Raw genomic sequence first — 43,811 nt, 5'->3', positions numbered from 1 at the left:
CAGGCTAGCGTCTTTAGGCGCAGTTTGGCAACAAGGGGTTATACCCCAAGAGCAAACCACCCGTTTGACGGGTGGTTATGATTCTATAGGCCCCTTCAGCTGCGTTATGCAATGAAAACAAGTTCTCTGGGGCAGGCCTCCAGGATAGGCTTTCCGGCAGACATCATTCCGGTCATTTTGATATACCATAGCGATGCCGCTTCCCAATAAAGTCCAGAAAGAGTTCAAATCTCCCTTCTTGTCATTAAGTCAGGGATAATGTAACAATAAGATTAACTAGATATGCAGACAGCACGAAGGCGACTCACAAGCAGCTGACGATGTTCGATATAACCAGACAGGTATAGTCCGATTCCCCAAGGAGGAAAAGCTGTGAAAACGGTTATTGTAGATGACGAGCACTTGGCTCTCAGAAGGATGGAGAAATTATTGCAAGAAGAAGGGGGGAGCCGGCCGGCGCTTGAACTGGTAGGCTTCTTTCAGGACCCTCATCTGGCGCTGGAGCTGGTGAAACGCGAAAAGATAGATCTGGTCTTCCTGGATATCGAAATGCCGGAAATCGGCGGCATGGAATTGGCGGAGCGTTTATTAGAGATACAACCGCATCTCCACATCGTTTTTGTTACGGCGTACAATGATTTTGCCGTAGAAGCGTTTGAACTGAACGCACTCGATTATCTGCTTAAACCCGTTCAACGCGATAGGATCATAAAGACACTCCAGCGGTTAAATCACTCGGAAGCGAAAGGCATGTCCGACATGACGGATAAGAAGCCCATGCTTTGTTGTCTGTCCGGTCTTCATTATCTGGATGATCATCAAGCGGCTCAGTCTTTCCAATGGAGGACATTGAAGGCGCAGGAGCTGTTCGCGTATTTGATCCATCACCGCGGTCAAACCGTGCGCAAGGAAGTCATTATGGATTTGTTATGGCCGGACTATGATATGGACAAGGCATCGGCGCTCCTGCATACGACCATCTATCAAATTCGAAGGGTGATCAAGCAGAAGGGGCTCGGCATTAAAGTCACCTATAAGGACGAAGGGTATCGGATAGAATTGGACGGCATGAAGCTGGATGTGGAGGAATGGGAGAAGGGCGTACAGACGACTTCCGCAGTGACTCCCGAAACGATCAGGCAGCATCGGGAACTGTTGATTTTATATCGCGGCGACTACCTGGAGGAGCACCAATACTGGTGGTCGGAAGGGGAACAGGAGCGCATCCGCTTAATATGGTTGGACCACGCCAAGCAAGTGGCCGAATACTTAATGCAGGAAGAGCAATATTCAGAGGCAGTGCCGCTGTATCAAAAAATCCAGGAGAAATTCCCATACACCGAGGATGGGTATTTCGGGCTTATGAAAATTTATGCAAACATAGGTGATTATAGCGGGGTGAAAAATCAATATCAGCTTCTTGTGGAAAATATGAAGGAAGAATTGGGTGTTGAGCCGAGTGAGGAGGTCAATGATTGGTATCAGCAATGGAGACACTGTATTTAAGCATAGGGCTTATTACCAATAAAATGAATTGACGCCCCCGGTACAACTGTAGAATAATAGATTAGAAGACATCATGTAGGAGGTCATAATATGTCTATCATTCCAAGCTTACTCGAGTTTAACAAAAAATTTGTCGAAGAGAAGCAGTATGAGTCTTATATGACGAATAAATTCCCCGATAAAAAAGTAGCTATTCTTACATGTATGGATACGCGGCTTGTGGAATTGCTTCCGAAGGCGCTGGGACTGAAAAACGGGGATGCGAAATTCATCAAAAATGCGGGCGCCATCCTAACACAGCCGTTCGGCAGCGCCATGAGAAGCATACTGGTGGCTGTTTATGAATTGGGTGCGCGTGAGGTTCTGGTCATCGGCCATCACGGCTGCGGCATGACGAATCTGGACACGCAGGGGATGGTCAATAAGTTTATCGAGAACGGTATTGATCCTGCGGTGATCAGCACATTAGAGAACTCCGGGATTCGTATGGAGAAGTTTCTGCGCGGATTCTCCAATGCGCAGGAAGGGGTTATGCAAAGCGTGAAGATGATCCGTAATCATCCGTTATTTCCCAAGGCGGTTCCCGTTCATGGATTCGTTATTGACCCGGTCACCGGGAAACTGGAAGTCCTCGTGGAGGATTACAGGGAATAGCGTAGTATCAAAGAAAAATAGTGCAGCACAGAGATGGGACGCCGGCGGGCGTTCTTTTTTTGGTCGCGAACCAAGGAACCGTCCGAAATGCATGGACGGTTCCTTGGTTTATTCCTTCCTAATTCTGCATCGTCTCCTTGGATGCGGTCAGAAATTCCTCCGGAGTTTTCCCGATAATCGATCTAAAGTCTCTAATAAAATGCGATTGATCATAGTAACCGAGCTTCAAAGACAAATCGAGCCAATCCGGGGCCCGGCCTTGGTCCATCGTTTCGGCCGCATTCTGCAGGCGATAAAGCTTAATGACCCATTTCGGGCTCACTCCGACGTATTGCCCGAACATGCGCTGAAGCTTCCGGATATTGATCTGAAAGCCATCGCAGACCTGGTCTACCTTCGTAATGCCGCGATCAGCCTGAATCCGGTCGATGATTTGATTAATTCGGACGACCTTCTCATCCCTGTCCGGAAGGTTCCGGCGGATCAAGGCTTCGGCCAGCTCCACCATCTTCTCGGGGCTATCCTGGCTTAAGATTTGCTCCTCGAATGATTCGGTCTCCACATTAAAAATGCTTTCCAGGCGAATGAAACGGCCGGTTAATCTGGAGATGGGCCGCTTGGCAAAAGGATAGAACCCGCCCGGTTTAAATTTCACACCAAACACCATATCTTTCCCTTCGAGCAGCCGCGAAAATTTATGTTTGGCAGCCCCATAAATCAAAGTCCGGTTCTTTTCAACCACCATATTCACACACGGATTGGGGACGACCTGCTGCAGGTAAGGGGGTTGTCCGCTTAAATCCCAGCGAACCATCCAGAAGTGCTTGACGAAATAGCCGATATCCTCCGAGGGGGGATAACGGGTGAGTTCGAAGAACCGCTTGGTGCCCTCTCTGAAATTCAACACCCCGAGGCTGGGTCTTACTGTGTCCGGGTTGGAACTTTGGTTGGAATTCATATGAATCACTCCTGCCTGGCCGATGGTTCGGCAGAATTCGGTAATGGACAAGGCAGACACTCTGTCATAAGGGGCTGTCGCGTTTTTACAATACAAGCCTTGTCGGACAAGTTACTATTATTATAGTAGCACAGCTGCAAAGCTGTTCAAATGATCAACTATTTAATAAGGAGTGACAGATGATGGATTTGAAATACGAATTTTATATCGGAGCAGCCCCGGAGCAGGTGTGGGATGCGTTCGTTTCCCCGGAGGGGACCCGCCAAACCTTCTTTGGGTGTGTCATCCGGTCCACTTTCCGGCCTGGAGATCCTTATGAGTATGTAGGTCCGGGCAATGACGGGGAGGAAACGGTCCATGTATATGGCAGCATACTGGCCTATGAACCGTATAAAGTGCTCAGCTATACCGAGCATCCCGGCCCATCCTACCATTCCAACCACGCAGAGCTGGAAACGAGGGTAACTTTCACACTGGAACCGGTGGGCGGCTGCACGAAGCTGACGTTGGTCAACGATCAATGGAAGGCCGACCATCCGTCTTATGAGAATGCCAAAGGACATTGGTGGATGATCTTGAGCAATATAAAGACGTTGGCGGAAACCGGCAAAACGTTGGACTTCGGATGGTAAATAACCAGGATTTGCCGCGATTAAATAAAACCGATCCTTGTTGAAGGATTGGTTTTTTTGACGTCTTGTCCTTCTGTATGTAAATATAGAGACTAGGCAATGATGTATGCGGAAGAGAGGGACTAGAAGATGGCGAAGCAAAAGTACTATGTCGTATGGGTCGGCCATAAGCCGGGAATCTATACGAGTTGGCCGGAATGCAAAGAGCAGGTGGACGGACGCAAAGATGCGAAATATAAATCCTTCTCCTCCAAGGCGGAGGCGGAGCAGGCCTATCGGGAAGGCTGGACGAAGCATTGGGGTCAAGGGGCCGCTGCGAAGCAGACCGCTGCAGCCCCGTCTCAGGCCGAGATTGATTATGACAGTATCTCGGTAGATGTAGGGACGAGAGGCAACCCGGGACCGATTGAATACAGGGGAGTCTATACGAAAACGGGAGAGGTTCTGTTCTCCCACGGCCCCATCCCTAATGGGACGAATAATTTGGGCGAGTTTCTGGCGATTGTCCATTCCTTGGCGTATCTGAAAAACAAGGGCAGCTCGCAGACGGTCTATAGCGATTCGAGAACCGCTCTGAAATGGGTGAGGGAGAAGAAAGTCGCTACGACTCTGGAGCGCAATGAAGCGACGAAGGAAGTATGGGATTTGGTGGACAGGGCGCTGGCGTGGCTGCAGAACAACAGCTATGACAACAAGGTGTTGAAATGGGAGACCGAGAAGTGGGGAGAGATCAAAGCCGACTACGGCCGAAAGTAAAAAGGTTAGACGGCCGACATATACGGATTGTCGGCCGCAGTTTTAACCGAAAATCTTAGCGCTTTTCAGAAAAGGGCATGCCGTAACGGATGTCTTTTTTTTCACTAAAATAAAAGAAGGTATAAGGAAGGATTTCCCAAATATATATAACATGATATAACATTTACATACGAAGGAATAGAGGATGTGATACAGGGTGCTATCCGATCAAGACTCCAAGCCGATGTATGAGAAAATCTTCGAAATCCTGGTTCAAGATATTAGAAACGGCAAGTACCGGAGAGGACAGCGGATCCCTTCGGAGATGGAGCTGGCCGAGAAATATAACGTGAGCCGGATCACGAGCCGGAAGTCGCTGGAGATGATTGCAAGCCAGGGACTAATTGCCCGCAAGCCCGGCAAGGGGTCTTTCGTCGTCGATGCTACGGAGCAGGCGCCTGATGATCAAGCCTCCTCATACATGCCGGTTAGGCGTACCGATGAGCCCGTGCTGGGGTTGATCATGACGGATTTCGGCGAGAGCTATGGGATCGATCTTCTCCGCGGGATAGAGAGCGCCGCCGAACAGCACGGCGCCTTCCTGCTGCTGCGGCGTTCTTTCGGCAAGCCGGAGCGGGAAGAAAGGGCGATTCGGGAATTTACGGAACTAGGAGCGAACGGATTTATTATTTTTCCTGGCCACGGCCGATATATCAACACGGAAATTCTGAAGCTGGTGATTAACAAAATCCCGCTAGTATTGATCGACCGTTATCTGAAAGGAGTGGAGGCCGCATCGATCAGCACGGATCATGCGGCCGCCGCCAGAGAGGGGGCGAAGCACCTGCTGGAATGGGGGCATCGAAGGATCGGCCTGCTCTCTCCGCCGCCCGTCGACACTTCGGCAACGGAGGAACGGATGGAAGGGTTCGTTCAGGCCCATGCGGAGCAAGGAGTCGCCATCGAGAAGAACTATTGGCTGAATGATATTACATCTACGCTTCCGGGTTCTTTTACCAAGGAAAATATAGAGCGGGATATCGACAAAATAAAAAACCATCTTCGGCAGCATCCGGACATGACGGCCATATTTGCAACGGAGTACAATATTGCTTTATTGGCCAAAGCGGCCATCGGGCAACTGGGCTTGACCGTACCCGGGGATATTTCCGTCGTATGCTTCGACTGCCCTCCTTCCAACCCGGGCAGCGGTTATTGGTTCACCCACTTGCTTCAGCAGCAAGAAGAGATGGGAAGGCGGGCGGTAGAAACGGTTTTAAGGCTCCGGATGGGAGAGCCGGTCGATATGACCGTTCGGCTGGCGGCCAAGCTGGTGCAGGGAGAATCAACGGCCGCAGCGAATAAAAAATAGTTCATTCCCAGTTATTTATGCAATTGATATAACATATATTGTATTGATATTGATATGCCGGAAAGCTGACATTCTCATAGTTCGGCTCCGGCCAGCCGGAGCGCCCGCGGTTCATCCCATCGGTCATCCCTTGCTGCTTTTCATCGTTTATTTTCACCGCTTTCTTTTCATAATCCTGGTTATGACGAATGGCGCACACTTCGCCGCTCCGAACCAAGGTAAGTAAAAAGAAAAGTAGTATGCGCTTTCATCATTAAGGGCGTTCGATTTTGTCACCGGAGCCGCTTCTGCAGCTTGCTGGCGGCCGCTTATTCCTCGGCGATGATTCAACAATGAAGTGGGAGGATGTGAACATGAAGACGATGAGAAGGCTTGGGATGGTAATTATGTTGCTGATGACCGTGGTATTATTAGGGGCCTGTACCGGAACGGAACCGGTTAACGAGGGGCAGCCTGACCAGAAGCAGGAACCGACGCAGACGGACGGGGCAAGGGCGGCGGAACAGGAACAGCAGGAGCCGGTCACCTTGAAAGTAGCTACCTTATGGCCGGAGGACATGTTTAACGAGAGGATCAAAAAGATCGTCGAGGAGAAATACCCTTATATGACTATAGAATTGCTGCACGTGAACAACTTTGACCGCAGCAAGCTGGAGGAGTTGTTCAGCCTGGGAGAAACACCGGATATTTTCTTTACCCTGTCACAAGATGTTATGGAGTATCTGGAGCTGGACTTCGACCTGACGGAACCGCTGGCTGAGAACGGATATGATTTGAGCCATATTCAACCGACGCTGCTGGATACGATCCGGGCACGCGATAAACAAGGCAGGCTGTTGGGGCTGCCCTATGAAACCTCTTACTATGTGTTGATGTATAACAAGGATATTTTTGATCAATTTGGAGAGCCCTATCCTTCGGATGACCTGACCTGGGACGATGCCGTCCGGTTGGCGCAGCGATTAACCAAGACGGAGAACGGGGTTCAGTATCGCGGCCTTGATTTTCGTGACCGGGATGTGCCTCTCTGGCAATTTTCCGTCAATGCGACCGATCCGGACACCGGCGAGGTTCTTATTCTGGAACGGCCGGAGTATCGCCGTTTTCTGGAGCTGTACAAGAAAATCATCGATATTCCCGGGAACTATGACGAAACCTTCTTTAATGCCAACGACCGGTTTACAGGAGACCGGACCACCGCGATGCTGATCACGAATGCCCAAGGACTGAATTGGTGGGGAAATGCCGAAGGGCTCAACTTCGATGTGGCCTCACTGCCGACGTGGCCGGATCAACCGGGCATTACCCATCGTTTGGATTTTCACTCCTTCCATGTCAATCCTAACAGCAAGCATATAGAAGAAGCGCTGCGTGTCATTTATTATTTGACAACCCCCGAGGTTCAGGAGTGGACGGCCCGCAACGGAATCGGTCCCATTACTCAGGATACCTCCGTTCAGGAGAAGTTTTTCTATGACAACGAAAGTACCCATGGAAAGAATATAACGGCTATTTTTAAGCATAAGCCTGCCCCTGTTCCTGAGCGAATCAGCTTATGGGACCGGTTTGTAGAGTTGGATGTCGGGAAATTTGCGGAGTCCGGCATGGATGCCTCCGAATTCTTGCGTGTAGTTAAAGAGGAAGCTGAAATCCGGATTAAAGAAGAAAGAAGCAAATCGGAGTAGGAAGAGTAGCCGCTTGCCCACCGGCAGAATGGGCCGCAGGAGGGATTGCATGCGGAGGAGGAGCGGGATATTAATTGGCCTGTGCGCGTTACTCATCTTCATTGGGGGAGGGAATTTGTTTATGGCGGAAAAGAAAAAGGAAGAGGAAACGATGCAGGAATCTGTATGGGCCTCGAGGGCAGAGCAGGCACACAAGGCATTGGATTCATCCTACTGGAACCGGCAGACCGGATTGTATGACACCCAATTTCCCTGTCACGATTGTAATCGGCAGTTCCATTATTGGTGGCAGGCTCATGCGATCGATGCTCTTGTGGACGGATATGAAAGAGCAGGAGATGCTGCATATTTGCGCCAGGCGGATGAACTATTCGGAGGGGTCATTCGGAAGAGGGGCGGGATAACGATCGATTATTATGACGACATGCTGTGGATGGCGCTGGCCCTGCTCCGGCTTTATGACCATACCGAAGAAGAAAAATACAAGAATGCCGTACAAATCTTGTGGAAGGACATTCAAGGCGGCTGGAATGAAGAGATGGGAGGAGGCTTTGCATGGCGCAAATCGCAGCCGGACTATAAAAATACTCCGTCCAACGCCCCGGCCGTCATTCTGGCCGCCCGATTATACCAGAGGTGGGGGCAGGAAGAGGATCTGAACCGGGCCAATCAAACGTATGATTGGCTGCGGAGCCATATGGTAGATCCGCAGACAGGCATTGTCTGGGATGGCATGAATCGCACCGGGGATGGGAGAATCGACAAGGATTGGATCTTCTCCTATAACCAAGGGACCTATATAGGCGCCTCGGTAGAGCTGTACCGGATCACTAAGGAGCGAAGCTTTCTGGATTCGGCCATACGAACGGCAGAGGAGGCCATGCGAAGATTAACGGACTCTTCTTCCATGCTCTTGCGCGATGAGGGAACCGGGGACGGAGGGTTGTTTAAAGGGATTTTTATTCGTTATTTGGCGGAATTGGCAGCAGCCGATCCTGCGCAGGAAGCGTTGACGCCGTTCATCTTGCATCATGCGGAACAGGCGTGGGAGCATGCGCAAGAGGGGGAGCGTATCTTATTCGGGACCTATTGGGGACTTCCACCTGTCTTACCGCTGGATCTCAGTGCCCAGTTAAGCGGCGTCATGCTCTTGGAGAAAGCGGCTGCTATTCAATCGGAGTAAGGCAGTTTACCCGTAGGAACTGTTGGGTAAAGACACCGGTCAGGTGTCTTTTCTTCAAACTATAGTACAAGTTTCACCTTACATATTTCATTGTTGGCAAACGCGCCTGTCCAAAGAACGGCGATAGCCGTTTAATGATATTTCATCGAGAGACGGTACCTTCTTGCACAACGACGGTGACAGCCGTTTCTTCTTCGGGGTCCGGTATGGACGAGCAGAGGCTAGAACGATCTGAATAGGAAGGTGAATGGATAATGGAAAAGGACAAGAAGCAGTGGCTTAACGATTATCTTTCCAAGCTGCGGATTGAATTGCTTCATGCGAAGCTTTCTGTTTGCGGTCGTGATTGGAAGCGTTTTAATTATGCTCCGTCCTATAACAAACTGTACTATATCTGCGACGGCGAGGGCTGGATTCAGTTCGGGAATGAGCAGTACACTCCCCGGCCGGGGGAACTGATGTTTATCCCGGGGGGAGTCCTGCAGTCGTTTTCCGTGACGGAAGGCACCCCTTATACGATGTATTGGTGCCATTTCCGATCGAATATCCAGTTTGTGCATTTATTTAATCTGTTCGACCTTCCGAAAGTTGTAAAGACGGATCCTTCTGCAGGGCTGCAGCAGCATTTCCGGCAGTTATCCGATCATCGTGCCAACGGCGGTCCGGCCACTACCCTCAAAATATACTCCGCACTGTTTGCAATCATCGCGTATTTTATCGATCAAGCTTATGAGGAGAAGGACGATACCCCTCAGATGATGTCCGTTCGAAAGCTGCTGGATACGATTCACTATATCGATACCCATTTGACTCAGGAACTGACGATAGAAGAATTGGCACAGACCGCCCACTTCCACCCCAACTATTTTATTCGGTTTTTCAAGAAGCATTTGGGGATGCCGCCGAAGCGCTACATTTATGAAAGAAGGCTGGAGGAAGCGAAGCATTTGCTGGCCTTTACCGACCTTGCGGTGAATGAAGTCGCCTGCCGGGCGGGATTTAACGACGGCTCTTATTTTTCGGCGGCGTTCAAGAAGAGTGTCGGTTTCTCTCCCTCGGAATATAGAAACCGGGTGAGTATTGACGAGCGGACAAACCCGTAAGTCGGGTATGAACAAGTTAATTTAACAACAAAAAAGGTTAGGATAGCTAATTTATCCGTGCGGGAATGCGCCATACAATGGAGGAGAAGAAAGACGGCATTCACTTTGGACGGGGAAAGGAGGACGATTCATAACGGTTTGGAAAAACCGTTGAACGGAGGTACATTACCGAAAGAGGAGAGGTGGGATCTTATGAAAGACAAGCTGTGGTTAAAGGGTCTGGTTCTGTTTACGGCATTGTGCGCTATTTTTGTGGTTAGCGGTCCAGGCGAATCCGCCCTGGCGAAGGATCATGCGGCGGTTCGTTTCTTTGTAGCCAAGGATGGAAATGACGCCAACGACGGCTCTATCGGTCATCCGTTTGCGACTCTGGAGAAAGCCCGGGATGCGGTTCGCGCCTTGAAGAGCGGAGAGGGACTTCCTGCAGGAGGGGTTGAAATTGTTATCCGGGAGGGGGTCTATCGTTTCACGCATACCTTCCAATTGGATGAGCGCGATTCGGGAGCTTCGGGAGCGCCGATCGTATACAAAGCGTATGAAGGAGAGAAGGTGTTCTTCACCGGAGGGGATACCCTGGATGCGGCCCGGTTCAAGCCGGTAACGGATGCGGCCGTATTGGAGCGAATTCCGCAAGGAGCGAGAGAGCATGTCCTTCAGTTGGACCTACAGTCTATCGGTATAACCGATTATGGTGTTCTGGGGGACAATCTGGATGTGGCTCCGGAGCTGTTTATTAACGGAAATGTGATGAGGCTGGCCCGCTGGCCCAACCATGGATTTACCCAGGTAGATCAGGTGCTGGTTAAACCGGATGAAGCTAACCCGGGCTATACGTTTACCTATAAAGATCAAATTCCTAATCCCTGGATTAATAATAGTGACGTATGGATGCTCGGTTATTGGGGAAATGACTGGTTCGCCAATGACCTGCATATCAAATCGATAGATTTCGACCGGAAGACGATTGAAACCGATAACACCTCGAGCTATGCCATGAAAGCAGATCAGCGGTTTTATTTTTATAATATTCTGGAACTGCTGGACGCGCCCGGAGAATGGTATTTGGACAGGGAAACGGGCATTTTGTATCTTTATCCGCCCACCCCGCTGGGAGAAGGGAAAGTTCAGCTCTCGCTTATGAAAGACAGTTTAATTCGGATGGACCAAACGTCGAATATCGTCTTTAGCGGACTGAATATGGAAGTGAGCCGTGGCAACGGCATTGAGATCACCGGAGGAGAAAACAATCGTATCGAATATAGCGAAATCAGCAAAATGGGCGGGTACGCCGTCAGAGTTTATGGAGGAAAGAATAACGGCGTATATGGCAGCTTGATTTACAGCATGGGGAACGGCGGAATCCGCTTGGACGGGGGCGATTTCGAGACGTTGACGCCTGCTGAGAATTATGCGGTCAACAATGACATCTCGAATTATTCGCGAATCAAGCTGACGTATACCCCTGCCGTAGAGTTGAACGGCGTCGGCAATCGTGTGGCTTATAACAACCTGCATAATGCCCCTCACTTTGCGATTCAATTCCGGGGCAACGACCATGTCATCGAATATAATGATATCTTTGATGTGGTCAAAGAAACGGCCGATGCGTCCGCCATCTATTCCGGCAGAAGCTTCGTATGGCGGGGCAACATCATTCGCTATAATTATTTTCACGACATGGTGGCCAGCCAATTGCGGGTTTCCACGGCAGCCATTTATCTCGATGATTACATGAGCGGCGTGGAGATGCGCGGTAACGTGTTTCATAATATCGGCAAGCAGGCCTTCAAGCTGGCTAACGGACGGGAGAACGTAGTGGAAAACAATATCGTTCTCGACAGCGGGACCTTCATTGCCTTCATGAACCGGGGCTATAAGCCGGGCGAGAAAAATTACGAATCCTTAATGAGCAAATTCAATCAGGTTCCTTACCAAGGGGAAATCTGGAGCGCGAGATATCCGACCCTTCCCAATATATTGGAGGACGATCCTCTGCTTCCCAAGCGAAATGTCGTCCGCAACAATGTATATGTGAATACGGGTGATATCACCGGCGACAGCCGGAATATGGAGATGGGAACGTTCGAGAATAATATCGCCTATGCGGATAAAGAAGGACTGGGCTTTGTGGATCCGGCTAACGGTAATTTCGGATTGCGGGACGATTCTCCGATCTATGCACAGTTACCGGAATTCGAGAAGATCCCGTTTGACGAAATCGGGGTGATTGGGGACGGTCTGCCTCCCGCCCACGCGGAAATAAGCACCCCCTTTGTGGAGTACCCGCAAAATAACGGTGATCAGACCATCCGCATGAGACTTTACGGGCACAATCTCGTTTCGATAGCTAACGGAACGCATAAGCTGACCGAAGGGCGGGATTATATCGTAAGCGGAGAGACGGCTGTGCTGACGAAAGCTTACTTGAGTTCTCTGCCTGTCGGGGAATATGCGTTGAAATTCTCCTACTCTCAAGGCAATGATGCTTTCCTGAGCCTCAGTGTCATGCCGCCGAAGAAGGCGGAGCTGGAAGTATCGGCCATTATCTATCCCCGGAATTCGGGAGACCGTGTGATTCCAATGAAGTTAAACGGAAATACACTTATCGCTATTCAAGGAGAGAATGGTGAATTAACCGAAGGGATCGATTACATCGACAATGGCCCGGCGGTGACCTTAAAGCAGGAATACTTGGCGTCGCTTCCGCTCGGCCTGCATACGCTCACTTTTGAATTCAGCTCCGGCAGCGTTGAACTGACTGTGGAAATCCGCAATGAGAATCTTGCAGCGAACCGAAGCTATTTTGCCTCTTCTGTGTGGAACGAAAGTTATGGGGCAGCGAAGGCATTCGATTCGAATGCCGGTTCCCGCTGGTCGGCAGGGCGAGGGGAAACCGCCGATCAATTTCTGGGCATAGACTTCGGGGAAGACGTGACTTATAACATGGTCATCATTAAGGAGATCGATTATCCTCGGGTTAATTCCTATGTGCTGCAGTATTCCGAGGACGGCATCAATTATATCGATATTCCCGGCACCGAGGGGACCACCATCGGCCAGAGCAAGACGATCGAATTCGCCCCGGTGACTTCGTCCTATTTCAGACTGTGGATGAATTCTACCACGGAGAAAGAGCCGACGATTAATGAAATAGAAATCTATCATTCGGTACAGCCGCCCGAGCCGGAAATATTGGAAGCTTCGGTCGAGATCCATCCGCGCACTTTGAACCTGAAAAGCCAGGGAGGGGCGAATTCCATGACGGTGTACGTAGAATTGCCGTCTTCCCATGAAGTGTCCATGATTGATCCGTCCTCTGTCAGTCTGAACATAGGAGGAGTCAGCATCGCGGCGCAAGCCCACCCAATTGAAATTGGAGACAGGGACCGGAATGGAGTCCGGGATCTGATGCTCAAGTTCGACCGGCAGAAAGTGATCGCCACGCTGGGAGAGACAGAAGGGGAAGCGGAGATGGTGCTGAACGGTCAACTGCAGGACGGCACACGCTTTACAGGCCGTGATACGATCCGGGTTAAGAAATGAATAATCGAAACGGACTCTCGCTTGGCGGGGGTCCGTTTTTTTCTCCTTAAAGAACTTAAAGATACCTATGTGGTAATCCAGGTATTAGAGATTGCTTTTTCATGCCAATAAGATAGCTTCGGAAATTAAAAGCCTGCAATTCTGCATGCTTTTGGTCGGTTGACTCCGTGTCCAGTAACAAGCCTGCAAAAATACATCTTTTTTCTTGTTCCAGGGGTGAGCGGGTGATTTGAGACCGAAATGGATGTATTATCGCAGGCATTTCTCTGGGTACTCTAAAATCGACTCAAAATTGATGTATAATCGCAGGAATTCGTATCCGCATGGATCGATAAGCCCGCGTTATGGCCCGAAGCTTGTGCTCGGCAACCTAACAGAGTCGGGCATCTAAACCTTCCGTTCCAATTACGACCCTCCCTCTGCTATGCTTTGAGAGCTTCCGCCTTGTGCACATCGCCCATAGACTCGTCATAAACTAACTTACAGAGAACTCACCGGAGGAGTGAATCCGATGTACGGTTATGCTAACGGTTTAGTCTACAGGCGACCGGAGCCCGATCCGACCGCTGCCATGCGGATATTGGATCAGAAGGTCGGGGACGTCAATGGGGATCATGTGCCCGATAGAATATTTTTGGCGGGCGGCAAAAGCCCGGATAGTCCGTTTATCCGGCATATTACACTGCTCATTCAAGATGGAAGGACAGGAAGAAGCCGTCCCATTCCTCTCCAGCAGAACGCGGGGTATAACCCTACCCTGGCATTGGCCGATTTTACCGGGGATGGTGTGGAAGACATATTGATCCGCATTGATTCGGGAGGGTCCGGCGCCTTTACCTACGACTATGTGTTTTCTTACGTTAATAATCAGCCCCGCAAATTATTTGATGCCATGGAATACAATGAGCAGTACAAATATGACGTTCAATATCTGGATGGCTACAAGGCGCAGGTGAGGAGCCTGACCCCGCAGCGCACGTACATTATCGATTTGACCTACAAAGGTCGAGAATATTTGTCGGAAATTTACGATGCCAATGGAAAATTGAAAGAACCCATCCGAGGGGATGTCAATCCGCTAAGCGGGCTCTATCCGATAGATATGGAGCGTGACGGGCAAAACGAGCTGATGGCCCTGCAGCGTATTACGGGCAGATATAACGCCGATGGCCTGGGCTATGTCATGAATATATTGAAATGGGAAGGCAGCCGATTCGTTCCTTCTCAGCAGTGGGTTTGGATAACGGGAAAGGACTAGAATTTGTAGGGGATTTATAGGGCTCCGATAGGAGTCTTTTTTGTATCTTATATGGGGCTAAAATCCCTATTTTTGCAGGGTTGGCGGAAATTTTGAATTTTCCCGGGAGGGATGTGCTATAGTTTTCTAGGGGGGAGTTTGACATTCTGGTAAAGCGAGGTATAGAGATTGAAAAATAACCAGTATTCGGGCTTTCTGAATGTTTCTTTCGATTACGGTCTATTTGAAAATCACTTAGATGCTATTTATGTCACGGGCCTCCAAGGCGACATTATTTATGCCAATCCGGCTGCATCCAACCTGTTCTGTTGTCCGAAAGATGAGCTCATGTGCCGCAGCTACAGGGAAGTTATGGTGTCCGGGGAAATGGAAGCCTTTCATTATTACTTTCAAAAAGCAGCTGAAGGGGAAACTAATCAGTTTGAACTGGCTATGAGCGGCAGCGATAGGAACCGTTTAATCCTCCAGGTGATGATGGTACCTAATGAAATAGAGGGTCGGGTAGTTAGTATTGCGGTATACATGAGGGATATTACAGACCGCAAGCTTCTGGAGGAAAGACTGGAGCGCATGGCTCTAGAGCGGACGTTCTCCAACGAGTTAAGCAAAGTGGAGCATTTGCAAACGGTCAGCCAGTTGGCGGCCAGCATTTCCCATGAAGTCCGAAACCCGCTTACGGTAACCAGAGGATTCATTCAATTACTGCGGGATACGGTAGTCAGTGAAGAAAAGAAAGAGCAATATATCAATATAAGCTTGGCCGAATTGGACCGTGCGGAGCATATTATTACGGACTATCTTAATTTCGCCAAGCCTTCTATGCAAAATGCAGAGCTGTTGGAGTTAAACCGCGAGCTGGAATACATTGTCCAAGTTATCCAGCCTTATGCCAGTATGGGGAATATTGGTGTACATACGATCAAAGACGATGAAAAAGATATCTATATTTTGGGACAAGGGAAGAAGTTCCATCAGTCGCTTATTAATATTATCAAAAATGGGATCGAAGCCATGGAGCAGGGTGGGGATCTTACTATCCGTTTAACGGAGAAGGATGACAAAGCGGTCATCGTTATTCAGGATACCGGGAAGGGGATGAGTGCCGAACAAATCCGCATGCTGGGAACCCCTTTCTACACGACCAAAGAACAGGGCACCGGGCTCGGCATGATGGTTTCCTTCAGCATTATTAAAGCTATGGAGGGAGAATGCGAGGTTGAGAGCACACCCGGTAGAGGGACTTGCTTCACAATAACCTTTCCCGCTATCCCGTTTCCCCAAGCTGGTAACGCTTTAAATTAACGTACAAGGCCCTCGATCATCGAGGGCTCCGCGAAGATTTAATGGATAAGTCCCACAAGAGTGGTAATTGTCTTACTTTGGTGCGGTTTAGGCGGCTGGAATAGGTTCCGGTCTATCAAATGCTTTAAGATATAAGGAATCAGTTGGCCGTCAATGGCGTTTAATTCTAACAAACATTGTGCAAAATTTCACACCTTAAAAATCTTAAAAAACTGTCTTGACATCTTGTAGCACCATAATAGATAATTGATCCAATACAAGCGCCTTTACATAAGATGACATTTAAAAAAGATCTTCAAAGGGAAGTAGCTCTTCTGTCGATATGCCAATTCAAGAATAAAATTTGTTCAGATTTTGTTCAGAGTGACTTGGTAAAATGCTAATGCTTGGAAATATTTCGGATCAATCAAATACGGCACACTAATCGAAAGATTAGGTCGCAAAGCCTTGGAGTCTACGAGTCGAAAGACTTATGATCGTCCGGTTGCAATTTAAATTGCAACCGGACTTTTTTATTGGAACTCGACATTCGCTGGTTTACAGGCCCAAGAATTTGATTGATGTAGAAAGGAACTTCAAAGATTCGGCACGCTGGCCTCTGGAGGCAGGCGTTCCCGGATAAGTAAATTTGCCGGGAGGTGAAACTGCATAATCATTAAAGTAAAATAATGTATTTTAATCTAAAAATAGGAACAATTGAGAGGTGAGCAAGTAAACAAAATGAAAAAAAGATTCAAAATGATCTTGTCCTGGATCGCGATTTTATCCGTTTTGTTCGGACTTCTACCCGTTTCGGCGTTTGCAAGCACCAATGATTGGCCCGGATGGTCTGATGAACCGGGGGCCATCAACTTGAAAAAGGAAGCAAAGCCGACCGACACGCCCGGTGAATGGGAAATTACCTTGTCGGTTGCGGGGATCAACCTGGAGACGACTTCCGATGTCGTGCTTGTTATCGATAAATCGGGGAGTATGAACGATAACAAGAGGCTTGCAAATGCTAAGTCTGCCGCCAAGCAGTTTATCAACGCACTGCTTACTTCCGATTCCAGGACGAGAATAGCCCTTGTCACGTTTAGTACAGATTCTCAGGTCGTTTCTAATTTTGTCGGTCCGGACAAAAAGGACGATTTAATTAAAAGTATCGATCGTATCTCGGCCAACGGCGGCACGAATATTCAGTCGGGCTTGCATTCCGCCCAGCAGCTATTCGACAACAGTATGGCCGATACGAAAGCGATCATTTTATTAAGCGACGGGGAGCCGACGTACAGCTACAAAGCGAGAAAAGCCCAAAGTTATACATGGCCGAATAATAAGTACAATTTCATCCTGTCCGACTTCAATTACAATAACCGTATTGGACCAGGTAATTCATACAATTTGGGCTTGTTTGAACGTTATCAGGTAGGCGGGTATACGGTCAGAACGAACGGCATTGCTACGATCTCAGAGGCGAAGTCCGTGATGGATGCGGGACTGACGATTTACTCGATCGGCCTTGATGTAAAAAATAATGCCGATGCGACTTATGTGCTGCAAAACAGCCAGAACGGCGGGTACTACTCTGCCACGAGCGATGAGTTAAGCAAAGTGTTTGATGAACTGACGGGCAAAGTGATGTATGCAGCTAAAGAATCCGTCGTTGTCGATCCGATGGGCGAGATGTTCGATCTTAAGATGAAGGGAGCTACCTTCAGTCCGGACGATTATAAAGCTTCTCAAGGGACGGCAACCTGGGATCCGGAGACAGAAACTTTCTTGTGGGATATCGGTACGATCAGAGAAGGCGCTCCGGTAACATTTACGTATACGGTCAAAATTGATTTGTCCAAAAACCCGAAACCGGGGGAATCGTATCCGACCAATAAAACGACAACGATCAAATACAAAGATAATGACGATAAGGATAAAGACAAAGATTTTGTCGTTCCTGAAGTTGAATTCGGTAAGGGTTGGATCGTGGTGAACGGATATCGGGTCAACGGCGCAGGCCTCCCGGTGGACGAATCCGGCAATGTGGTGGAGTCTCCGGATGCCGCACAACATTTATACAGCCATTATTATCAAAATAATAACGGACATACGGTGTTGGACCTGAACGAAACTTATTCCGTACCCGCACAGGATGTCGAAGAATTTCTTCTGAAACTGGGCGACAATCCTACCGCAGTAAGCCTTACTGTAGACAACTATACTCAAACCGTATGGTTTGGATATATTCACAATACGGATAGCGGTCCTGTTATTGTGAAGTACGTGGATGAAGATGGCAAAGAAATTGCTGATCCGGTAACAATGAAAGGCAAAATTGGCGAATCCTACACAACGGAAGCAAAAACTATTGCCAACTATGAGTTGATAAAAACCCCGGCCAATGCCAAAGGAACGTTCACGTACGAAGAGCAAACGGTCACCTATGTGTATGAGAAGAAGCAAGGCGCTTCGATTACAGTGAAGTACGTGGATGAAGATGGCAAAGAAATTGCTGATCCGGTAACAATGAACGGTAAAATCGGCGAATCCTACACAACGGAAGCGAAAACTATTGCCGACTATGAGTTGATAAAAACCCCGGCCAATGCGGAAGGGGAGTTCACGTACGAAGAGCAGACAGTCACCTATGTATATACTAAGAAGCAAGGCGCTTCGGTCATTGTAAAGTACGTGGATGAAGAAGGCAAAGAAATAGCTGATTCAGACATCAAGAACGGTAAGATCGGCGAACCGTACACGACAACACCGAAAAACATCGACGGCTACACGTTGAAGAAAAAGCCGGACAATGCCACAGGCATTTTCACCAAAGAAGAGCAGACGGTTGTTTACGTGTACGCGAAAACGGTAGTACCCGGCGAGCCGGTGAAGGTAATCTACGTCGATGAAGAAGGCAACGAGATTGCTCCTTCGGAAACGTTGAACGGCAATATTGGCGAGCGCTACACGACGGAAGCAAAAGACATCGACGGCTATACGTTGAAGGAAGTGCCGTCCAATGCCGAAGGCACCTTCACCAATGAAAAGCAAACCGTCACCTATGTGTACAAGAAAAATCCGGAGCCCGGTGATCCGGTTGTCGTTAAAGAAGTCGATAGACCGGTCATATCTTCGTTAGATGAACAATTTACGTTTATTACAACGTATACTTTCGGAGATCAGGTGGGCGATTGGTCTCAAGTAACTTTGCGGGATCAATTGGAGCCCGTTTTGCAGGTGAAAAAAGCTGAAGTAAGCGTCAGCGGAAGCGTCTATAGACCTGTAGACAGCGTTACCGATAATGTATACGGATCTGTAACCAGTGTAACAGAGAGCGTATATGGCGGTGGCGGCGGTACTGTGACAGATTATGTGTACGGCAAGTTGACCATCAATGGACACGTAGTGACAGTAGAGCTTCCAAAGGTTGATGGCTCTTATCAATATCTGTCCGGTACAACATACCAGTTAATCATTACAGCTCAGATTTCCCAGGATGCCGATCTCAAAGGCTACATCAAGGACGGTAAAATTGTTGTTCCTAACATTTCCGAACTGCTGTTGGATGATAAGATCATCAAATCTAACAGAGTAACAGTTACAAAGCATGAGCCCGGAGGTCCCGGCCCCGTTGATCCGGTAGACCCGGTAGATCCAGTAGATCCAGTAGATCCGGTAGATCCAGTAGATCCGGTAGATCCAGTAGATCCGGTAGATCCAGTAGATCCAGTGGATCCGGTTGACCCCGTAGATCCTGGCCCTGGTCCCGGTCCAGTTAATCCAGTGGACCCGGGCAATTCCGACTCTGATGATTCAGACGATTCGGATAACCCGACCGATCCGAAAGATCCGGTAGATTCGGAAGATGATGAGGTCGTAGTTATAGAAGATGAACCTACTCCTAAAGGATCACCGAAAGATGAAGATGTAGCCGTCGAAGATTCTTCTGACAACACTTCATCTACTGAAGATGAGTCCGCAGAAGAAATTATCGAAGAGGAAGCTACCTCTGAGGAAGAAACGATACTCGAGGACGAGCAAGTTCCTTTAGCAACTACTCCTGAAGAAACGGTTCCTGTGAAGTCCCTTCCTCAAACCGGTGAAGAGAGCCCACTTCCGTTCTATATGGCAGGCTTTGGATTGGTTGGTCTCGGGTTGCTGCTTCTAGTCAGAAATAGGAGAAAAACGGTTTAAACGATAAGAAGTAAAGAGGCTTGTGTCTCTTTACTTCTTTCTCAATTCAGAAAAGAGTGGTGATTATGCGCAAACTTCCATTTGTTCTTATTCTTATCGGCATTGCCGTAATAGCCTGTCCCAAAGCAAGCGAATGGTACTATGAGGCAAAACAAGAACGGCTATTGGAGACTTGGGAAAGTGATTTTAAGACAACTTACACCGCCCCCGCCGCATCGAGTGTGCAAGCCAATTATGAGCAATTGACGGACATTTTTATGCAGCCCTCTGAACTGAATGAGGAGACACCGGAGGAGACCGAATCGGGAACCTCTGTCCCGACGGCCGGTAAGGAACAGGAAGAATCGGGGCCCGCCCCCATCGCAACTTTAGTCATCGATAAAATTGATTTAAAGCTGCCGATCCTTGAAGGAGCCAGCGAAGAAAATATGAAATATGCAGCCGCTCACATGGAAGAGACATCTCCGTTCGGGGAAATAGGGAATGCGGCGGTTGCAGCGCATAGGGTGCGTAAGAAAGGTCGTTTATTCAACCGGCTGGATGAGCTGTCTGTTGGCGATGAAATCATTGTCAATCAGCAGGGAGAGCAATATCTGTACACGGTATTTAAAATATCGAGGGTCGAACCAACCGATGTATCCGTTCTGAATCGGAACGATAAGGATAAAATTCTGACTCTGATTACTTGCGATCCTATAGTAAATCCGACACATCGACTTATCGTCCATGCCAAGATGGAAGATTAACATCTATTTCTAGTTACTATTGTAAATATGTTTAATATTTGATAGTATTAAATAAACAAGAAGCCTTATACGATAATGGCAAACCTATCGAAAGGTAGGGACGCAAAGCTACAGGGCCTTCCATTATGGGTGGCAGCCAGTTACCGAATGCAGGGGCTTTTTTCTTTTATCCAAATTTTCAAGTCCCCTTATTTTGATAAAACTAAAACGATAATGGCAAACCTATCGAAAGGTAGGGACGCAAAGCTATAGGGCCTTCCAGCAAGGATGGCAGCCAGTTACCGAAAGGAGTTTTATCCATGCGTAGACTATTGTATGTCATGCTAGCGGTACTTGTTTACATGGTATCGATTCCCCTCTCAGCATCTGCCCAAGGAAGCGCTAACATTAACTGGCTGGATACTTCCAAAATCGATCAAGGAGTCATTGGAATCTATTATAGTGTTCCGGCAAATACTCGTATTAAATTGATGGTGACCAAGGAAGGCCAAACCTATACGTATAATTTAATCAATTCCCAAGAAACAGAGTGGTTCCCACTGCAATTAGGCAACGGCACCTATAACATTTCGATGTTGGAGAATATATCCGGCAATAAATATAAGACGATTCAATCGGCTGCCGTTCAGTTAGAAGTGGAAGATTCGAAGATCATCTACCTGAATTCCATCCAAAATGTTGTTTGGAAGGAAGCGGAGCTTGCAGTTAAGAAGGCAGAAGAATTAACGCGGAATCTTAAGACCGATGAAGAGAAAGTAATAGCAATCTATGACTATATAATTAATAATATTAGCTATGATCACGAATTGGCTGACCAGATTACGGCCGGTTACATCCCGGACATTGATGATACTCTTACTTCGGGCAAAGCTATTTGTTATGGCTACTCTTCTTTATTTGCGGCTATGCTGCGAAGTGTGGGGATCCCTGCGAAATTGGTTATGGGCCATTCGCAGTACGTCACAGAATACCATTCATGGAATGAAGTTTTTATAAATGATGAATGGGTAACTATCGACACCACAGTAGATGCGGGCAAGAGCAGTAGAGACGCTGTTTACTACAAAGATTCGAATAAGTATGAAGCCGCAAGGGTGTACTAGAAGATTACGCTGCTTTCTACTATCTTTTTATAATCATTAGACTCATAACCAGTTGAACATTCAACTGGTTTTTTTTCGGATAAGTCCGCCGAATTTCAGCCGATCGATGGGCCTTAATAACATTTATGCCTTACGTACAGGACAGCCGGTTCTGTTGAATACACTGGAAGAGCCTTAACATTTCATTGGCTGCCGATTTCCCTTATATTAATAAGAGTAAGGTTTGTTAGAGAGAGCGGAAAGGTTGAGGCATGTGCATAATAAAATTTTGCTGGTGGAAGACGACCGGGATATCGTGGACATGGTACGGAAATATTTGGCGAAAGAAGGCTTTATCATCACGGCGGCATACGACGGAGAAGAAGGAATCGAAGCGTTCCACAAGGAGACCTTCGATTTGCTGCTGGTCGATCTAATGATGCCCAAGCTGGATGGGATGGAACTCATCAAGATGGTCCGGGAGAAGAGCTCGGTACCGATACTGATCATGTCGGCGAAGGACAGTGATATCGATAAAGCACTCGGCCTGGGCTTCGGAGCTGACGATTATATCGCCAAGCCTTTTTCCATGATTGAAATTACCGCGAGAGTCAAGGCGGCTATACGGCGTGCAACCCGGTATTCGCCGGGCGCCGAGCCGCCCAAATCGAACCGGATAGTGACCGCCGGCGACTTGACGATTGATTTGGATAACTTCTCAGTGGTCAAAAATAAGGAGGAGCTCAAGCTAACTTCGAAGGAATTCGATATTCTGAGGCTGTTCGTCACTAACCCGAACCGGGTCTTCACCAAAGCGCAAATCTACCATTTGGTATGGAATGACGAATATTATGGCGACGAGAATGTCATTAATGTGCATATGAGCAGGCTGCGGGACAAAATCGAAGATCAGCCGTCCAGCCCGAAATATATTAAGACGCTATGGGGCATCGGTTATAAGTGGGAAGGCGGATAAGATGATCCTATTTTTATCGGTTGTAACGGTAGTTTTGCTGTGTGTCGTCATCGTGCAGTATCGCGCGAGCCGTAACCGAAGCTCAACCTTGCGCCGTATTCATGCCAAGCTCAATCGGATTATAGCCGACCATTCGAGCGAGAAGGTTCTTGCCGTTACCAGTGACAAGGAACTGATCCCGTTATTGACGGCCATCAATGATTTGCTTGAAAAGAATCGGGCCCATGCAGCGGGTCACATGAGAACGGAAATGTCAATGAAACGGATGATTTCCAACATTTCGCATGATCTCAAGACGCCGCTCACCGTCATCCAGGGGTACCTGGAAACGTTAAAGCTTGACCAAACTTTGAATGCGGCGGAAAGAGACGAGCTCATTTCCAAGGTACATCAAAAAACAATCGAAGTATTAAATCTGATTCATAAATTTTTCGATTTGGCCAGGCTGGAATCGGGGGACAAGGATTTGCCGCTCAGCAGAATCGACCTCGGCGAGGCGTGCCGTAAAAATATTTTGCAATTCTACGATATTTTATCGGGGAAGGGCATGGATGTGCAAATTCGGCTGCCTGACGAGCCAATTTATATATTAGGCAATGAAGAGGCATTGGACCGTATATTGGACAATTTGATCTCCAACGCGATCAAGTACGGTGCAGACGGCAATGTGCTCGGATTAACTCTGCGGTATGACGATGAGTACGCCGAGGTTGATGTTTGGGACAAGGGCAAAGGCATCGGCGAGATGCATAAGGACCGGGTGTTCGAGCGTATGTACACGCTTGAGGACTCGAGAAGCCGTTCTAACGAGAGCAGCGGGCTCGGCCTGACGATTACGAAACGGTTGGTAGAGAAGCTGGGAGGAACGATTCATGTCAGCAGCAAGCCCGGCGTGGAAACGGTTTTCTCCATTCGTTTCCGCAAGTTAACCTATTAATGCCGTTACAATGCCCGGGTAATTGCCAGAGTTCATCTGCCAGCTTCTTGATTGCGAAACTGAACGGGGTTTTCAGCGATTGAACCTTGCCTTATATTTAATAATGAGCCTGCGGAGCTGTTATTGAAAAAGCTTATGGAGGGAATACCGGCCAGTCAGGACGGGTACTTGGATCTATAAGCTTTTTGCCGTTGACGGATTAAGAAATTCGTAAGAATCGGGTAAGGAAAATGATAATTTCACCCTTTAACATAGGAAGCAACGAAGAGAGAGGGGATAAGTAAGATGTCCTATATATTGCGGACCCACCATGTTACGAAAACATTTCAAGGCAGGGAAGTTGTTTCCGATGTCAGCATGAATATAAGAAAAGGGGAGATTTACGGATTCCTGGGGCCGAACGGTGCGGGCAAAACGACGATAATGCGCATGATGACCAATTTAGTAAAGCCGACAAGCGGCGAAATCGAAGCTTTCGGCGAAAAACTGACCAATAATTCATACGATTTGTTGGGAAGAATGGGTACAATTATCGAGTATCCGGTTTTCTATGATAAATTGACGGCTTATGAAAATTTAGACCTCCATTGCGAGTATATGGGCTATCATAACAAGAAGGCGATCGGCGAAGCGCTGGAGCTGGTCAATTTGCACGGAATCGAAGGCAAATCGGTCAAGGACTTTTCTCTGGGCATGAAACAAAGATTGGGGATCGCGAGAGCCGTTGTGACGAAACCGGAATTGCTGCTTCTGGACGAGCCGATTAACGGCCTTGATCCGCTAGGCATTAAGGAGCTGCGCGAATTATTCAAAATCTTGTCGCGTGAATACGGGATTACGCTGCTGATCTCCAGCCATATTCTGGGGGAAATTGAACTGGTGGCCGATACGGTCGGTGTCATCAACCACGGAAAATTGATTCGGGAAGTGTCTATGGAACAAATCAGAGAGCAAAACACGGACTATATTGAATTGGTAACGGATAATTGTGCCAAAGCGGCGTTTGTTCTGGAAAATCATCTGAACATCTCCAACCTGCGCGTGATCGACAACCGGTTTATCCGAATTTACGACGGAGGACTGAACCAGAGCGAACTGACGAAATCGCTTGTTATGCACGATATCGCCATAGAATCGATCCGCAAACAAAACGGCACGTTGGAAGACTACTTTCTACAGTTGTTGAACGGGGGAAGATCAGATGCTTAAGCTTATTAAACTGGAAATGCGCAAATATAAGCTTGGCGGTTATATTCGTGTGGCACTCATAGCCAACCTCATCATATTCGGTTTGTTATGCCTTATTTCTTATGTGGAGAAATTCGAGAACGAAATGATATTTGCGGATTACACAATGTTGCTCCCGATCATCGATACTTTCGCCCGAGCGACGTTTATCATTTTTGCAGCGGTTCTTATATCCCGGATGGTGATCGGGGAATTTAAGAACAAATCGATAACGGTATTGTTCATGTACCCGATTAACCGGGGCAAAATCATCCTTGCCAAACTAATAATTATTGTGATCTTTACTTTTACCTGGATGATAGTAACCAATGTTATTCAGATCGCCGCGTTTTACGTCTTCGATTCCTTCGTCCACATCGTTCCGGGGAAGCTTACGACGGAGCTTATGGCTCAGCACGCGGTATCGATGGTGGTCAACGCCGTAATGGCCAGCTTGTTGGCATTGATCCCATTATATTTCGGCATGAGAAAGCACTCGGCAACGACGACCATCGTCTCTTCTATTTTGATTACGATCCTTGTATGCCAGAACATAAACGGCATATCCGTCTTTACTGCTTTTGTCGCGGTACCGATTGTGTTGTCGGTGATCAGCGTACTGTTGACTTACCTTTCGATCCGAAATATTGAGAAAATTGATGTGCTATAGATACAACCAAGGGCAGGCGCTTGTACAGGTGCCTGCTTCTTAATGCGTTTTATTAAATTTTAAAGGGGTATTTAATTTGTTTTACCAGCAAAAAATAATTGAAATTCACTGTGAGAAGGAATAAAATTTTGTTATTAACAAAAAATGTTGAGTTCGGGCAATAAAACCCGTTGGAATTTTTATTATAAGAAAGAAGGGAGAATTATGAATGGTCGAGAGCAAGGAGGGGAGCCTAATGGTTGGCTACGGCAGAGCTCCAATGTAAGCCTGGAAGAGGTCAATAATTCCGTCAAGGTTCCGGAGAAATCCGGATTCTGGAGAAAATTTATCGCGTTTGCGGGACCGGGCTCATTGGTAGCGGTTGGATATGTAGATCCCGGAAACTGGGCGACATCGATTGCCGGAGGAGCGCGTTTTGGCTACACTCTTCTAACCGTCATCCTTATTTCCAATCTGATTGCTATGCTGTTTCAGTCGTTATCCGCCAAGCTGGGAGTAGTGACCGGGCGGGATTTGGCCCAAGCGACCCGAGACGCGGTAGGCAAAAAGACGGCGGTTGTTCTTTGGGTGTTGACAGAGCTCGCCATTATTGCAACGGATTTGGCTGAAGTGATCGGCTCTGCTATCGCTTTAAATTTATTATTTGGAATTCCGCTATTGTTGGGTATATTAATTACAGCATTGGACGTATTATTACTTCTGTTGTTACAGAAGAAAGGCTTCCGAATTATTGAATCCATCGTCATTGTATTGATGGCGACCATATTTTTAGTATTTGCCTTTGAATTGGTTGTTTCGAAGCCGCAAATATCGGCTGTCTTGAGCGGTTATATCCCCCGTGTGGAAATAGTAACGAATCCGGAGATGCTGTTTATTTCGTTGGGGATTATAGGAGCGACGATCATGCCCCATAACCTGTACCTGCATTCGTCCATCGTCCAGACAAGGCAATACAAACGAACCAAGGAAGGGCGAAGAGAGGCTATCCGGTTTTCTGTCATCGATTCGAACCTGTCTTTATTTTTTGCCTTTCTGATTAATTCCGCCATCTTAATTCTGGGCGCGGCGGCCTTCTATGGAAGCGGATTGGATGTGTCCGAAATTGAAGCGGCCTACGAGCTGCTGAGCCCGACAGTGGGAGTCGGCATAGCAAGTACGTTGTTTGCGGTAGCGCTGCTCGCCTCCGGGCAAAATTCCACAATTACCGGAACCTTGACGGGGCAGATCGTTATGGAAGGATTTATCCGGTTAAGGATATCGCCTTGGCTCCGCCGGTTGATTACCCGATTGATTGCCGTCATCCCGGCATTTATAGTTACCTGGATCGCCGGCTCCAAAGGAACAGGGGAGCTGCTGCTATGGAGTCAAGTGATACTCAGCTTGCAGCTGCCTTTTGCCGTGATCCCGCTTGTATGGTTCACCAGTGACAAGAGAAAGATGGGGGAGTTCGCCAATCGGCCATGGATTAAAGGCTTGGCCTGGCTGTCCACCGCTATCATTCTGCTATTAAATATTTTTCTGGTCGCTTATATTTTCGTAACCGGCCACGAATTAGCCTAAGTATAATTCTTATTTGAACAGGACGGTTACTCTTTTGACGGGTGCCGTCCGTTGCTGTTTAATCAAGCTTATTGCCTCCTTTCCAATTGGCTTCAATTTTGAAAATTTTACTCTAATCTTGCTTACATCTCTTCTTTCATAGGATGATATTGGTTATAATGGCCTAGAACTGTTATATTTGGACTGGGGGCATAAGATTGAAGAAGAAGTATATATTTGCCGGGTTAATAGTTATTCTGGTTCTGCTGGCCGCCGTTACCGCTCCGAAGAAGGAAGAGTACATGGACTGGGTCAAGACGCAGGTTAAGAAAGAGGCGGATAACGCAGTAGTCTCATTTGGAATAGACCTTCTGGGAGACAGTCTTCTGAAGAGCTCTACCACCTGCTCGAATTACGTCGTCTTCACGGTCTGCGAAACGAAGCTTGCCGGCAATAACAAAATTAAAGCGTTGGGACTATTTAATAACTTCATATCTTTGTATTGATAGCGCCGGAGCATCGGCGCTTTTTTTCTTTTCGCATACAGACAGCTTACAGAGAGCGATTCAAGAGGGGCATAGTCCGGTTTTCAGATCGTTGACTTTTTTTCAGCCTTCGGGTTTTCAGCTTATGTTCGCATGAATTGTCAGTAGTTTTTGTTAAAAGAAGAAGGTAAGATCAATACTGTCGCTGGAGTTGGCCGCATCTGTAATCACCGGTATTCCCTATCGGGGTTAAGGCCGTCTCTATGGCGGTGTTGAATCCGGCAGAGTAGAATCTCATCCGGTTCCCAATGTTCAGCTTGGCTGAATCTGTTCACTAGCTACTCTTGTCTGTGCAAGCGGTTAAACGAACAGCCACTATCATCAGGAAGAAGAAAGCCAGAATGGTGAAAATGATTTCATTAAGCGAAGGGGAGAAGAAGTAGATGAGAAAGCAAGCATGGGAGAAAGCAACTAAAACGGCCGCCGCAGCAGCTCTGTTGGGCACTGTATTGGCAGGATGCGGCGGTGGCAGTGCTAACCCGGGGACCGAAAAGCCGCCGGAATCGTCAGGGCCGACCAGCCATCCTCCGGTCAAGCTGAATATGATGGTCGATTCCCATCCGAACTGGCCGTACAAAGAAGATTGGCCGATATACAAGTACATTAAGGAAGCGACGAACATTGAATTCAATGTGCAGGCGCCGCCTAACGATTACGGGACGGCCATTAACCTGGCAGTGTCTTCGGGCGATATGCCTGATCTCATGACGATCACGAACCTGGCTACGGCAAATAAACACGGGAATAGCGGGGCATTCCTTAATATCTTCGACCATTTGGACGAGATGCCGAACTACAAGAAGTTTCTTGAGGATCATCCGGAAGTGAAGCAGAGGGTCATGTCCGCCGACGGTAAAAGCTATTACCTTCCGCTCTATGGACTTGAGAAGGAGTCCAGGCGTTCATGGCTGTATCGATCTGACGTATTTGAGAAGCATGGTCTGGAGCTTCCGAAAACCTACGATGAATTGTACGAGGTAGCCAAAAAATTAAAGGAACTGTATCCCGACAGCTATCCGCTTGCGATCTTTGGCGGCATGAGTCCGCTCGGCAACATGGCGACAAACTTCAATACTTTTAACTGGCAGTATTACGACTATGACAAGGATGAGTGGAGATACGGCCCGGTTGAAGAAAATTACAAGCTCATGCTGACCTATTTGAACAAGTTTTATAAGGAAGGGCTTATTCCGCCCGATTTCATGTCCATCCAGCGGAAGCAGTTCCAGGACCTGTTTGCCCAGGAGAAAGCTTTCATGGCCGTGGATTACATTGGGTCCATCGACCAGTTGATGTCTCTTCTCAAGGATCAAATTCCGGGCTTTAAAGTCGAGTTTATGCCGCCGCCGGCCGGCGGACCTGAAGGAAAACCGCTGAATGAATATTCCGGTTTTATGCCTAAGGGTTGGTCAGTAGCGAGCAATACCAAGAACAGGGAAGCCGTTCTGCGCTATCTGGATTTTCTGTATTCCCCGGAAGGCATTGAACTGGTGAGCTGGGGCAAGGAAGGCGAAACTTACATTGTGGAGAACGGGGAGAAAAAAATTAACCCGGAATATACCAGCTTCGCCGACTTAAGAACAAGAACAGGGATTGCCACCTACGGATCATTTACGGTTCATGACATGGAAGGCTTCTTCAAAATGTTCTCTCCTGAAATGCAGGAGGGGTTGAAAGTGATCGACCAATACTCCTTAAACCCTCAGCAGCCGGTTTTTGCCTTTACCGATCAGGAGAACGAAGAGCTGGGCATTACAGGTGAGAGCATCAAGAAATACATGGAGGAGAGCGTCGGGAAGTTTATTCTTGGTCAGAAATCATTCGATGAATGGGATGCCTATGTCGCTGAAATGGAAAGATTAGGCGTTCAGAAATATGTCGACATCTACAAAAAGGCACATGACCGGGCGAAGAGCCTCATGGACAAATAATTATACCTGCCGCCTATAAGCATGCATGCTTATAGGCGGCGGGAATACTGCAATCCGTTGCTCCGGCTTGTTGGAAGATGCTGAAGTTCCCGTCCGGCTTATCGAAGGATCCAGGGATAAGGTTATAAATCTGATTCAGCTCTCGTGCTTATAGGAGGCTGAAAGGGATCTCTTATTCGGCATAAGACGGGGCCGGAAAGAGAAATACGCGCAACAAGGAGATTGTAAAAAAACTATGTCAACCTCACGTCCTGCTATAACTGATGTTCAATCGAAGCCTCTGTCCAATACATCATTGGGATATAAAATTAAGCGCGACCGATATCTCCTGCTCATGGTTTTGCCCTGTGTGCTTTATTACATCATTTTCAAGTATGTGCCGATCTTTGGGATAGCGATTGCGTTCAAGGACTATAACATGTATAAAGGGGTATTCGCCAGCAATTGGGTGGGCTTTAAATACTTCCGTATGTTTTTTGACAGCCCGGATTTCTTTCCCATTATCCGCAACACCTTCTTACTGGGCTTCTATAAGCTGCTGTTCGGGTTTCCGGCTCCGATTATTTTAGCCCTGCTGATTAACGAAGTAAGAAACTCCTTCTATAAAAGGTTTGTGCAAACGGTCAGTTATTTGCCGCATTTTATTTCCAATGTTGTAGTGGCCGGGATCGTCGTTATGTTTCTGTCCCCGTCCAGCGGAATGGTCAATCGCCTTCTGGAAATGTTCGGTATGGACAAAATCAATTTTATGGTTGAAGCCTCCTGGTTTCGGACGATCTATGTAACCAGCGATATATGGCAGCATGTCGGGTGGGGAACCATTATTTATTTAGCCGCATTAACGGCGATCGATCCTCAATTGTACGAGGCGTCGAGGATAGATGGGGCCAATCGCTGGCAGCAGACCCTGCATATTACTTTGCCGGGAATAGCTCCGGCCATCGTTATTCTATTAATTCTCGATATCGGAAAGATTATTGAAATCGGCTTCGAGAAGGTATATTTGTTATCCAGTCCGGTCACCTATGAAACGGCGGATATTCTCAGCACATATGTATATCGTACGGGTCTGGCCAACGGAAATTACAGCTACGCGACCGCCATTGACCTGTTTACCGGAATTATCAGCTTTATCTTTATTATCGGCGCGAATCAAATCAGCAAGAAGGTAAGTGAACACAGCATCTGGTAAACGGTGCGCTCAAGGCTTCCGCCAAATCCGGGCTAAACGTGCGAGCAGGTGTTAGCTCGGCACTCCAACCCTACCTTCCAGGTCTTGTATCGAATAAGGAGATTGCTTAAATGAAACAACGCTTAAATTGGTTTGATATCGTGAATGGAATCATTTTATTGGGAGTAGTGTTCCTCTGCCTATACCCGTTCATCTATATGATTGCGGTCTCGCTAAGCGATGATATCTACATATTGAAGGGAGAAGTCTGGTTCTGGCCCAAAGGCTTCACTCTGGAAGCCTACAAATATGTGATGGCCGACGGGAGAATCTTTACGGGGTATAAAAACACCTTCATCTATGTCACCCTGGGAACAGCGGTTTCCTTGCTGCTAACTGCATTAGGAGCCTATGCTCTGTCGAAGCCAAAGATGGTTTTCCGCAAATCGTTAATGCTGATGATTGTATTTACGATGTTTTTCGGCGGCGGGATGATTCCTACATTTCTCGTAGTGAGAGAGCTCGGACTGGTTAATACGATTTGGGCGATGATTCTGCCGGGGGCTATTTCAACCTGGAATTTGCTCATTATGCGAACGTTTTTTGCAGGCATTCCCAGCGAGCTGGAGGAATCGGGCAAAATCGATGGCTTATCGGAAATCGGTATCTTCTTTCGGATCGTGCTGCCCTTGTCCAAAGCCGTGCTGGCTACGATCGGGTTATATTATGCGGTAGGCATATGGAACAACTTCATGGGGCCGCTTCTCTACTTGCGGAACCAGGAGCTGTTTCCCCTTCAGGTCATTCTGCGAAATATCGTCTTATCCGGTCAGCTGTCCGGAAGTGAGGGGCCCACGGAAATTGTCGTCATTGAGGAAGCGATCAAGTTTGCTACCATTCTGGTGTCCACCCTGCCGATCCTGATCATTTATCCTTTCATCCAGAAATATTTCGTTAAAGGTGCGTTGATCGGTTCGGTTAAAGGATAACGCCGGGGTCCGGGCCTCGGGTAGGCTTGGGGGCCTGGAAGGGATGCACTAGTTCCGGGCAGCCTCGGCCGAGCCGCCAGAAACCGCATATGCATCGACAAACAGGGGATAGGGTCGTAGGGTGATTTTAACGACCCCCTTTAGGGGAAAGTAAGGGGGCCGCCTTCTAAGCCGGTCTGTATAACGAAACATAGCAATGTTATTTGGGCAAAATGGAACTTCTCCATTTTGTAACGAAACTCAAGATCGCTATTCACCAAAATAGAAGGTCACAGCACAGCTTTTCGCCCTGATAACGATCCTGAGTTTCGTTATATTTGAAATGACATCGTTTTTACGGTAATAGCGGTTCTCAAATTCGTTAGCAGAAATGATCTGCAGCTGTTTCTCAATCGTTTTGAAACTACTTTTGAGACAGTCCCTATGTGACGCTGAGCCATGCTAACCATTTTCTTTTTCAAAGAGAAGGGTTTTGCGGTAGTCGCCCGGAGGCTGGCCGGTCCATTTCTTGAACATCCGGATGAACGAAGTAGAGTTGCGGTAACCAAGCCGTTCACCGATTTCCTTGATCGTCAGCTCCGGCTTGGACAACAGCTCCTTGGCCGCGCGAATTCTTACCCGGTTCAGATGCTCGGTGAAATTGTGGCCGGTCTTTTCCTTAATATAGCCGGATAAATAAGTGGAGGACATATTCAATTTATCGGCAAGCAGATCCAGCGAAATATCCTCTTCATAATGGTTCTCCAGAAAATTCATAACAAATTCGATAATGTCATACTGCTCTTCCCGTTTTACTTTAATGGTCCGAACCGATCTGGAAATAAACTGGCTGAGCACCCGCTTGTATTGCTCCGTAGTTATACATTCCTGAAGCTGGGCCAGAATATCGGCCGGGGAGCCTTCGCAAGGCACTTTAAGCAGCTCCATCGTTTTCCAGGTCTTCACAATCAGCGTTTCGGCGAATCTGGACAATTGCTCCGAGGTAGCCTGATGCTTGTCCATCGAATCGAGCATCCGGGCAACGAGATGGTTGCAATGGGCATCATTGCCGGCCTGGACATTGACGTAAAATTCATGTTCCTGCTCCGGCGTAAACATGAAATGGGAGTCCGTCTGCGCCAAATCCCATATGATTTGCGTTTCTTCCACCGGCCTGGCCTGGCGGATCATCATTAATGTCTGCTCGTACGCTTTATCGAAGTCGGAGGACTGTTTAAAGACGGAGCTGACGGCTACGGTTACGAGATAGAAATTCCGGTCGAAGTCAAAGGTTTTCTTTAAGGCCTCGATGCTGTTCTGCAGTGGCTCGTCTCTCTTGTCCGTGTGAATGATGGACAGAATCTGATTGTTCTCCATCTGAAGAGTATGCGATACGGGAAAGGACTTCCGGATATGCAGCTGAATAAATTCACAAACGTGAGCCGCAACTTTTTCCTGCCGCAGAAGCGCTTGATCCATGGCGCTCTTCCGATAATGAAGCCGATACAGCACGAGGATAAAAGTTCCTTCTCCCACCATAAACTCCCGCGTAATGGGAACATCGCTATAAATTTTTTTGAAACGGGTCATATAGCCGTAATTGGTTAACAATGATTTATTGCTGATCAGCTTCTGGTTCATCTGATTCCGTTCCTGGAACAATCCGTCCATCCGGTCGTGAATCAGATTGAATTCATTTATGCTGCTGTGGTAGGCCGCCGGTTTCTTGCCCTGAACGAAGCTGGAAATGATCTCGCGCACCGGACGGTGGATGCTGCGGCTGAAGAAGAAGGATGCGGCGATTCCGATCAGCACGGTGACGGCAAACAATAACACGGCCATCCAGTTTAACTGCTGCAGGGTGGCATTCATCGTCTGGTAAGGAATAATGGAGACATAGGTGGCTCCCGATTCTTCCCCCTTCTTAAAGAAATAGTAAGTGTGATCTTGAAGCAGCCACTTCTTGCTTCCGTCCCATTCCGGGAGGCTGCGCTTGCCGGCCGATTCGGACGAAGCCAAGATAACGCTCCCCTGCGGGTCGAGCAGAAGAAGCTCCGATTGCGGGGTCCCGCTATAGGCCTGGAGCAGCTTGTTCGCTTGAATAAAGGCAATGATCTGATAATCCCGATGCATCGTCTGGGCTATGACCGGAAGAAGGCTGGAAGTGCTCTGAGTATGCTCGTTGCGGAAGTTGGCTGCTGGGAAGATAGAGAAAGAAATCGGTTCCTCCCATTGCCTCTGAAAGAAAGAAGCCGGATAAGAATTACTGATATAAAAACGAGCGAACATACGTTTCTCCAAGACAAGCCCTTCCTTTTCGATCAGAAAGGAAGATCCGGGATAATAAATCATTAAATTCTCCAAATGATAGTAGGGATTGGCCACATCATTCCGAAGCTGGTTCACTAAGTTCGTCATCATAAGGTAATCCAGATCCTGCAAGCTGCCCGAGAGCGACTGTCTATAAAGCGCTTTCACATTGCTATCGTGATACAAATTGAACATAAGCCCTTTCAAAGAGCGGAATTGATTCTCCAGCGTTTCCGACGTATTTTTCATCAGGGATAAATTATGGCTTATAATTTCTCTCTCGACATTGCGGGAGTACAGGTACAGGGACCATAAATTATAGGAAGCCAGTAAGATGATAATAATCAGAAAGTTAATCAATAATTTCATAAATAAAGAGTTGACCTTGAAGTTAAGACCTGAAAACCGGAACATGCTGACACTCCCTATGAGTATGGTTTTTGCTTATTATAACTAATCCCGGCGCCTCTATAAATGAACACTTTTTAGGATTGCTGACTTTATTTCAGGCATTGAGAGGCTATTTAGGTATACTCTTTTAAACAGGGGACAAGTTTTGAAAGCCAAAAAATCTGTGGTGAAAAAAGCGAAAACGTCTTGAAAAATTTGAAATATAAAGCTATAATTTTCCAAAAACTTTTACCTTCAATGGTTGCATAAACATGGGTTTATCTCGGTTAAATGAACAAGTTTTTTTATTCAAGGGGGATATCACATTTGATAATGGTGGATAATCTTCATAAAGAATACAAAAGACTGGTAAGGAAAGAAGGACTATTTTCAGGGATCAGGAATTTATTTAATCGGGATTATGAGACTGTCGAAGCTGTTAAGGCTCTCTCTTTTACTATAAATGAAGGGGAACTGGTTGGATATATCGGTCCGAATGGGGCGGGGAAATCGACTTCCATAAAGATGCTGACGGGAATATTAGTCCCAACCCGGGGACAGGTTCTAGTCAATGGCATTGTTCCTTACCATAATAGAAAACAAAACGCCTCTCAAATAGGTGTTGTATTTGGGCAAAAGTCTCATCTATGGTGGGATGTGCCTGTTATTGAAAGTTTTAAACTCTTAAAACACATGTATAACATATCCAATCGTGATTTTAATACCAATCTACAACTATTTGACGAGCTGCTTGACCTCAATACGTTCATCAATATTCCCGTCCGGCAATTAAGCTTGGGCCAGCGTATGCGGTCTGACATCGCCGCGGCATTATTACATAACCCTAAAATTTTATTTTTGGATGAGCCTACCATTGGGTTGGATGTCATTGCAAAGGAAAAGCTAAGAGAGTTCATTAAAACTATAAATGTGGAGAAGAAAGTAACCGTATTGCTAACTACTCATGATATGAAAGATATTGAAAAATTATGTTCCAGAATGATTATCATCGATCACGGACGCATCATATATGATGGCAGTGTTGAGGAAATACGTAGACAATATGGAACAACCAAAACAATAGTAATCGAGTTTGAGAATGCCGTGTCCGATTTTGCAGTTCCTAATGCAAAACTCGTTAAAAGCACGGCAAACAAGAAATGGTTTCAATTTAACCGATTGGAGACTTCATCCACCGATTTGGTCTCGTATATAGGATCGCTGTATCCGGTTACAGATTTAAGTGTCGAAGATCAGGATATCGAAGAGATCGTAAGAATGGTTTATCGGGGCACAGATAACAGCTTTCTTGAGGCGTCCGGGTGATTATTTTTGAGATATAGGGATGGGTATTTATGAGAACGCTGTGGGGATTTACAACGCAAAGCTATCATTACTCGACAATATACCGATTTAACTACTGGGTCAATTTGTTAACACGAATATTATTGATGTACAGTGTCTATTGGTTGTGGATATCACTATTTTCTCAGCAACATAAGTCATTCGAAGTAAGTTTGGAACAGATGATTACCTATGGGATAATCGGAATGGTGTTACCTTATTTTCTGGAGGGAGGCATTAAAAACTATATAGCAGATAAGGTACAAAAAGGGGAAATAGAAACCGATTTAATCAGACCGATAGATTTCCAGATGCATATGATATTTAGATCCCTCAGTACAATTATAGTAAATTTAGTGATCTTTATTTTGCCGCTGATGATTATATCGTTATTGATATTCGAAGTGACTTTTCCCCGGTCCATAACGGATATTGCTTTGCTATTATTCAGTATTTTCTTTGCCTACACCATATCCTTTTCCATTGAATTTCTAATGGGAATTCTTTCATTCATTACATTGAGCATTCAGCATTTCAATTGGGCTTATTATACTTTAATTACTTTTTTGTCTGGTCAAATGGTACCCTTATGGTTTTTCCCCGACTATATTCGAGTAGTATCGGAATTACTTCCGTTTCGCTGTATGTATGAAATCCCCCTTGCTATATTTATCGGAAAATTTACGGCATGGGAGGCTATCCAAGCACTATCTTTTCAATTTTGTTGGGGAGTTATTCTTGTATCGGTAAGTAGATATACCTGGCTGAAAGTATATAAAAGGCTTGCTGTACAAGGAGGGTAGATGGTGGGTTTTAAAATATATTTGAAGCTTGTAGGGATTTCGCTAAAAGGGAAGATGGAATATCGCGGCGATTTCATTACGGGAATTATCAGTGTCATTATTTCTAACGGGGTAACCCTGTCTCTAATTGCAATTTTACTCGGGCAGTTTAGCAGCTTGGGAAATTGGAATCTGTGGGAAATTGTTTTTCTGTACAATGTCTTTTTACTTGGCCATAGTATTAACAGTATCTTTTTTTGGCATATACGAGAATTAGATCGATATATTGTCAGCGGTAAATTCGATCAATTCCTTATTCGACCTGTTAACCCCTTGGTCCAGCTTTTGGGAAGAGAGCTGAATTATATGGGGATAGGGGATATAGTTGTAGCGGTTGTCGGAATTTATTTATCGGTACATAACTTAAACCTGAGTTGGGGTTATAAGGAAGTGTTTTTATTCCCTGTAATTATTTTGTCCGGAGCGATTATTGAGTTTTCGATAAGCTTGATATTCTCAAGCATATCCTTTTGGGTCTTAAATGGGGCTCAAGCGATATATCAAATTTTTATGAGGTTTAACCTGCTTGTTCAGCAATACCCGGTTAATATATTTGGGAAATGGTTTCAGATGGTAGTAACCTTTATTATACCAGTAGCATTTATAAACTATTATCCTTCCCTATTGCTGCTAAATAAAACAGATCCTTGGGTTACATTAGGATATTTCTCTCCTCTGGTATCCGGGGCGCTGTTAGTCATTTCATTAATCATTTGGAGAAGAGGGCTGGAACGTTATTCGAGTTCCGGAAATTAATATACTGTTCTTAGAATTTGTTACATTACTTCTCTGTCGCTAATGAATCAGCTCGCTTTCCTGGGCTTTCTTGATAAAACGTTGAGACGCCCGGTTGATCGATTTTTTCAAGGCTAACCCTATAAGAAGGGTGATTCCGACATAGGCGGCCATCATCCGCAGGTCGAGAAGGATAATGTCCCATAGAATTCCGCCGACGGCTTCACGCATCATACTGATAGCATACGTGAAGGGAAGGTAAGGATGAATCGCCTGAAAGAATGGGGGAGTCACCTGGACCGGGAAGGTGCCGCCGGAGCCGGCCAGCTGCAGAACCAGCAGCACGATGGCCAGCGCTTTGCCGATATTGCCGAATACGGAAACCAGAGTATAGACAATGAGCATAAATACTGCGCTAAGCAGTGCGCCGAAGAAGACGAACCAGTCCTTGTTGACGCAATAGGTTCCGAGCAGAAACAAATCGCCCAGTGTCACCATCAGCGATTGCAGGACGGCTATCGACATGAAGGTCAAATATCGCCCGAAGTAAATTTGATAGCTCTTGTAGCTAAGTTCGGGATGATGAACCTCTACCGTCAGCAAAGAGACCAGGAGCAGAGCTCCTACCCAAAGAGATAAAGTAGTGAAGAAGGGGGACATGGCCGATCCGTAATTCGGAATTGGAAACAGCTTATTCTCCTTAAGCACGACCGGTTCGGCGAAGAAGCTGCTTTCCTCTTCCGCATTGTGCTTGAGCAAATCAATGATTTCAGACAGGTTCCCCTCGCTCTCCAATTGCCGGATAAGGTCGGCAAGTGCTTTGATCCTCGCTTCGATGACCGGAAGATGCTGCTGGACGGCTTGCAGCTCACGGCCCCCGAATGCCAGTCCGGCAGCCGCATCGTTAATAATCTTCTGAACATCCGGAATGCTGCGGGAAGCCTCTGTCAGAACGGTATGGGCCTGCTCGGCCGCCGTTCTAGCCTTGTTCAGCCCTTCCAGAATGAGGGGCTGGATCTCGCTGTCGTATCGGTTGAGCAGGTCTCCAATCCAAGCGGAGGCATCCTTGGACAATTGGTTTAAGCTTTGGACCAGGTCGTCAGCCGGTTTCTCTCCCTTATCTATAACTTCCCTGATCCGATTGACGGCTGCTGCCTGCTGTTCGAAATTCGTCTTGATCTGTCCGAGCCTATCGGTCACGAAAGCGAGCCGGTTGCCGCCAACCATGCTGTTGAGCCTGGCAAATAGCGAGCTCGTCTTGTCGGTGATGTCAATGGCCAGGGCCAGTCTGCGGGAGGCCCGGTCGAGGGCTGATTTCACTGCGGCCGGGTCCGGCTTCTCTTCAAGCAGCAGTGCAGTCAATTGCTCCGTGGCCGTCGCCGTTTGCTGCAGCAGCGCGAGATCGTTCTTGATGGAAGGGCCTGCTGCAGCCGCATTCTCTCTGCTCCGGTCGAGGAACTGGCCTAACCGCTCGGTAAAATCCTGCCCGTCCTTGGCCAATTGGGCGACAATCGGTACATTCTCCTGAGCTTTGAGGACAATCTCGTTAGCCTTGCTCAGGTCTTCCGAAGCAGTGGCGACCGTCTGCCAGATCTCCGGAAACATCGCTTCCAACTTGAAGACAAGGCTTCTAAGCTGCTCGATAGTCGGAAGCTCGCTCTCCAGCGTCACGCCGATTTCATTGAAAATTTGAAAAATGGTTCCGTTAGCAATCTTGATAAAGTTGCGGCTAACTTCCTCTATAATTCCGCTGGCCCCTTTAGACGTAATTTTAGGGGAGATGGCATTGATTTTCTCATTCACCGTATATTCAATTTCGGCCTTCTGAGGATGGTCCGTCAGAATTGACGCTATCTTCTCGGAGAAGTCGGAGGGAATCGTTATGCTCGCATAATAGTCTCCATGCTGAACTCCTCTGAGTGCTGTCGGTTCATCCACGAAGATCCAGCCGATTTGACGGTTATCCCTGAGCGAGGCAATGATTTCCTCTCCAATGTTGATCGGTTGATCTCTAATGACCGATCCTTCATCGTTATTGGAAACAGCCACGGCCAGTCCTCCCGTCTGACCATACGGATCCCAAGAAGCTTCGATGTTAAACCAGGCGTATAGGGAGGGCAAAAAGACGAGTCCGGTAATAACAATTAATGCCGCCCAGTTGGTGAAAATATGTTTAAGGTCGCGAAAGTAGATATCTCGAATAGTTTTCATGGAAGCCACCCAAATGGTTTTTCGTTAGTATCTCTGCTTTCGCTGCCAAACATACCCTTCATTAACATGATGTCAGCCGGAGTTTTCTACGTCTCTGTGGAAAAAGCCCTCCAGTCGCCCCGCATAGAATAAAGGAAGGGCCCGCCCTCTACGGCCAAGCCCTCCTTATCAATTATTCGCTGCACGTTTCACAAGGTGTGTCCTTTAGAAACGCTTGGCTTTATCAAACACTTTGTACAGCAGGGTAGCAATTTGCGCCCGGGTACCTTTGGCCTGCGGGGCCAATTGCCTGTCGCTTAATCCGCTCATGGCATCCATTTTAATGTTAATGGCAACCGCTTGTCTGGCCCAACCGCTGACTTCGCCGGCGTCTTCAAAGCGGCCTAACAATGCATCCACTTCTTCATCAGTGATGGACATATTCATTCCAAGCTGCTGTCGCATCAGCCGTTCCAGGACGACAGCCATCTCCTCACGGGAAACCAGTTCGTTTGGTTTAAACCGGCCGTCCTCATAGCCTTCAATTAACCGGTGCTGGGCCCCGAGCAGGATATCCTCGAAGTACCATTCTCCTTCATGAACGTCGCTGAAGCTTGGGTAGAAGGACAGGCTATCCAACGGCAGTGCATTGACCAGCAGCGTAATGAATTCGGCGCGCGTGATCGGCCTATCGGGTCTGAAGGTGCCGTCCTCATAGCCGTTGACAATGTTTTTTGATGCTAAATATTCAATATAGGATTGTCCCCAGTGGCCCGCAATATCAGGGAAGGTGATCGCTGTCTTCATGATGGCGATATCGCTGTTTCCATGGATGACAATCTCTTTAATGTTGTCCTTGGTGGTGCTGGGAACCAGCTCCCATCTTTGATAGATATCGGAGAAATCGTAGGCATTAGCCTGTTTGAGCTCCTGCTCCGATAGCTTGGTGGGGAGCTCGATCATCCCCTTGATGGAATAGGTGTCCGACGCCCAGCCGTCCGCTGTATCCAGGCCTTCCAGCGAAATGGAATATAGATTGGAAAGCGGCTCATAATTGGACGGAACGTTGGTTATCAAGTCCGCGTCTTTCATCTCGAAAGAGGCTTTGAATGCGTTCGACTTAATATCCCAAGGGTCGACGGTGATTTTGCCGTCAGGCGTTTCCGCAATAATCATACGGGCGTTTCTTCTTAAATATTCAAGCATGCTCTGATCGAACATGACGTAATTCGGTTGGCTCGAATATTTGCCGCTGGCAATCTTGAAGATAATCCTGTTGAAGTTATTTCCCGGCTCCAGATGCTCTTTAAGCTTGGCATACGTAATATTGGCGTCCGAAGGGGTACCTATCGTCACAATCATATCCCCATCCAGCAGATAAGGGCTTAGAGGCTGCCCCTCCTGCTCCGGGCGGGTCCTCGTAATCCAGAAGGTGTAAGTGCCTGAACCTCCTCCATAATAATTCTGCACCTTGACCTCTATTTTGTTGTCTCCATAGGCCAGCGGCAAATCCGGCGACAGCTGAAGATTATTGACATTATGCCCGTTAACCGTAATCGAATGGATTCCTGTGCCTATCGGCATCATCTTGATGGCCGTTATGCCCGATTCCACCGTCGCATGGTAGTAGGAGACATTCTTGTCGAACTTGGGACTGTAGGTTACACCGGGTATAACGATGGTGGACAGCTCATTGGGATCGTAAGTATAGTCTCCTCTGCTCACGATGAAGGTGTAGGTCCGGGAGGCTCCCCCATTGTCCGGAACAACCTCAATGTTCACACTATTTTCTCCAAGGTTAAGCGGAATGGATACTTGTTGATTGGATGAATAATAAGTGTTGTTAATTTTGATTCGGGCCCTTCCGGTCGTCACAGGAGTAAAAGTAAAATTCGGATTTCCCGTATATCCCCGATAATAGGTTTCGTTCGGATGAAAGCTTCGATCCAGCGCGATGTTGGGAGAGCCGATTGAAATCAGGCTGTTATCCCCGATCGGTCCGCCCGGATCCGTCTGCCCCTGAGCCAGCCGGGTAACGACAATCGTATAGTAGCTCAGGCCTCCGTTGTTCGATCTGGCTTCTATCGTAATCGTGTTTGTTCCTACGTTGAGCGCAGCCCAGTAATATTCGCCGCTTGCTACCGGTTGCCCGTTTACCTTGACCGATATATTGGAATGATAGATCGGGCTTAACCGGAAATGGCTCACCGGGTAAGTGACGGTTGAAGAATAGCCGCTAATATTGGACTGGAAGCTCTTATCCAGGGAGAGGCCCTCGACCAGAAGATTGCTCAAATAAGTATTGGGATCGCCGATGGTACCGCCGATGCCGCCACCGCCGTTTCCGATATCTCCGTAATCCGAAGGCAGCCTTGTAATCATAACGTTATAGTAACGAATATCCCCGCTGGAGCTGCGTACTTCAATGGCGACGTTATTGTCTCCGGTCTTAAGGGGGATATCGTGGTAGCTGCCGCTCTGCACCTCTTTTCCGTTAATTTTGGCCGTAATGCCGGACCAGAATGAGACGCTGATTTGCAGGTTGGAGGTGCTGTTATTGACGGTAGCGTAATATTTGAGCACATTGGAGTCGAAGCTCCGGTTCAAGGTTCCGCTGCTCAGCGAAAGGTTGGACAAATAAGCGAACTGCTGGCTGCCCCCGCCAGAATGGCCGCCTCCGCCGCCTCCGGGATTTTGGTTATTATCGTTATACGACAACCGGCTGATGTTTATCCGGTAGGTCTTTTTAATATTGTCATAGGAATCGACTTCGATGGCTATTTCGTTATCGCCTACCGATAGAGGAACGGTATGGAAAGCCCCGCTCGCAACCTTCGTTCCCCGAATGGTTACGGAGCGGACATTGCTGCCGTAGGCAGGGCTGACCTTCACTTCGGATACATAATTATTGACTACCGAAGAGTAGTAAGTGACGCTCGGATCAAAGGCTCTGTTTAACGAAGCCCCTTCCAGATAAAGATAGGATAATCCGTTCTTATCGGCTGTGGATCGGTCCAGATGGATAGTATAGACCTTCATTTCGTTGGCGGAAGAGGAAACTTCAACCATCAGGGAATTGATCCCGGTTATCGGAATGGCCGCGGGCACTCCGCTCGATACTATTCGTCCATTAATTTTCACGGTTAAGTCCTTCAAATCGGTTACGGCTGTAACGTTGATAAAGGACAGAAACTCGGGAATTCTGGCCGTGTAGGAGGTCACCTCCGGGTCGAACGGCTCATTCAAGGATGCCGCATCCATAAACAAATTAACGAGACCGATACTTTTGCGGGTCACGTTGACCGTATATAACTTGGAGCTGCCGTTGGGAGCAATGACGGAAATCGAAATAATATTGGAGCCTACCATCAGCGGTACATCCCGGGAAGAGCCGCTGCCGATCGGAGTTCCGTTTATTTGAATCGTTGCATTCTTATCCATGGCGGTAGGAGTGACCCGGATAGAAGTTTTATGGTAGGGCACATCCGCGGTATAAAATACATTTAACGGCGTAAATACGGGAGAAAGCGAATAATTTTCCAGGACCAGATTGGCCAGGGACAAGCTGTAATTGTTGTTGGTATCGGCATGGGCTGTCGGAACAGGGGCGCCGGCCGCCAACGGAGACAACAGAAGAGCGGAGCACAGCAGCACCTTCCCGATCCACGACTTTCGATTCTTTCTCATAAGGGATCTATACCTTCTTTCCTCATAAACTTCCTTGGCGATTTGCTGGGAAACCACCGTTATCAGCTGCTTCCGTTATAAGAACGGATACGCCCTATACTGGCTATGAATAAACCTTCTATCGTTATATATCGGCCGAAGGAGGAAAAAAACGTAGATATCCGATATAAAAATGAGTGCAAAAGACAAGCAAAACGGCATGTCTTTTTTAGAAAAAGCCACGCAATGCCTGATTCTAAAGCGATAATGCAGGTCTTTGGAGCGATTTTTGCGAAATCTCCCCATTTTGTCAAAAAGACCTGCACATTTGATCGTCTTTCGCCTTCTTTTTGGAAAAAGGCACGATTTTAATGCACTTTTGGAGCGACCAAGCCTAGGTCGAGTGAGGTAGCAGGTGTGAACCCTGCTTGGAAAGACGCC

30 protein-coding genes and 3 riboswitches are annotated in these 43,811 nt (G+C 47.4%); of the genes, 26 read left to right on the top strand and 4 right to left on the bottom strand.

What is annotated here, in order from left to right; genetic code table 11:
• The first annotated feature begins 372 nt into the window (after positions 1-372).
• Both FS806_RS17340 and FS806_RS17335 read left to right on the top strand, forming a co-directional pair.
• Entirely contained in the window at positions 373-1,506 is a 1,134-nt protein-coding gene (locus FS806_RS17340; RefSeq protein WP_144939141.1) for a response regulator, read from the top strand.
• A 90-nt stretch (positions 1,507-1,596) separates the two neighbouring features.
• Positions 1,597-2,160 carry a beta-class carbonic anhydrase gene (locus FS806_RS17335; RefSeq protein WP_144939139.1) on the top strand — a complete coding sequence of 188 codons (564 nt, stop codon included), beginning with the start codon at positions 1,597-1,599 and terminating at the stop codon, positions 2,158-2,160.
• A 118-nt stretch (positions 2,161-2,278) separates the two neighbouring features.
• Here FS806_RS17335 and FS806_RS17330 read toward each other — a convergent pair whose 3' ends face one another.
• On the bottom strand, positions 2,279-3,118 hold the full coding sequence (locus tag FS806_RS17330) for a helix-turn-helix domain-containing protein (protein ID WP_144939137.1): 840 nt from the start codon (positions 3,116-3,118) through the stop codon (positions 2,279-2,281).
• Positions 3,119-3,300: 182 nt separating this feature from the next.
• On the opposite strand from FS806_RS17330, the gene FS806_RS17325 reads away from it, so the two are divergent.
• The 21 genes from FS806_RS17325 (at position 3,301) to FS806_RS17225 (ending at position 31,914) form a co-directional block, all read left to right on the top strand.
• Entirely contained in the window at positions 3,301-3,750 is a 450-nt protein-coding gene (locus FS806_RS17325; protein ID WP_144939153.1) for an SRPBCC family protein, read from the top strand.
• 129 nt (positions 3,751-3,879) lie between these two features.
• Positions 3,880-4,506 (top strand): ribonuclease H, encoded by a 627-nt coding sequence (gene rnhA, locus FS806_RS17320; RefSeq protein WP_144939135.1) that lies wholly within the window; start codon positions 3,880-3,882, stop codon positions 4,504-4,506.
• Between the two features lie 196 nt (positions 4,507-4,702).
• Positions 4,703-5,857 (top strand): GntR family transcriptional regulator, encoded by a 1,155-nt coding sequence (locus tag FS806_RS17315; protein WP_260982142.1) that lies wholly within the window; start codon positions 4,703-4,705, stop codon positions 5,855-5,857.
• A 353-nt stretch (positions 5,858-6,210) separates the two neighbouring features.
• A complete protein-coding gene (locus FS806_RS17310; protein ID WP_186328406.1) occupies positions 6,211-7,542 on the top strand; it encodes an ABC transporter substrate-binding protein in 1,332 nt (443 codons plus the stop codon).
• Between the two features lie 121 nt (positions 7,543-7,663).
• Positions 7,664-8,725, top strand: a complete 1,062-nt coding sequence (locus FS806_RS17305; protein ID WP_260982141.1) for a glycoside hydrolase family 76 protein — start codon at positions 7,664-7,666, stop codon at positions 8,723-8,725.
• Positions 8,726-8,979: 254 nt separating this feature from the next.
• Positions 8,980-9,828 carry an AraC family transcriptional regulator gene (locus FS806_RS17300; RefSeq protein ID WP_144939131.1) on the top strand — a complete coding sequence of 283 codons (849 nt, stop codon included), beginning with the start codon at positions 8,980-8,982 and terminating at the stop codon, positions 9,826-9,828.
• Between the two features lie 192 nt (positions 9,829-10,020).
• A complete protein-coding gene (locus FS806_RS17295; protein ID WP_144939129.1) occupies positions 10,021-13,371 on the top strand; it encodes a X2-like carbohydrate binding domain-containing protein in 3,351 nt (1,116 codons plus the stop codon).
• A 511-nt stretch (positions 13,372-13,882) separates the two neighbouring features.
• On the top strand, positions 13,883-14,629 hold the full coding sequence (locus FS806_RS17290; RefSeq protein ID WP_260982140.1) for a VCBS repeat-containing protein: 747 nt from the start codon (positions 13,883-13,885) through the stop codon (positions 14,627-14,629).
• Positions 14,630-14,797: 168 nt separating this feature from the next.
• Positions 14,798-15,931 (top strand): ATP-binding protein, encoded by a 1,134-nt coding sequence (locus FS806_RS17285; protein WP_144939127.1) that lies wholly within the window; start codon positions 14,798-14,800, stop codon positions 15,929-15,931.
• 404 nt (positions 15,932-16,335) lie between these two features.
• Positions 16,336-16,423: riboswitch (cyclic di-GMP riboswitch) on the top strand.
• A 228-nt stretch (positions 16,424-16,651) separates the two neighbouring features.
• A complete protein-coding gene (locus FS806_RS17280) occupies positions 16,652-20,101 on the top strand; it encodes a MucBP domain-containing protein (protein ID WP_144939125.1) in 3,450 nt (1,149 codons plus the stop codon).
• Positions 20,102-20,166: 65 nt separating this feature from the next.
• A complete protein-coding gene (locus FS806_RS17275; protein ID WP_144939124.1) occupies positions 20,167-20,847 on the top strand; it encodes a class D sortase in 681 nt (226 codons plus the stop codon).
• Positions 20,848-20,914: 67 nt separating this feature from the next.
• A riboswitch (cyclic di-GMP riboswitch) is annotated at positions 20,915-20,995 on the top strand.
• Between the two features lie 57 nt (positions 20,996-21,052).
• A riboswitch (cyclic di-GMP riboswitch) is annotated at positions 21,053-21,133 on the top strand.
• A 13-nt stretch (positions 21,134-21,146) separates the two neighbouring features.
• A complete protein-coding gene (locus tag FS806_RS17270; RefSeq protein WP_144939122.1) occupies positions 21,147-21,950 on the top strand; it encodes a transglutaminase-like domain-containing protein in 804 nt (267 codons plus the stop codon).
• Between the two features lie 253 nt (positions 21,951-22,203).
• Positions 22,204-22,905: a response regulator transcription factor gene (locus FS806_RS17265; protein WP_144939120.1), complete on the top strand. Its 702-nt coding sequence runs from the start codon at positions 22,204-22,206 to the stop codon at positions 22,903-22,905.
• 1 nt (position 22,906) lies between these two features.
• Positions 22,907-23,842, top strand: a complete 936-nt coding sequence (locus FS806_RS17260) for a sensor histidine kinase (RefSeq protein WP_144939118.1) — start codon at positions 22,907-22,909, stop codon at positions 23,840-23,842.
• Positions 23,843-24,127: 285 nt separating this feature from the next.
• The gene (locus tag FS806_RS17255) at positions 24,128-25,051 is read left to right on the top strand and encodes an ABC transporter ATP-binding protein (RefSeq protein WP_144939116.1); all 924 of its coding nucleotides are present in this window, start codon (positions 24,128-24,130) and stop codon (positions 25,049-25,051) included.
• Positions 25,044-25,739 (top strand): ABC transporter permease, encoded by a 696-nt coding sequence (locus FS806_RS17250; protein WP_260982139.1) that lies wholly within the window; start codon positions 25,044-25,046, stop codon positions 25,737-25,739. The genes FS806_RS17255 and FS806_RS17250 overlap by 8 nt, the downstream gene beginning before the upstream one ends.
• Before the next feature lie 204 nt (positions 25,740-25,943).
• Positions 25,944-27,299, top strand: coding sequence for an Nramp family divalent metal transporter (locus FS806_RS17245; protein WP_144939114.1), 1,356 nt, complete (start codon positions 25,944-25,946; stop codon positions 27,297-27,299).
• A gap of 197 nt (positions 27,300-27,496) precedes the next feature.
• Positions 27,497-27,784 (top strand): hypothetical protein, encoded by a 288-nt coding sequence (locus tag FS806_RS17240; RefSeq protein WP_144939112.1) that lies wholly within the window; start codon positions 27,497-27,499, stop codon positions 27,782-27,784.
• A 422-nt stretch (positions 27,785-28,206) separates the two neighbouring features.
• Positions 28,207-29,754, top strand: coding sequence for an extracellular solute-binding protein (locus FS806_RS17235; protein ID WP_144939110.1), 1,548 nt, complete (start codon positions 28,207-28,209; stop codon positions 29,752-29,754).
• A gap of 235 nt (positions 29,755-29,989) precedes the next feature.
• Complete coding sequence (locus tag FS806_RS17230) at positions 29,990-30,946, top strand: ABC transporter permease (protein WP_397347713.1); 957 nt, start codon at positions 29,990-29,992, stop codon at positions 30,944-30,946.
• Positions 30,947-31,056: 110 nt separating this feature from the next.
• A complete protein-coding gene (locus tag FS806_RS17225; RefSeq protein WP_144939108.1) occupies positions 31,057-31,914 on the top strand; it encodes a carbohydrate ABC transporter permease in 858 nt (285 codons plus the stop codon).
• Positions 31,915-32,355: 441 nt separating this feature from the next.
• Here FS806_RS17225 and FS806_RS17220 read toward each other — a convergent pair whose 3' ends face one another.
• A complete protein-coding gene (locus FS806_RS17220; protein WP_222126701.1) occupies positions 32,356-34,572 on the bottom strand; it encodes a helix-turn-helix domain-containing protein in 2,217 nt (738 codons plus the stop codon).
• A gap of 354 nt (positions 34,573-34,926) precedes the next feature.
• Between FS806_RS17220 and FS806_RS17215 the strand changes: the two genes are divergently transcribed.
• Genes FS806_RS17215 through FS806_RS17205 form a run of 3 tightly spaced genes read left to right on the top strand, consistent with a single transcriptional unit; the run spans position 34,927 to position 37,535 of the window.
• Positions 34,927-35,919, top strand: coding sequence for an ABC transporter ATP-binding protein (locus FS806_RS17215; protein WP_260982143.1), 993 nt, complete (start codon positions 34,927-34,929; stop codon positions 35,917-35,919).
• Between the two features lie 29 nt (positions 35,920-35,948).
• Entirely contained in the window at positions 35,949-36,740 is a 792-nt protein-coding gene (locus FS806_RS17210) for an ABC transporter permease (RefSeq protein WP_144939102.1), read from the top strand.
• Positions 36,741-37,535 (top strand): ABC transporter permease, encoded by a 795-nt coding sequence (locus tag FS806_RS17205; protein ID WP_144939100.1) that lies wholly within the window; start codon positions 36,741-36,743, stop codon positions 37,533-37,535. It abuts the gene before it with no gap.
• A gap of 39 nt (positions 37,536-37,574) precedes the next feature.
• Here the strand turns inward: FS806_RS17205 and FS806_RS17200 are convergent, their stop codons facing one another.
• Both FS806_RS17200 and FS806_RS17195 read right to left on the bottom strand, forming a co-directional pair.
• Positions 37,575-39,725 (bottom strand): YhgE/Pip domain-containing protein, encoded by a 2,151-nt coding sequence (locus FS806_RS17200; protein ID WP_144939098.1) that lies wholly within the window; start codon positions 39,723-39,725, stop codon positions 37,575-37,577.
• A 204-nt stretch (positions 39,726-39,929) separates the two neighbouring features.
• Entirely contained in the window at positions 39,930-43,391 is a 3,462-nt protein-coding gene (locus FS806_RS17195) for a cadherin-like beta sandwich domain-containing protein (RefSeq protein WP_144939096.1), read from the bottom strand.
• Positions 43,392-43,811: the final 420 nt, after the last annotated feature.

The organism is Paenibacillus sp. 32O-W (assembly GCF_007679495.1).
Classification (GTDB): Bacteria; Bacillota; Bacilli; order Paenibacillales; family NBRC-103111; genus Paenibacillus_L; species Paenibacillus_L residui.
This window is presented reverse-complemented; position numbering and strand designations above follow the sequence as displayed.

Bases quoted from the DNA above. Each gene is read 5' to 3' on its own strand.
- FS806_RS17335 (WP_144939139.1), top strand. From the start codon at position 1,597: ATGTCTATCATTCCAAGCTTACTCGAGTTTAACAAAAAATTTGTCGAA.
- FS806_RS17330 (WP_144939137.1), bottom strand. From the start codon at position 3,118: ATGAATTCCAACCAAAGTTCCAACCCGGACACAGTAAGACCCAGCCTC.
- FS806_RS17325 (WP_144939153.1), top strand. From the start codon at position 3,301: ATGGATTTGAAATACGAATTTTATATCGGAGCAGCCCCGGAGCAGGTG.
- rnhA (WP_144939135.1), top strand. From the start codon at position 3,880: ATGGCGAAGCAAAAGTACTATGTCGTATGGGTCGGCCATAAGCCGGGA.
- FS806_RS17310 (WP_186328406.1), top strand. From the start codon at position 6,211: ATGAAGACGATGAGAAGGCTTGGGATGGTAATTATGTTGCTGATGACC.
- FS806_RS17305 (WP_260982141.1), top strand. From the start codon at position 7,664: ATGGCGGAAAAGAAAAAGGAAGAGGAAACGATGCAGGAATCTGTATGG.
- FS806_RS17300 (WP_144939131.1), top strand. From the start codon at position 8,980: ATGGAAAAGGACAAGAAGCAGTGGCTTAACGATTATCTTTCCAAGCTG.
- FS806_RS17295 (WP_144939129.1), top strand. From the start codon at position 10,021: ATGAAAGACAAGCTGTGGTTAAAGGGTCTGGTTCTGTTTACGGCATTG.
- FS806_RS17290 (WP_260982140.1), top strand. From the start codon at position 13,883: ATGTACGGTTATGCTAACGGTTTAGTCTACAGGCGACCGGAGCCCGAT.
- FS806_RS17280 (WP_144939125.1), top strand. From the start codon at position 16,652: ATGAAAAAAAGATTCAAAATGATCTTGTCCTGGATCGCGATTTTATCC.
- FS806_RS17275 (WP_144939124.1), top strand. From the start codon at position 20,167: ATGCGCAAACTTCCATTTGTTCTTATTCTTATCGGCATTGCCGTAATA.
- FS806_RS17270 (WP_144939122.1), top strand. From the start codon at position 21,147: ATGCGTAGACTATTGTATGTCATGCTAGCGGTACTTGTTTACATGGTA.
- FS806_RS17260 (WP_144939118.1), top strand. From the start codon at position 22,907: ATGATCCTATTTTTATCGGTTGTAACGGTAGTTTTGCTGTGTGTCGTC.
- FS806_RS17255 (WP_144939116.1), top strand. From the start codon at position 24,128: ATGTCCTATATATTGCGGACCCACCATGTTACGAAAACATTTCAAGGC.
- FS806_RS17250 (WP_260982139.1), top strand. From the start codon at position 25,044: ATGCTTAAGCTTATTAAACTGGAAATGCGCAAATATAAGCTTGGCGGT.
- FS806_RS17245 (WP_144939114.1), top strand. From the start codon at position 25,944: ATGAATGGTCGAGAGCAAGGAGGGGAGCCTAATGGTTGGCTACGGCAG.
- FS806_RS17235 (WP_144939110.1), top strand. From the start codon at position 28,207: ATGAGAAAGCAAGCATGGGAGAAAGCAACTAAAACGGCCGCCGCAGCA.
- FS806_RS17230 (WP_397347713.1), top strand. From the start codon at position 29,990: ATGTCAACCTCACGTCCTGCTATAACTGATGTTCAATCGAAGCCTCTG.
- FS806_RS17225 (WP_144939108.1), top strand. From the start codon at position 31,057: ATGAAACAACGCTTAAATTGGTTTGATATCGTGAATGGAATCATTTTA.
- FS806_RS17220 (WP_222126701.1), bottom strand. From the start codon at position 34,572: ATGAAATTATTGATTAACTTTCTGATTATTATCATCTTACTGGCTTCC.
- FS806_RS17215 (WP_260982143.1), top strand. From the start codon at position 34,927: ATGGTGGATAATCTTCATAAAGAATACAAAAGACTGGTAAGGAAAGAA.
- FS806_RS17210 (WP_144939102.1), top strand. From the start codon at position 35,949: ATGAGAACGCTGTGGGGATTTACAACGCAAAGCTATCATTACTCGACA.
- FS806_RS17205 (WP_144939100.1), top strand. From the start codon at position 36,741: ATGGTGGGTTTTAAAATATATTTGAAGCTTGTAGGGATTTCGCTAAAA.
- FS806_RS17200 (WP_144939098.1), bottom strand. From the start codon at position 39,725: ATGAAAACTATTCGAGATATCTACTTTCGCGACCTTAAACATATTTTC.
- FS806_RS17195 (WP_144939096.1), bottom strand. From the start codon at position 43,391: ATGAGAAAGAATCGAAAGTCGTGGATCGGGAAGGTGCTGCTGTGCTCC.